This is a genomic window from Variovorax sp. J2P1-31 (assembly GCF_030317215.1).
Lineage (GTDB): Bacteria > Pseudomonadota > Gammaproteobacteria > Burkholderiales > Burkholderiaceae_C > Variovorax.
Genome location: NZ_JASZYA010000002.1, coordinates 1124877 through 1179522, shown reverse-complemented (window position 1 = coordinate 1179522; position 54646 = coordinate 1124877). Strand labels below are relative to the sequence as shown.

The window sequence follows — 54646 nt, the reverse complement described above, 5'->3', positions numbered from 1 at the left end:
TTCTCCGTCGAGGCCCTGGCCGACGACGCGGCCGCGCTGATCGAGCGCGAGGCCGGCGGCGAGCCGGTGCATTTCGTCGGCCTGTCGATGGGCGGCATGACCGCGCAGGCGCTGGCCCTGCAGCGGCCCGAGCTGCTGCGCGACGTGGTCATCGCGAACTCGAGCGCGCACTATCCCGACGTCTCGACCTGGCAAGCGCGGGTGGCGCGCGTGCAGGCCCACGGCGTGCAGGACATCGCCGACGGCGCGGTCGAGCGCTGGCTCACGCCGGCCTGGCGCGCCACGCCCGAAGGCACGGCCGCGGCCGCCGCGCTGCGCAGCATGCTGGTGGCCACCGATGCGGCCGGCTACGTCGAGAGCTGCAAGGCCGTGGCCGGCATCGACTTCCGTGCGAGCAACCGCCGCATCACGGTGCCGACGCTGGTGATCGACGGCGCGCAGGACCTGGCCACGCCGCCCGCGATGTCGGCGCAGATCGCCGAGGCCATCCCGCACGCGAAGCGCGCGAGCATCGATGCAGCGCATGTGAGTGCGGTCGAAAAGCCCGTCGAGTTCGTGACCCTTCTGACCGATTTCTGGCGCAGCCTCTGAGCCGGCGCGCCTTCACTTTTCCCTTCGTCCCATGTCCAACCTCATCGTCCACGGCGGCCGCCCGCTCAGCGGCCGCATCACGCCCTCGGCCAACAAGAACGCCGTGCTGCCGGTGCTCTGCGCCACCTTGCTCAGCACCGAGCCGCTGCGGCTGCTGGGCGTGCCCGACATCACCGACGTGCGCAAGATCCTCGACATCTTCCGCACGCTGGGCAGCCAGGTCGAGATGGACCATGCGAGCGGCACGCTGCAGCTGCACCATCGCGAGACCACCTTCGATGCGGTACGCCACCGGCTGCCCGAGGAGATGCGCTCGTCGATCATGCTCGTGCCGCCGCTCCTGGCGCGCTTCGGCGTGGCGCGGCTGGAGGACAACGTCAAGGGCTGCACGCTGGGCGTGCGCGAGATCGATCCGCACGTCGAGGTGTTCCGCCATTTCGGCGCCGAGGTCGAGCGCGCCGACGGCTCGCTGCTGGTGCGCGCCGGGGCGCTGCGGCCGGTGGACCACTGGCTGGACTACGCCTCGGTCACCACCACCGAGAACTTCGTGCTCTGCGCCTCGGCGGCCGAAGGCACCTCGACGCTGACCAACGCCGCGTCCGAGCCGCATGTGCAGGAGTTCTGCCGCTTCATGGTCGCCCTCGGCGCGCGCATCGAGGGCATCGGCACCTCGCGGCTCACGGTGCATGGCGGGGTCCGGCTGGGCGGCGGCGAGTTCCGCTTCGACGAGGACTTCCACGAGATCACCACCTTCCTCGCGCTGGGCGCGATCACCGGCGGCGACGTGGTGGTGCGCAACACCGCGCCGGGCAACTTCCCGCTGATCGACCGCACCTTCGCCAAGTTCGGCGTCAAGATCACCCATGAAGACGGCTGGTCGCGCGCCAGCACGCCGGGCGCGCTGCGCGTCCAGACGCCGTTCACCAGCAACGTGCTGACCAAGGTCGAGGCCGCGCCCTGGCCCTACTTCCCGGTCGACCTGCTGCCGATCTTCATCGCGCTGGGCGTGCGGGCGCAGGGCAACGCGATGTTCTGGAACAAGGTCTACGACGGCGCGCTGGGCTGGACCGGCGAGCTGTCGAAGTTCGGCGCCCATGTGTTCTCGTCCGACCCGCACCGGCTCATCACCTTCGGCGGCGGACCGCTGACGCCGGCGGTGGTCGAGAGCCCCTACATCATCCGGGTGGCGATCGCGCTGTTCATGGTGGCCGCCAGCATCGAGGGCCGCTCCGAGATCCGCAACGCCACGCCGATCCGCCGCGCCCACCCGCATTTCGTCGAGAACCTGCGCAGCCTGGGCGTGCAGGTGGAGTGGACCAGCGAGGAATGACCCGCGGCCGTGGTGGGGTGTTACGCCCTGCCGCCGGCAGCGGTGCTGTGCCTGGCGCCATCATGGCGGCTTGTCCCTGCCTGGAAGAGCCCGCCGATGACCGCCCGCCTCAAGATCGATTTCGTTTCCGATGTGTCCTGCCCCTGGTGCGCCATCGGCCTGACCGCGCTCGAAAGCGCGCTGGCGCGGGTCGCGCCCGAGGTCACGGCCGAACTGCATTTCCAGCCCTTCGAGCTCAACCCGCAGATGGCGCGCGAGGGCGAGGACACCATTGAGCACCTGACGCGCAAGTACGGCATCTCGGCCGAGCAGGCGCAGACCAACGCCGAGGCGATCCGCCAGCGCGGCGCCGCGGTCGGCTTCACCTTCGGCCAGGGCAAGCGCAAGCGCATCTGGAACACCTTCGACGCGCACCGGCTGCTGCACTGGGCCGAGCTCGAGGGCGAAGCGCAGCAGAAGGCGCTCAAGAAGCGGCTGCTGCAGGCCTACTTCACCGACGGCGAGAACCCTTCCGATATCGAGGTGCTGCTGCGTGCCGTGACCGAGGTCGGCCTCGACCCGGTGCGCGCCCGCGCGATCCTCGAGAGCGACGAATACGCCGAGGAAACACGCCAGCGCGAGCAGCTCTACACCGAGGCCGGCATCCGCTCGGTGCCCGCGATCATCATCAACGACCAGCACCTGATCTCGGGCGGCCAGCCGGTCGAGGTGTTCGAGCGCGCGCTGCGCCAGATCGCCGGCGAGGCGACGACGCAGAAGACCCTGCAGGCCTGAGCCGGCGACGGCTTGTCACCGGGCTTCACCGGGCGTTGACATGGCCGTGTCAACCTGAGCGATGTGCGAAAGGTTGAGTACGGCATGCCATCGATCCGTCTGTCGATTTTCCGTCCCGGCGTCGCGCTCGCGGCCCTGCTGCTCGCCGCCTGCGGCAGCATCCCCACGCCGCAGCTCGCCTCCGCACCGGTGGACGCCGCGGCCCGGCTGCAGTGGCTGGACCGCGTGAGTTGGGGCGCGAGCCCGGCCGATGCGCAGAAGGTCGAAGCCATGGGCGTGCCGCGCTGGCTCGGCGCGCAACTGCACCCCGGCCCGGCCGTGCTGCCGGCCGCCGCGCAGGCGCAGATCGATGTGATGCGCATCAGCACGACGCCGATCGACCGGCTGGCGCGCGAACTCGAGGCTCAACGCAAGGCCGCCGATGCGCTCGCCGACGACGCTGCGAAGGCGGCCGCGCGCCAGGCCTACCAGCAGGCGCTCAACCAGCTGAGCCGCGAGGCCCAGCAGCGCTTCCTGCTGCGTGCGCTGTATTCGCCCAACCAGCTGCAGGAGCAGATGACCTGGTTCTGGATGAACCACTTCAACGTGAGCACGCGCAAGGGCGGCTTGCGCGAACTGGTCGGCGACTACGAGCAGGCGGCCATCCGCCCGCACGCACTGGGCCGCTTTCGCGACCTGCTGGGCGCCACGGTGCGGCATCCCGCGATGCTGCGCTACCTCGACAACGCGCAGAACGCGGGCGGCCGGCTCAACGAGAACTATGCGCGCGAGTTGATGGAGCTGCACACGCTGGGCGTGGGCAGCGGCTATTCGCAGGCCGACGTGCAGTCGCTGGCACGCGTGCTCAGCGGCCTGGGCGTGACCCTGCGCGACGACGGCCCGCCGCCGCGTCTGCCCGCGGCCCAGCAGGCCGCCTATGTGCGCCAGGGTCTGTTCGAGTTCAACCCCGCGCGGCACGACGACGGCGCCAAGACGCTGCTGGGCGCGCCGATCACGCAGCGCGGCCTGGCCGAAGCCGACGAAGCGCTCGACCGCCTGGCGCGCGCCCCGGCCACCGCGCGCTTCGTCTCGCGCAAGCTCGCGATCTACTTCGTGGCCGATGCACCGCCGCCCGCGCTGGTCGAGCGCATGAGCGCGACCTTCCTGCGCAGCGACGGCGACATCGCCGCGGTGCTGACCACGCTGTTCGAGTCGCCCGAGTTCGCGGCCTCGCTGGGCCGCAAGTTCCGTGACCCGGTGCACTACGTGGTCGGCAGCGTGCGCCTGGCCTATGGCGACCGGGTGGTGTCCGACGTGGCGCCGATGCTGGGCTGGCTCAACCGCATGGGCCAGCCGCTCTACGGCCACGAGACCCCCGACGGCTATGCGCTCACGCAGGACGCCTGGGCCAGCGCCGGCCAGATGGCCACGCGCTTCGAGATCGCGCGCGCCATCGGCGCCAGCGGCGCGGTGCTGTTCCGCGCCGGCGACAAGGCCCCGCTGGAGAAGCCGCCATACCCGCCGCTGGCCGCGTCGCCGGTGGTGCGCACCGAGATGGCGTCGCTGAGCCAGGCCACGCGCGCGGCGTTGGCCCAGGCCAGTGCACCGCCCGACTGGAACACCTTCTTCCTCGCGTCCCCCGAGTTCAACCATCGCTGAAAGGACTCGCCATGCAACGCCGTGACCTGTTGAAGATGCTGGCCGCCGCCGCACCGCTGGCCGGTGGCGCGGGCCGCCTGATGGCCGCGCCCGCGGCGGAGGGCGCCAAGCTGCTGGTGGTGTTCCTGCGCGGCGCCTACGACTGCGCCAACCTGCTGGTGCCGATCTCGGGCGCGTCCGGCGACTTCTACCGCGCCTCGCGCCCCGGCATCGCGGTGCCGCGGCCCGGTGAGGCCAACGGCGCACTGGCGCTCGATGCCGACTGGGGGCTGCATCCCGCGCTGGCGTCCAGCGTGATGCCGCTGTTCCAGAAGAAGCAGGCGGCCTTCATTCCCTTTGCCGGCACCGATGACCTCACGCGCAGCCACTTCGAGACGCAGGATTCGATCGAGCTCGGCCAGGCGCTCGACCGCCGCCGCGACTACCGCTCGGGCTTCCTCAACCGGCTGGCCGGCGTACTGGGCGCGGGCCCGCTCACGGCGGTGTCGCCCATCGCCTTCACCGACCAGCTGCCGATCTCGCTGCGCGGCGATGCGCAGGCCGCCAACATGGCGCTCGGCAACGTCGGCCGCCAGGGCATCGATGCGCGCCAGAGCCAGGTGATCGAATCGATGTACCGCGGCACCGCGCTGGCCCAGCCCGTGGCCGAGGGCTTCGCGGTGCGCGACGAGGTGCTGCGCGCGGTCAAGGCCGAGATGGACGCGGCCAGCCGCAATGCGATGACGGCCAAGGGCTTTGAACTCGTGGCCCAGCGCATGGCGCGGCTGATGCAGGAGCGCTTCGACCTCGGCTTCGTCGACGTCGGTGGCTGGGACACGCACGTGGGGCAGGGCGCGGGCACCGGCTACCTGGCGAACCGCTTCGAGGAACTGGGCCGCGGCCTGGCCGGTTTTGCCGACGCGATGGGCGAGAGCGCCTGGCGCGACACTGTGGTGGTGGTGATCAGCGAGTTCGGTCGCACCTTCCGCGAGAACGGCAACAAGGGCACCGACCACGGGCACGGCACGGTCTACTGGGTGCTGGGCGGCGGGCTGGATGCACAGGCGGGCGGCCGCGTGGTGGGCGAGCAGCTCGCGCTCACGCAGCCCGCGGCGCTGTTCCAGAACCGCGACCACCCGGTGCTCAACGAATACCGCGCGGTCTTCGCCGGCCTGTTCGCGCGCATGTACGGACTGTCGCCCGCGCAGCTCGACCATGTGTTCGGCGGCGTGAGCGCGAAGGACCTGCGGCTGGTCTGATCCGGCGGCCGCGGTCTACCAGCTGCCCGACGCGCCGCCGCCGCTGCTCGAGCCGCCACTGCTGCTGCTGCTCGAAGAGCTGCTGCTGGACGACGAGGAACTGGACGAACTGGAGCTGCTCCAGCCGCTGTCGGAATCGTCGTCGCCGTCGCTGCTGCCGCCGACGCTGCCCGGAAAGAAGGCGAACAGCATCGAGATGCCGAAGGCCATGGCGGCCGGAATCCACTCCCCGGGGTTCTCCCAGGCGACGTAGGCGGTCAGGCCCAGCACGATCACCCAGCGGATCGCGAAGGAAGCGAAGCCCTGGCGCCAGGCCATGCGCATGCCCACGGCGACCAGGGTCAGCAGGAACAGCGCGACGGCGCTGCCCAGCACCACGCCGATGCCGGTCAGCGTCTCGCTGCCGCCGAAGTGCATCACCGATGCGGTGATCACGCCGGCGAGCACGCCGAGGCCCGCGAAGAGGCGCCGCGCGAAACGCCAGCGCCAACTGGCCGCGCCGATGGCGGCGAGCAGCACCGCGATGAAGGCCCAGCCGAAGGGCGTGATGCCCGAGCGGGTCTCGACCTCGACCTCGTAGGGCTCGCCCGGGGTGTCGATCACCTCGCCGAGCTGCGGGTCCTGGCCCATGGCCGAGGGCGGCACCACGAAGCCGCCGCCCAGACGCTCGATGAGCGCATCGACGGCGCCGTCGATGCCGCCGTAGTAGTCCTGCTGCTTGAAGCGCGGCATCATCTGCTGGTCGACGATGCGGCCCGCCAGCACGTCGGGCACCTGGCCCTCGAGCCCCTGGCCGACCTCGATGCGCATGCGCCGGTCCTTCAAGGCCACCAGCAGCAGCAGGCCGTCGTTGTCCTTGGCGCTGCCCAGTTTCCATTTGTCGAACACGCGGGTCGCGAAGGATTCGATGCTGTCCTCGCCGGTGGTCGGTACCACCAGCACCGCAAGCTGGGCCTGGTGGTCACGTTGGAAGTCATCGAGCTTCTCTCGCAGCGCGGCGACCTGGTTCGGGTTCAGCGTGCCCGTGAGGTCGGTCACCAGCGACTGCCGCGCCGGCACCGCGATGCGCTTGGCCGCGGCCGGCAGGGGCAGCAACCACACGCACAGGGCGAGCAGCAAGGACAAGGCCATGCCGGCTGGCGTGCCCCACGGACGGTGCGCGGGCGCACGGCAGACGGAAGAAGAATGCATGGGCCGATGCTAGCGGCAGCGGCCCGGGCGCCTTGTCAGACGGGGTCCATCGGCGCCACCGCGGTGCCGGGGGCGCTGGCGATGTCCTCGATCGCAAAACGCTCGCGCGTGCGCGTGTAGAAACTCGCACCGAAGCGCGCCACCGGCAGGTAGTGCTCGAGCCGCACGCGCCAGGTGTCAGTGTCGATTGGGCCTGTTCACCCTATTTCCGGGGATCGCGTTGGCTGACTCAGGGGCTGGATGCAAGGCGCCCGTGCGCAGCAAGGCTTTGGCCTTGCAAGCGCGGGCAACGCCGCAGACGGCCCCTGAGTCAGCCAACCCTTCGGGAAGGCCTGCCACGGCGGGCCACTCGGCGTTGCGTTCCTTGCGCGTGCTTCAGCACGCGCAGCGTCACGCGCCTTGATTGGCCCGCCGTGGCAGGCCTTCGCGACCCCGGAAATAGGGTGAACAGGCCCTCCCCGCACGGCATCGCGATGCGATGGCCACGGATCAGACAACCGGACCACTCACTTCGAAGGACCTCTCATGAAAACGCTCTCGCTCCTCGCCGCCACCCTGTCGCTGTCGATCTTCTCGCTGGCCCACGCCGAGACCTACGACGGCGTGCACGCCGCCAACTCGGTCAAGAGCCGCGCCGAAGTCGCCGCCGAAGCCGAGCGCACCGCCGCCTCGCCGAACCAGAACGTCGCCCGCGGTTCGCGCGGCGCCGAGCCCTTCACCTCGACGGCCAACCGCGATGCGGTGTATGCCGATGCGGTCAAGCAAGCCAACGCACCCGACCAGAACGTGTCGAGCGGTTCCAAGGTCAACAGCCGCGTGATCTCGACGATGACGCGCACCTCGGCACCGGTGCAGGCACAGCAGCAGCGCCCTGCCGTCGCCAACTGATCTTCAACTGATCTGAAGACCGAGCCGGCCCGCGCGCAAGCGAGGGCCGGCTTTTTCGCGCGCCTCAGCCTTCGGTGACGAGGCGCGCGCCGGCCCACTTCTGCTGTTCGCAGAGTTCGCGCACCACGTCACGGATCAGCTGGCAGATCGCGCGCTTGGCGTTGGTCATCGGCAGGTGCCGCGAGACGCACAGGCCGAGCCGCCGCACCATCGCATCGGAAGCGATCGCATGCGCGATCAGCCGGCCGTCCTCGACCTCGCGCTGCGCCAGGCCCAGCGGCATGATGGTCGGCCCGATGCCGGCCTCGACCGCGCTCTTGAGCACATAGACCGAGTTGATCTCGGCCGCGATGCGCTGGGCGCGGTACGACCCGGCCTCGAGCGCGGCATCGACGATCCAGCGCGTGCAGTGGCCGTGGTGGTTGCTGGGCAGCACCAGCGGGCGCGCGATGGCCTGCGCCACCGTCACGTCGCCGGGCGGCGGCGCGCCCTCGTCCTGCGCCGAGTGGATCAGCACGAAAGCCTCGTCCACCAGCGGCGTGAAGGCGATGTCCTGCGGCAGCATGCCGGGCGTGAAGACCGCCACGTCGACGCGGCCGCGCAGCATCTGGTCGGCCATGTTGCCGGTCAGCTCTTCGTTGAGGTGGAACACGATGTTGGGGTAGCGCTTCGCCGCGGCCCGCAGCAACGGCAGCGCGAGCGTGGCGGCCACGCTCTGCGGCAGGGCCGCCACCACCGAGCCGACCACCGCATCGGCCGCGCAATGCACGGCGGCCCGCGCGTCCTCGATCTGCTTGGTGATGCCCTGGGCGTACTCGTAGAACACCTTGCCGCTGTCGGTGAGCACCACGCCGTTGCGGCTGCGCAGCAGCAGCTGGGTGCCGAGCTCGGCCTCGAGCTCCGACAGCTGCCGGCTCAGCGCCGACTGCGCCACGTGCAGTTGCAGCGCCGCACGCGACAGGCTGCCGCTGTCGGCGATCGACAGGAAATACTTGAATTGACGCAGTTCCAACGCGGGGGCCTCCGGCGGCCATTGTCGTCGGGCCTGCGCGGCGCGCGGTGTCAGTCGGTGACTTGGAAGGAGACCACCTTGCCCGGGTTGAAGATGTTGTGCGGATCGAAGGCCCGCTTGACCGCGCGCATCAGCGCCACGGTGTGCACCCCGTGCTCCTCCACCAGGTAGGGCATCTTGTGCAGGCCCACGCCGTGCTCGCCGGTCGAGGTACCGCCGTGGCGCAGCGCGCGCTGCACCAGCCGGTGGCTGAAGGCCTCGGCGGCCGCGACCTCGTCGGGCTTCTGCGGATCGAAGAGCACCAGGCAATGGAAGTTGCCGTCGCCCACATGGCCGAACACCGGCGCCAGCAGGCCGTGCGCGCCGATGTCCTCCTGCGTCTCGCCGATGCAGGCCGCCAGCGCCGACAGCGGCACGCAGGCGTCGGTGGTCATGCTGCGGCTGCCCGGGCGCAGCTGCAGCGAAGCGAAATAGGCGTGGTGGCGCGGCGTCCAGAGCCGCGAGCGCTCTTCCTGCCGCGTGGCCCACTGGAATTCGCCGCCGCCATGGCCGGCCGCGAGCTCGCGCACGATGGCCGCCTGCTCGTCGATCTGCGCCTGGCTGCCGCCGAACTCGAGGAACAGCGTCGGGTGCTCGCCCAGCGCGGTGCGGCTGTGCGCATTCACCGCGCGAATCGTCAGCGCGTCCAGCATCTCGGCGCGCGCCAGCGGCACGCCCAGCTGGATGGCCTCGATCACGCAGTCGACCGCCTCGCGCACGGACGGGAAATGCACCACCGCCGCGGCCACCACCTCGGGATGCGGGTGCACGCGCACCGTCGCTTCGGTGATCAGGCCCAGCGTGCCCTCGGAGCCGCAGAAGAGCTGGGTCAGGTTGTAGCCGGCCGAGCTCTTGCGCGCCTGGGTGGCGGTGCGCACGATCTCGCCCTCGGCCGTGACCACCGTCAGGTTGACCAGGTTGTCGCGCATCGTGCCGTAGCGGACCGTGTTGGTGCCCGAGGCCGCGGTCGCGACCATGCCGCCCACCGTGGCGTCGGCGCCGGGGTCGACCGAGAAGAAGAAGCCGGTGCCGGCGAGTGCCGCATTGAGCTGGTTGCGCGTGACGCCGGCCTGCACCGTGACGTTGAGGTCCTCGGTGCGGATCGCGAGCACCTGGTTCATCTGAGAGAAGTCGATGCAGACGCCGCCCTCGACCGCCAGCAGGTGGCCCTCGATCGAGGAGCCGACGCCGAAGGCGATCAGCGGCACCCGTTCGGCCGCGCAGGCGCGCACCACGAAGGCGGCCTCCTCTGTGCTCTGCACATAGACCACCGCGTCGGGCGGCACCGGCAGGTAGGCCGACTCGTCGCTGCCGTGCTGCAGCAGCACCGAAGCGCCGGTGGAGAAGCGTGCGCCGAACTGCGCCTGCAGCTGCGCGACCAGCGCGGGCGAAGGCGAGCGGCGCGGCGCATGCAGCGGCGCGCCCGCCGGGGTGTTCACATCGGTGGACATGGGGTTCCTGTCAAGAAGTGGAGGCAGTCCGTCGCTCAGCGGCCGCCGCGGGCTTGGCCAGCACGAGCACCAGCACGGCGCCGAGCACCAGCAGGCCGGCCAGCATGTGCAGGCCCGAGTCGGTGCTCTTCGTGATGTCCTTGATCACGCCGATCAGGAAGGGCGCGGCAAAGCCCGAGAGGTTGCCGAAGGAGTTGATGAAGGCGATGCCGGCCGCCGCGGCCGCGCCGCCCAGGAAGCTGGTCGGCAGGCCCCAGAACACCGGCAGCGTGGCCATGATGCCCATGGTCGCGATGGTCAGGCCGACCATGGCCCAGACCGCGTTGCCGTGCATGGCCACGCTCAGCACCAGGCCCAGCGCACCGACCACCGCGGCGACGGCCGAGTGCCAGCGGTGCTCGAGCCGGCGGTCGGCGCTGCGCGCCACCAGGTACATCGCGAGCACGCCGAAGGACCAGGGGATCGCGCTCAAGAGGCCGATGTCCAGCGCGCCCTTCACGCCGATCGACTTGATGATGCTGGGCAGCCAGAAGGAGATGCCGTAGAGCCCGGCGGTGAAGGTGAAGTACACCAGCGCCAGCAGCCACACGCGGCCGTTGGTCAGCACGCTGAGCACCTTGGCCTCGGACTTGCCGCTGCCGTCGGCCGCGATGTCGCGCGCGATCAGCTCGCGCTCGGCCGGTTCGAGCCAGCGCGCGTCCTTCACGCGGTCGTCGAGGTAGCGCCAGACCAGGAAGCCCATCGCCACCGTCGGCAGGCCCTGCAGCAGGAACAGCCACTGCCAGCCCTGCCAGCCGTTGACGCCGGCCATGCTCTGCAGGATCCAGCCCGAGAACGGGCCGCCCAGGATGCCGGCGAAGGGAATGGCGGCCAGGAACAGCGAGGTCGCCTTGCCGCGGCGCGCGGCCGGGTACCAGTAGGTGAGGTACAGGATGATGCCGGGGAAGAAGCCGGCTTCGGCCGCGCCGAGGAAGAAGCGGACCAGGTAGAAGGACATCGGCGTGGTCACGAACATCGTGCCGGCCGACAGCAGGCCCCAGGTCACCATGATCCGCGCGATCCAGCGCTTGGCGCCGACCTTGTGCAGGATCACGTTGCTCGGCACCTCGAACAGGAAGTAGCCGACGAAGAAGATGCCCGCGCCCAGGCCGTAGACGGCCTCGCTGAACTGCAGCGCGTCCTGCATCTGCAGCTTGGCGAAGCCGACGTTGACGCGGTCGAGGTAGGCGACGATGTAGCAGACGAAGAGCAGCGGGATCAGCCGCCAGCTGACTTTTCGGTAGACCGCGTCGGCGGCGAGGGAGGTGCCGGCGCCCGAGGCGGGGCGCGGCATGGCAGAGGTGTTCATGGAGAAGGTCCCGGGTGGCAACCGGGCATGTTCTCACGCCCGGCGATGCGCGAATGGTCGCGCGCGCACCGCCGTCGGCCGCAGCGGGTTAACGCGGAAAATTCATAGCGATTGGCGAAGCACGCATCTCGCGCCGAGATGGCTCAGGCCGCGCCGCCGCGCCGCTGCGGCGCCAGCACGGGCGCCACGACGGTGCGTGCCGGGGTCGGGCCGCAGAAGGCGAAGTCGACCTCGGGCCGCCGGCCCGACATCAGCTCGGCCAGCGCGCGGCCCGAGCCGCAGCCGTGCGTCCAGCCCAGCGTGCCGTGGCCGGTGTTGAGGAACAGGCCCTCCACCTTGCTGCGGCCGATGTAGGGCACGTTGCCCGGCGTCGCGGGGCGCAGCCCGGCCCAGTAGCTCGCGAGCTCGGGCCGGCTCACGCCCGGGAAGATATCGAGCGTGCGGCGCACGATGGCCTCGCAGCGCACCGGGTTCAGCGACAGGTCGTAGCCGTTGAGCTCGGCCGTGCCCGCGATGCGCAGCCGGTCGCCGAAGCGCGAGAAGACCAGCTTGTGCTCGTCGTCGGTCAGGCTCACGCTGGGCGCCCTGGCGGCATCGAGGATGGGCAGCGTCGCCGAGTAGCCCTTGGCCGGGTAGATGTCGAGCGGCACGCCCGCGCCGCGCGCGAGCTGCGCACTGAAGCTGCCCAGCGCGAGCACATAGGCATCGCCCTGCACCACCTCGTACATGCCGCTCTCGCTCGCGATCTCCACGCCGCGCATCGCGCCGCCCTCGGTGCGCAGCCGCTGGATGCGCACGCCGTAACGGAACTGCACGCCCTGCTCGGCCGCCTTCTGCGCCAGGCCGGTGGTGAACTTGTGCACGTCGCCCGATTCGTCGGCGCTGGTGTAGGTGGCGCCGGCCAGCCGCGGGCGGATTGCGGCCATGGCCGGGTCGATGCGCACCACCTCGTCGGCATCGATCACCTGCCGCTCGCAGCCCAGCTCGCGCATGATGCGCGCGGGTTCGAGCGCCAAGTCGAACTCTTTCTGGCTGGTATAGAAGTGCAGGATGCCCTTCGTCAGGTGGTCGTATTCGATGCCGGTGTCGCGGCGCAGCTGCTGCAGGCTGTCGCGGCTGTAGGTGCCCAGGTTGAGCAGCTGCACCATGTTGCGGGTCGAGCGCTTCGCGCCGCATTCGCCCAGGAACTTGAGGCCCCACAGCCATTGCGCGGGGTCGGCGCGCAGCCGGAACAGCAGCGGCGCATCTTCCCGGCCCAGCCATTTCAGCAGCTTGAACGGCGCCGAAGGATTGGCCCAGGGCTCGGCATGGCTCACCGAGATCTGGCCGCCGTTGCCGAAGCTGGTCTCGCGCGCCGCGCCGGCATTGCGCTCCAGCACGGTCACGTCATGGCCGGCCTGCCGCAGGTACCAGGCGGTGGCGACGCCGATCACGCCGGCACCCATCACGATCACTTTCATCATCATCTCCAGTTCAAAACGCAAAAGAAAAAGGGCCGGCGACCAGGATTGGTCGTCGGCCCCACTGTCCTTTTGCCTGAGAGATTCACCGCGCCCTGCGACGCGGTTTGCACCTTCGGCGGCGGCTCGGCATGACGCCGGCAGCACTCTCCAGTTTGATGATGAATCCAGTACGGGACCTGAGCGTTTCGGGGTTGCGCCTTCGGTAGAACGAACCTCGCGGCCCGTCGCTTCTCCTGGATGGCTCGATTATCCGGGCATTGCGCCTCGGCTGGCAACCGCGCGGGCTTCACACCACGATCGGCGGGCCCAAAGAAAACGGCCCCGAAGGGCCGTCGTCATCATGCTGCGAACAGCAATTACTTCTTGGCGGCAGCCTTCTTGGCCGGTGCCTTGGCGGGAGCCGCAGCGGCCTTGGCCGGCGCCTTGGCGGGTGCGGCAGCCTTCACGGGCGCCTTGGCGGGCGCCTTCGCAGGAGCGGCGGCAGCCTTCTTGGCCACGGGTGCGGCAGCGGGCTTGGCGGCCGGCTTCGCTGCGGGCTTGGCAGCCACGGCAGCCTTCTTGGGTGCGGCGGCCGGCTTCACGGCGGCGACCTTGTCGGCCTTGCGCTTGGCGGCCTTGGGGTCGATGGCGGCCTTGAAGGCAGCGCCCGGAACGAACTTCGGCACCTTTTGTGCGGCGATCTTGATCTTCGTGCCGGCTTGCGGGTTGAAGCCCGAACGTGCAGCGCGTGCGACTTGCTTGAAGGTGCCGAAGCCAACGATCTGGACCGGGTCGCCCTTCTTGACCGCGGCGACGATGGCGCCGGTGATGGTCTCCAGGATACGGGCCGCTTCGGCCTTGCTGGTGTTGTGGGCGGTGGCGATTTTCTCGACGAGTTCGATACGGTTCACTGAATTTTCCTAAGATGAATTGGCCGTTTCTTTCAACGGCCGCAAGGCCTGATACGGCTGCAATGCGGCGCGGAGTGTAGCCGGAGCCGCAGCGGTGCTGCGGAAATCGCCTTCCATGCACCCCTCGAACTCGCCCGGATTCATGCACTCTCCAGACCGCCCATGCCCCGGCGACCCCTCTGGAAAGTACCCTCGGATGGCCATGCCCGTCCATCGCACCCGTGTGGCATCGCCGCCGATGCAACGCATGCGCATCGGGCGCCGGCGCCACGGATGGCGCGCGAACGGCACGGTCGACATCACGCTTCATCGCTCCCCAAGCCCATCCTGGCGCCGCGTCGGCAGGGTCATGCAGCCGACCCGGGACCGCGGCAACCGCCTCGGCCTCAGCACTCCACGATGTTCACCGCCAGCCCGCCGCGCGAGGTTTCCTTGTACTTGGTCATCATGTCGGCGCCGGTCTCGCGCATGGTCTTGATCACCTGGTCGAGGCTCACGTGGTGCACGCCGTCGCCGTACAGCGCCATGCGCGCCGCGTTGATGGCCTTGACCGAGGCCACGGCGTTGCGCTCGATGCAGGGGATCTGCACCAGGCCGCCCACCGGGTCGCAGGTCAGGCCCAGGTGGTGTTCCATGCCGATCTCGGCCGCGTTCTCCACCTGCGCGGGGCTGCCGCCCAGCACCGCGCAGAGCCCGGCCGCGGCCATCGAACAGGCCACGCCGACCTCGCCCTGGCAGCCCACCTCGGCGCCGGAGATCGAGGCGTTCTCCTTGTAGAGCAGGCCGATGGCCGCGGCGGTCAGCAGGAAGTCGACGACGCCGCGCTCGCTGGCACCGGGCACGAAGCGCATGTAGTAGTGCAGCACCGCGGGCACGATACCGGCCGCGCCGTTGGTGGGCGCGGTCACCACGCGTCCGCCCGCGGCGTTCTCCTCGTTGACGGCCAGCGCGAACACGTTGACCCAGTCGATGACCGTGAGCGGATCGGCCATGGCCCCGCGCGGGTCGCCCAGCCGCCGGACCAGCGCCGCGGCCCGGCGCCGGACGCGGAACGGGCCGGGCAGCACGCCGTCGGTGCGGCAGCCGCGCTCGACGCAGGCCTGCATCGTCCGCCAGATCCGCAGCAGGCCGGCCTCGGTCTCTTCATCGCTGCGCCAATGGCGCTCGTTGCGTCGCATGACGTCGCCGATGCTGCAGGCGTGCTGCGCGGTCAGCCGCAGCAGGTCGGCCCCGCTGTGGAAAGGCCATTCGAGGATCTCGGTGTCCGGCGCGATCGCCTTCTGCCGCGACCCGTCGACGGCCACGGTCTCGCTGACGACGAAGCCGCCACCCACCGAGTAGTAGGTCTTCTCCAGCAGCGGCTGCCCCGCGCCGTCGAGGGCCGTGAAGCGCATGCCGTTGGGATGGAAGGGCAGCGCCTTGAGGCCGTAGAGCAGCAGGTCGGTCTTCTCGTCGAGCGCGATCGCATGGACGCCCGCCAGTGGCAGCGACCGGCGCGCGCGGATGTCGGCCAGCAGCGCGGGCACGGCATCCACGTCGACGCTGTCGGGCTCTTGGCCGGCCAGGCCCAGCAGCACGGCGACGTCGGTGCCATGGCCCTTGCCCGTCGCCCCCAGCGAGCCGAACATCTCCGACACGACGCGCTGCACGGCGCCCAGCAGGCCTGCGTCTTCCAACGCCTTCGTGAACAGGCGCGCGGCCCGCATCGGGCCCACCGTGTGCGAGCTCGAGGGCCCGATGCCGATCTTGAAGAGGTCGAAAACGCTGACTGCCACAGTGGGATCCGTTCAGGGGTGGAGGGACGGTGAACGCGGCGATGCTAGGCCTTCCGTCCGATCAATACCATTGATCATTTCTTTGGATATATTCAAGCAATTCTTAACATTGACGGGCCTGCCATGGACTTCGCACGACTCAGGGCGCTGCGGGAACTCTCGAACCGCCAGACCATGACGGCGGTGGCCGACGTGCTGTGCCTGACGCCGTCGGCGGTCTCGCAGCAGCTCGCCCAGCTCGAAGCCGAGGTCGGCGTGCCGCTGACCGAGCGGCGCGGCCGGGGCGTGAAGCTCACGCATGCGGGCGAGGTGCTGGTGGGCCATGTCGAACGCGTGCTCACCGTGCTGGACGAGGCGAAGTCGGAGCTCGCGCAGATCCGCGAGGAGATCGCGGGCACCTTGCGCGTCGCTGCCTTCGCCACCGCCGCGGCCGCGCTGCTGCCGCCCGTGATCCAGGCGCTGCGCGCGGCCTACCCGCGGCTGCAGGTCACGCTGGTCGAGATGGAACCCGCCGAAGGGCTGGCGGCGCTGGGCTCGTGGAGCACCGACATCGCGATCGTCGACGACCTCGGCGGGCGCCCGGCCCGCGGCGGCCAGACGGTGAAGCATGTGCCGCTGATCGACGACGAGCTGCACGTCATCCTGGCCACCGGGCACCGGCTGGCGCGCAAGAAGACGCTGGGGCTGGCCGAACTCAAGGACGAGGAATGGGCGCTCGATTCGGCCAGCAGCGTGTACGGCGAGTTCGTGCTGGGCCTGTGCCGGCGCGCGGGCTACGCGCCGCGCGTGAGCGCCGAGTGCCTGGGCTCCGAGATCATCGCGGCCATGGTGAGTTCGGGCTGCGCCGTCTCCATCATTCCCGGCCTGCGCCTGGGCCAGATGCGCGGCAGCTTCGCCGCGGTGCCGCTTCGCCCCCGGGTCCACCGCCACATCTCGGCGGCCTTCCGCCAGGGCGAGCGCACCCACCCGGCGATCCGCGTGTTCGTCGAACAGCTGCTGCGCACGGCGAAGTCGCTGCGAGCTTGAGCGCGCGCCGGAAGGCTCAGGGGTAGCGGGCCAGCGCCTGCCGGTCGGTCACGGTGATGTAGCCGTAGCCGCGCTGGATCAGCCCCGCCGATGCGAGCTCGTTGAGCGCGGTGTTCACGCGCTGGCGCGAGACGCCCACCAGCAGGCCGATCTCCTCCTGGTTGATGTGCAGGGTCGAGTCGGTGTTGGGGTAGAGCACCGGATGGAACAGGCTGGAGATGCCGCGCGCCACGCGCGCCGTGGGTTCGAGCAGGCGGTCGAACTTCACCATCGCGATGAACTGGCCCAGCCGCTCGTTGAGGTGCGAGAGCATGAAGTGGTTGAAGGGGATGCTGCGCTCGAGCAGCCAGGAGAAGGTGCCCCGCGGCAGGTGCACCGTGACCGTCGGGCGCGTGGCCATGATCTCGTACTTGCGGTGCTCGGGCTTGAGCAGCGAGCCCTCCCCGATCCAGCCGCCGGCCGCCACGCCGGTGAACATCACCAGCCGGCCGTCGGCGGTGGTGTCCTGCACGCGCAGGAAGCCTTCGAGCACGCCGATCCAGCTGTCGGCGATCTCGTCGCGCTGGCACACCGAGGCATGCGCCTCGTGCTGCTTGACGTAGAGCGCGTCGAAGGCCCGGGTGCACTCCGCGTGGGTCAGCGCGCGCGGCCAGATGCAGCGTTCGAAGAAGGGACGGAGTTCCCGTGGAGGGGGCATGGGAAGAGCGTGTTCGACGTAGGGTGGGCGGCGGGCCGCGATCGGCTGAATGTAGAGCACCGGACCGCGGCCCGGTGCCCGCCGACTCAGAACGATGTCGAGACCGGCACCGCGGGCAAGGGCTGCCCGCCCGGTCCGGCGCGGAAGCTGGTGGGCGCCCAGGCGACCTGGCCCACGCCTGGCTTGCTCCAGTCGCACACGCCATCGGTGAACACCGCACGCAGCCGCGCCTGCTGCCCGGACGTGAAGGGGGCGCTGCCGTAGTCGGCGGACGCGAAGTCCAGCGGCTTGAGCTGGCACTTGAACACGTCCTCCGACAGCGGCCCGCCCGACACGATGCGCGGCGATTCATAGGGCTTGACCGCGCAGGCCGCGCTGCCGAAGCCCACGTCCACCAGTTCGGCATCGGTGGTCCCGGCCGTCGCGATGCAGAAGTCCACCGCATCGCGCGGCTTGTGGCGCAGCACCTTGGCCGGCTTGGCGTCCGCCGACCTGTCCTGCTCGATGGCGGCGAGCCAGCGGTCCATCGCGCGGAAGGCCTTGCGGCCCAGGGCCGTCCCGTCGCCGTAGTACGACGCGCTACCGAACATCACGTGGTTGCCGTGGCCGCCGTTGGCCGCGTCGAGCCGCGCACGCTGCGAATACGAGCGCCAGGCCATGTGGATGTCGGGTCCCATCTCCGGGCGCAGGTCGATGATCGGCACCTGCGCGAGGTTCCGGCCTACGCTCACCAGGCCGCTCTTGTAGAAGGGCACCATCGCCGTCGGCGACACCCGGGCCCGCGGCGCGGGGATCGTCGGCGCCAGGGCCGAGCCGCCGGACCAGACCATGTCCAGGTCGTAGCTGCCCACGCCCTCGTTGAGCGCGACGAACTCCTCGGGCGTGATCGCGCCGGCCTGCAGCGCCTTGAGCCCGTACTGGACCCCGGCGTTGTCGTAAGGCAGGTTGGGCTTCACCGTGCGGTCGGTGTCGGTGACGGTGCCGACCACCGGCGTCAGCACGTCGTGGATCGAGCAGCGCACGCCGGTCGGCCGCAGGCGGGGGTCGTAGACGATGCCCGCGGGGAAGCCGCTGCCGCAGTTGTCGGGCAAGCTCGGGTCCTGCGGATTGATGAAGGACAGCGCCCAGGTGAGGCAATGGATGGGGCTCGGGTGGCCGTTCACCGCGGCCCGCGCCGCGGGGCTCAGCGCAGCACCCGCGGGCGTGGCGTAGTAGTGGGTCAGCATGCCGCACTCGCGCGTCTCCATCCAGGTGCTCACCGCATCGGGATAGCTGACGCCGGTCTGCAGGCCGTCGAGCAGGCCGGGCATTACCGAGGCCGGCACGGTCTGCATCATCGAGCCGCCCGAGCCGCCGTCGCTCATGGTGTAGCGCACCTCGCCGTAGGTATCGATCAGGTGCTCCTTCACCATCATGATGTTCTCGGTGGCCAGCACTTCGTTGTTGTTGTCCTGGTGATTGGTGAGCTGCGAGTTCACCGTCGCGAAGCCCGCGCGCAACGCGTTGTCGTCGAAGATCGCGTTGCCCGGCTGCTGCTGGAAGCGGTTGCCCGAGGCCGAGGCGCCCATCTTCCAGAGCAGCTTGCCGTTCCAGCCCTTCTGCGGCGCCCAGGGGGTCCAGGGCAGCGCCGGGTCGAACCAGGTCGCGATCTGGTACATGCCGCGGCCCATGGTGCCGAGCTCCACGCGCAGCAGCGCCTTGACGGTGTCGCCGCGGTCGTTGGTGAAGTCGGCGATGTCGGCGTCCTTGGGCCGCGCATCGACGGCATAGGGCAGCAGGCAGGCATTGGGGTCGCCGACCGTGAAGGTGCAGGCCGAGCCTTCCTTGGCCTTGGGCTGGTAGTAGTAGCTGTACTTCGTCGGCGCGTTGCAGTCCGCGTCGACCGCGTCGGCGTCCAGCCCGCTCACGCGCGTGGTGGCGGTGCCCGAGAGGTTGGTGCCCGCCGGCGAGACCGTGGCGGGGCTGCCGGTGCGGGTGGCGCACACCCAGGGCTGGATCGGCGCGCCGGCGAAGATGTTGCCGCCGCGCGGGAAGTTGGTGATCGCCAGGCGCGCACCGCCGGCCTTGCCCTTGACCGTCGCGGTCAGCAGGTTCTCGCCGCTGCGCAGGCCGGTCAGCAGGCCCATCACGCGGCCGTTGTCGCGTGCGGCGAAGGCACCGCTCACGTCCGAGCCGTCGAGGTCGAGCCGCACATCGGCCGCGACCAGGCCCGTGGGCAGCACCACTTCCACCAGCGCGTCGCCGTCGCTGATCATGTCGGCGCGGTTCGACAAGGTCTTGAGCACCAGCGGCCCGCTCGCGACCGGTGGCGTGCCGCCGCCACCCGGGGTCGGCGGGGATGCGGCATCGCCGCCCCCGCTGCCGCCGCAACCCACCAACAGTCCCGCGGCGACGGCCGCGGCCGTCGCATGGAAGATGAATCTCGACTGAACTCGCATGGCTTGTCTCCGTTTTTTTGTGAAAGCCAGCGAATGCTAGGACTGCACCTCCGATGAGTTTGTGGCGGTGACGACAATTGGCGGGACGCCTTTGTCGGGACTAACCCTAGCGCTGCGGGCCGGCCGCCGATCGATGCCGCGGGCCGCTAGACTTCCGCATGTAACAACGACGTAACAACAGCGGAGGTCGAGGAAATGGTTCGATTGAAATGGCGCACCTGGGCGTCGTGCGCGGCGCTGGGCGCCCTGGCTTTTCTCACCGGCTGCGCCTCGGTGACGCACGGGACCTCGCAGTCCGTCACCATCGAGACCCTGACCTCGACGGGCCAGGCCATCGAAGGGGCCGAATGCACGGTCGCCAACGACAAGAGCAGCACCGTGACACTCTCCGGGCAGAGCACATCGGTGCGGCGTTCGGGCGCCACCCTGAGCATCGAATGCACGCAGGCCGGCCAGGCACCCGCCACGGGCCAGGCCACTTCGCGCGTCAATGGCGGGATGGTGGGCAACATCCTGGTCGGCGGCCTGATCGGCGCGGCCATCGATTCGGGCACCGGTGCGGGCTTCAACTACCCGAGCTGGATGCAGCTGGTCTTCGGCGAGGTCCGCACCTTCGACCGGAACAGCCAGACCGGCGACCAGCCCTTGGCCGGCTTGAAGATCGGCGAGACGCAATTGGCGACGGCGCCCGCGGCAGTTCCCGCGGCGACGACCGCGGTGTCGGCGCTGCCCGAGACAGCCATCGCTTCGGTCGCATCCGCACCGCCGCCTCCGTCCCCGTCCGCGGCCCTGCCTGCGCCCGTGGCGTCCGCACCCCGATCCGCGGAGCCGGCCACGCGGGTGTCGATGGAAGACCTCAAGGCCCTGCTGCCTGCCAAGCCATGAACGCACGCACACTGCATCCACTGCTGCTGCTCGCGGCCTGCGCCGCCTTCGCGTCCGGCGCGCAGGCGCTCGAACCCGACGTGCTGTTCGGTCGGGTCTCGCCGAGCGTGTGGTCCGTGCGGACCTTCGATGCGCAGGAGCGCCCGCTGCGCACGGGCACCGCGGTCGTCATCGCGCCGGGCCGCCTGGTCACGACCTGCCATGTGCTCGCCAAGGCCAGCACCTTCTCGATCCGGCAGGACAACGTCACCTACGGCGCGACCCTGGAGCAGCCCGACCCCCGGCGCGATCTGTGCCAGATCCGGGTCGCCAATTTCAGCGCGAAGCCGGTGCCCATCGCTCCGGCGGGAAGTGCCAAGGTCGGCCAGCGCGTGTACGCCATCGGCAACCCGCGCGGCGTGGAGAACACCTTGGGCGAAGGCCTGCTGACGGGCCTGCGCGGCGGCGACGATGCCGAGGTGCCGCTGCTGCAGAGCACCGCGGCCGTGGCCGCCGGCAGCAGCGGCGGCGGCCTGTTCGACCAGGAGGGCCGGCTGCTGGGCATCACCAGCATCGCGACGCCGAACGACGGCACGGCCGGCGTGGCCATTCCGGCCAGCTTCCTCGCCGACCTTCCCTTGCGCGCCGAAGCGGCGCTGGCGGCGCACGGCAGGGAGCAGCCGGCGAGCCCGCCCGTGGCCGCGGTCGCGGTGGCGGCCGCGCTCACCCCGAGTTCCCCCCTGCGCGCGGGCGACGCCCTCGAGTACCTCCGTATCGACCGGCTCACCGGCAACCGCACGCCGGTGGTCTACCGCGTCGATCGCATCGCGGGCGACGAGTTGTTCTTCAACGCCGGCGGCCGCGTCGAGAAGAGCGACGGCCGCGTGACCTCGGTGGTCACGCCCATCGGCGGCTTCTACGACACCGCCTCGCCGCCCGGCGGCTGGGCGCGCAAGGACATCCGGACCGGCATGCGCTGGCATGTGGACTTCGTGTCGACCGCGGGCGACAAGTCGCGCCATGAACTGGATGCGGTCGTGGTCGGCGAACGCTCGATGCGCGTGGACGACACCGAGATCAAGGCCTTCGAGATCCGCTACGAAGGATGGCTCTACACCGGGTACGGAGCGGGCGCCCCGCTGGGGCCGTCGGCCAGCCGGCTCAGCGCCAGGGTCTGGTATGCGCCCGCGATGGCGCGCGTCGTGCGCTTCGAGGCCCAGAGCACGCGGCCGCCGTTCAGCGCGACCGACGAGACGCTGGAGTTGGTGCACGTCCAGCGGTAGGTCGCGCGCGCGGGCGCGTCAGCGCTGCCCGTCGCCGACCGAGATCTCGTCCGCCCTCAGCCCCCCCACGCGCGCATGCACGCGCCCGCCATCGGCCATCACCAGCGCGAACAGGATCTCGTCGGGCCGCGGCGCGTCCTGGAGGCCGATCTCGGCCGAGGAGAAATGGCTGCGCACATAGGCCGCCTGCACATGGTGCAGCGGCACCATCAGCCGGTAGCCCGTGCCCGCGACCGCCTTGACCGAGGGCACGATGGCCCGGGGCGCGCCCAGCGCTTCGCGCATCGCCCAGCCGCCGGCCTCGTGCCAGACGGCGCCATGTTCCATCTCGCCGTTCACGCCCACGATCGCGGCCTTGCCGTAGGCCTCGACCCGGTCCCGGCCCAGGGTGGCGACCAGTTCCTCGGCCAGGCTCGCGCCCAGCGGCTTGAGCGCTTCCATGAAAGCCAGCAACTCGGGCTCGTAGCGTCCCGCATAGGGATTGCGCACCACCGCGCAGGCCGCGGCCACGCGGACCGGGCGGCTGGCCGGCGGGCCGCCTTCGTGGAAGATGGTTTCGATCTGGAGGCTGCGCTTGCGCAGCTGGATGGTCGGCAGGGAGGTGGAAGTCATGGCAACGAGCCTAGGCCGGCCGCGGCGGCGCGAACAGCATCAGTGGCCGCATGGAAGACCGGCGCAGCAGCGCTTCATGCCAGATCGCGTAGTCCGGATTGTCGTGATTCAACTTTTGTGTATAATGCGCGTTGCCCAAGGTTGCATTGGGCTTGCCCTGCAGGCAGCGCCGAATCTCACGGCGGTACGTCGATACAGAACGCTCACGACGAGAAAAACTACAGAGTGTTCCTGCATGTGAATGTGCCGTAACGTGGGTCGCGTAAGAGCCCACGACCAATCTCCCGCAAAAAAGCCGCCCTCGAGGCGGCTTTTTCGTGGGCGCTGCAGAAGGCTCAGCGGCCGGCGCGGTCGAAGGCCTGGGCCAGGCGCGCGACGCCTTCGGAGATCTGCGCCACGTCCGGCGCCGCATAGGTCAGGCGCATGCAGTGCGGGTCGGCCTCGGCCGCGAAGAAGGCCCGGCCTAGCACGAACAGCACGCCCGCCTCGACCGCGGCCTCGAACAGGCGCTGCGGATCGATCGCAGGCGCGGTGCGCAGCCACACGAACATGCCGCCCGCCGGCTCGACGAAGGCCACGCGCGCGCCCAGCCGTTCGCGCAGCGCGCCCACCATGTGGCGCATGCGCAGGCCGTACTCGGCGCGCATCGCGGCGATGGCCGCGTCGGCGCTGCCACCGGCCAGGTACTCGGCGGCGATGGCCTGCGCCAGCGAGGAGGTGCAGAGGTCGGCGGTCTGCTTGGCGATCGCGCAGCGGCGCAGCACCTCGGGCGGCGCGACCATCCAGCCGATGCGCAGGGCCGGCGCCACGGTCTTCGACAGGCTCGACAGGTACAGCACCGGGTTGCGCCCGGGCGCCAAGGCGCGCGCGGTCTCGAACAGCGTGGCCGGCGTGCCGTCGCCGAAGTCGAGCGCGCCGTAGGGATCGTCTTCCACGATCAGGAAGCCGTAGCGGAGGGCCAGCTGCACCAGCGCCTCGCGCCGCGCGGCCGGCAGCAGCGTGCCGCCGGGGTTCGAGAAGTTGGGCACGGTGTAGAGCAGCTTCGGGCGGCGCGCCGGCGGCGTCTCGGCCAGCAGGCTTTCGAGCGCATCGACCTGCAGGCCCTGTTCATCGGCAGGCACCTGCACGATGTGCGCCTGCGCGAGCTTGAGCGCCTGCAGCGTGGCCGGGTAGGTGGGCGACTCGACGAACACCGCATCGCCGGGCTCGATCAGCACGCGCACCAGCAGGTCGAAGGCCTGCTGCGAGCCCGTGGTGACGATCAGTTCCTCGCTGGCGCAGTGGACGCCGCGCGCCGCGCTCAGCTGCTGCAGCGCTTCGCGCAACGCCGGCAGACCCTCGGTCGCGCTGTACTGCAACGATGTGCCGGGCCGGGCCAGCGCGCGCAGGCTGGCTTGCTGCAGGCCCGCCTGGTCGAACAGGCTGGCCGAGGGATAGCCGCCGGCCAGCGAGATCATGCCGGGCCGGCTCAGGTAGGGAAAGAGTTCGCGGATCGGCGAGCCGGCCGGGTCGGCGAAGGGCGCGGCGAAGGGGATCGGCGGCATCGGCTTCATGCGGCCAGCGCCGCGCGCAGCTCGGCGATCGAACGCTGTTCGGCCGCTTCGTAGAGCGCGATCTCGTCGTGCACCGCGCGGCCCAGCGCGCGTTCGAACTCGGCCCGGCTGCCGGGCGCGTCGTAGGTCGGGCCGCTGGCGTCGCCGAGGTTCGAGCGGAAGATGCCGGCCGCGCTCACGGGCAGGAAGTCCTCATAGGTGATCGGCTCGGCCTGCACGATGCCGCGCGCCATCAGGTCATCGATCGATTGCGAGGCCGCATCGGCATCCGCCGGGGCCACGGCCCGGTAGCGGAAGAAGGCCAGGCCCGCGCGCCGCATCTGGTCGAGGTCGTCGGGAAAGGCCTCGAAGGCGCGCGCGAGCCGCTCGGCATAGGGCACGGCGGCGTCGCCGTCGCGTGCCTCGTTCAGCAGCCGGTTGTAGAGCGCGCGGCCGGCGCGGGTGAGCGCGGCGCCGCGCTGCTCGATCTCGCCGAAGCGCGCGGTATGCGCGCCAGCGGCGCCCTCGGCGCCCGCGAAGGCGATCGGCTCCTCCAATGCCTTGAAGCTGGTCTGGCGCAGCAGGATCGGATGGCGCCGCGTGGGCGGCCCCTCGATCAGCGCCTTGGCGCCGATGCCGCGGCGCGGCATCTCGGCCTGCGCCGCATCGATGTCGAGCGTGCGCGGCGTCAGGTGGTTGATGTGCGGGCCGCGGAAGCACACGACGTCGGCCACCAGGCGGTGCGAGGCGAGCAGGTGCTCGTAGGTCGCGGCGTCCACCGTCGCATCGCCATGCCAGCGGAAGGTGTCGAGCAGCGCGGGCACGAAGGCCGCGGCCTGCTCGGCATCCAGGCCGCCCTGGACCTCGGCCCGCTGCAGCAGTTCGAGCGCCCGCGGCGTGAAGATGCGCCGGCGCGCGAGGATCGCCGCGGCCGCTTCGCGCAGGGCCGGGTCCTCGATCAGCGGCAGGCGCAGCAGCGAGGTGAAGACGCGAAAGGGATTGGCCGCCAGCGATGCATCCGACACCGGCCGGAAGGCCGTCGAATGCACCGGCACGCCGGCTTCGGCCAGGTCGTAGTAGCCCACGGGCGCCATGCCCATGACGGCGAACATGCGCGCGATCAGCGCCAGTTCCTCTTCGGTGCCCACACGGATCGCGCCGTGGCGCTCCTGGTCCAGGCGCGCGATCTGGTCGCCGGCCGCCAGCGCATCGCGCAGTGCCGGATCGGCCTGCAGCGCCTGCGCGTTGATGTCGGCCACCAGGTCCATGAGCACGCCGTACTGCGGCACTTCCAGGCGGTACATCGCCGACAGCGCGGCGGAGAAATCGGCGCGGATCGCGTCGGGGGAAAGCAGGAGGCTGGCTGGCATCGGAGGGCTTGGTTCTCGGGGGTTCGGCCTGGCCATGTCGTCTGCTCATGATGAGCAAACGGAATGGCAGGGCCATGGGAAGAAAGCCATCGTAGGCAGCGGCGGGCGCGCGCGCAAACGACAATATGGAAGGACTTCATCTGATTTCAGAATGACCTGCGCGCGGCCGGCCCTCCGGCGGCCGGGCGCCGCTCAGGACGACGCGGCCGCCGCGCGGAACAGCACCTTGCCGCCGCGCAGCGCATGCGCGAGGGCGTCCCGGACCTGGTCCAGGCCATAGGCGGCCGCCACCGGCACCTGCAGCCGCCCCTGCGCCATCAGCTGTGCCGCCTGCTGCACGGCCGCCGCGACCTTGGGGTCGTGGCGCCAGCGCGCATGGCCCAGCCAGAAGCCCCGGACCTCGATGTTGCGGAAGATCACGTGCAGCGGGTTCAGCTGGCCCGGTGCACCGCTCATGCCCGAGTAGGCGACCAGCACGCCGTCCTGGGCCAGGCAGGACGACAGGGCCGCCGTCGATTCGCCGGCCACGCCGTCGAGCCCGAGCCGGATCGGCGCCCCGCCCGTGGCCTGGGCCACGCGCTTGGCGATGCCCGGGCCCTCCAGCAGCACGGCGTCGGCGCCGGCGGCCAGCAGCGGCTCGATCAGTTCGGGCCGGCGCACCAGGCTCACCGTCTTCAGCCCGCGCGCCGCGGCGAAGGCGATCACCGAGCGGCCGACACCGGAGTTGCCTGCGTTCTGGATCACCCACTCGCCCGGCTGGAGATCGACGAATTCGCTCAGCAGCAGCGCGGCCGTCGGCGGGTTGATCCGGGCCATCGAGAGCTGCTGCGGGTCGACGTCCGCCGGCACCCGGACGACCTCGCTGGCCGCCACCAGCAGCTGCTCGCGCCAGGCCCCGGCATCGGGCGGCAGCACCACCCGGTCGCCCACCGCCAGCCCGTCGACGCCCGCGCCGACGGCCAGCACCTGCCCCACGCCCTCCTGGCCCAGGCCCCAGGGCAGGGGCGGCCTGAAGCCGTACAGGCCCCGGACCATCAACAGCTCCGACGGGTTGATCGGCGCGCAGTCGACCTGGACCCGCAACTCGCCCGGGCCCGGCGCCGCGGGAGGGTCCACGTCGACCACCTGGACGACGGCCAGCGGATCGCCGAAGGAAGAGAGCTGGATCGCTTTCATGGAAGAGGCCTTTCTCAGTGTGCGAGGAGCGGATGGGGCTGTCGCTTCGAGAGAACAAACGATAGTTAAGTAAACGGTTTATAAATCATCTTTCTTCGCCGCGCTGCGCGCGGACACGACCTGCCCACCACCCCTCAGGACATCCCATGAACCCAGAAGACGCCACCGTTTCCATCGACACCGGCACGCCGCAACTGCGCTTCCACCTGGACGGGCGCGTGGCGGTCCTCACGCTGAACCGGCCCGAAGCGATGAACGCGCTCTCGGGCGAACTCACGCCGGCGATCCGGCGCGGCATCCAGCGCTGCGCCGACGATCCCGCCATCGGCGCGCTGCTGATCACCGGTGCCGGCAAGGCCTTCTGCGCGGGCGGCGACGTCAAGGGCATGGGCGATCGCTTCGAAGGTGCGCAGCGCAGCGCGTCCGAGCGGATCGCCGACCTGCAGCACAGGCAGCGCACGCTGACCGGCGCGCTGTACCGCCTGCAGAAGCCCTCGGTCGCGGCCCTGCCCGGCGCGGCGGTCGGCGCGGGCCTGGCGCTGGCCCTGGCCTGCGACCTGCGCATCCTGGGCAAGGCCGCCTTCATGGCCACCGGCTATGCGCGGCTCGCGATGAGCGGCGACTACGGCGTGAACTGGTTCCTCGCGCGGCTCGCGGGCCCCGGCGCCGCGCGCGACATGATGCTCACCGGCCGCCGCGTGGACGCCGCCGAATGCAAGGCCTTCGGGCTGGCCAGCCAGGTCGTCGAGGATGCCGAACTGCAGGCCACGGCCCTGCGGACGGCCCATGCGCTGGCCGCGGTCGCCGGGGCCGCGGTGCGCGACATCAAGAAGAACCTGGACGAGGCGCTGCACCTCGCGCTCGAAGACGCGATGGACCATGAGGCCGAGCGCCTGATCCGGCTCGTGGACAGCGACGAGCATCGGCAGGCGGCGGCCGCTTTCTGGAACCGCTCGCAGGCGAAGCGCTCACCAACCTGAACGCGCCGTTCAGGCAGAGAAGGCCTTCGCCCCCTAGACTCGCGGCACAACGTTTCAAGCATCTCATCCGCCCTCCCCGGCCCGCCGCTGCCGGCGCATCCGCCCCGCCGCTCCTCCCCGCTGCGCATCGCGCAGCAGGTTCATCCGATTCCAGCTCCCCGCCATGCACGCGCTCAACATCCAGTGGCTGCAGTGGATCGCCGCGGGCGACGAGCCCGCCGCATGGCCGCTGCTGATCGCCTGGCTGTCGGCGCAGTGGGGCACCTGGGTCTGCGCGGCCGGCCTGGCCTGGGTCGCCTGGAAACGGCGCCCCGACCGCTTCTTCCTGGCCGTCGTCGTGGCCGGCGCGGTGCTGGCCTCGCTGCTGTCGCATGCGATCGCGGCCCACTTCAACATGCCCCGCCCCTTCGTCGCCGGCTGGGTCCCGGCCTACATCAGCCACCGTGCGAGCGCGGCCACGCCGAGCACGCATGCGACCGTGATGTTCTTCATCGCCTTCGCCCTGCTGTCGCGCGCGGCGCTGCGCGGGCCCGGCGGCCTGATGCTCGCGATGGCCTGCACCGTGGGCTGGGCGCGCATCTATGTCGGCGTGCACTTTCCGTTCGACATCCTGGCGGGGATCGCGATCGCCGCCGTGCAGGCCGGCGCGCTGATGCTGGCCTGGCGGCCGTACCGCCCCGCCGCGGCCGTGGGCCTGCGCCCGCCGCCGGCGTCGTCCTTCGGCAGGCTGTCCTGATGGGATGCGAGCGCTTTCACCCATGAACTGATCCACTGGATCCTCAAATATCCAGTCGATTCCATTGTGCTGCCGGCGATTCGCAGTGAAAATTCCGGGCGCGCCGCTCAGGCGTTCTACCAAGCAACGACGATGGAACTGGACCGCACCGACCGGAAGATTCTGGACATCCTCCAGCGCGAGGGGCGCATCGCGATGACCGAACTCGCGCAGCGCATCGGCCTGTCGACCTCGCCCTGCTCCGAGCGCGTCAAGCGCATGGAGCGCGAGGGCGTGATCACCGGATACCACGCGCAGCTGTCGCCGCAGGCGCTGGGCAAGACGCTGCTGGTCTTCGTCGAGATCAAGCTGGCCTCGAAGTCGGGCGAGGTCTTCGACAAGGTGCGCCAGGAGCTGCTGCACGTGCCCGACGTGCAGGAATGCCATCTGGTCTCGGGCGACTTCGACTACCTGGTCAAGGCCCGGCTGGGCGGCATGGACGAGTACCGCAGCCTGCTCGGCGACATCCTCAAGAAGCTGCCGGTGGCGGCAGAGTCCCACAGCTACGTGGTGATGGAAGAGATCAAGGAAAGCATGGCGCTGCGCATGGACCGCTGAGCAGCCCGTGCGCAGCCCTGTTCAGGCCGTCTCGGCCAGCGCTTCGCCCAGCGCGTTGACCAGCCGGTCGATCTCGGCCTTCTCGGTGACGAAGGCCGGCGCCAGCTGGATGGTGTCGCCGCCGCTGCGCACATAGAAGCCCTTGCGCCAGCACGCCATCGCGACCTCGAAGGGCCGGCGCGCCGGCTCGCCCGGCAGCGCGGCCAGCGTGATGCCCGCGGCCAGGCCGTAGTTGCGGATGTCGGTGACGTGCTTGAGCCCCTTGAGGCTGTGCACCGCCTCCTCGAAGTACGGCGCCAGCGTCTTCACGCGGCCGATCATGTCCTCGGCCTTCAGCACATCGAGCGCCGCCACACCGGCCGCGCAGGCCACCGGGTGCGCCGAGTAGGTGTAGCCGTGCGCGAACTCGACCATGTAGTCGGGCCCGCCCGCCTCCATGAAGGTCTGGTAGATCTCGTCCTTCGCGACCACCGCGCCCAGCGGCTGCGCGCCGTTGGTGACCTGCTTGGCGATGTTCATGATGTCGGGCACCACGCCGAAGGCCTCGGCGCCCGTCATCGCGCCGCAGCGGCCGAAGCCGGTGATGACCTCGTCGAAGATCAGCAGGATGTCGTGCGCGGTGCAGATGTCGCGCAGCCGCTGCAGGTAGCCCTGCGGCGGCACCACCACGCCGGCCGAGCCGGACATGGGCTCGACGATCACCGCCGCGATGTTCGAGGCGTCGTGCAGCGCGATCAGGTCGAGCAGGCGGTCGGCGAGTTCGGCACCCTGGGTGGGCATGCCGCGCGTGAAGGCCTGGCCGGGCAGCAGCGTGTGCGGCAGGTGATCGGCCTCGATGCCGGCGCCGAAGACCTTGCGGTTGCCGCCGATGCCGCCCACCGACAGGCCGCCGTAGTTGACGCCGTGGTAGCCCTTCTCGCGCCCGATCAGCCGGGTCTTGCTGGCCTTGCCCTTGGCGCGCCAGTAGGCGCGTGCCATCTTGAGCGAGGTGTCGGCCGCGTCGGAGCCGGAGTTGGTGAAGAACACGCGATCCAGCCCGGCGGGCGTGAGTTCCTGGATCTTGTTGGCCAGCTCGAAGGCCAGCGGATGGCCGAACTGGAAGGCCGGCGCGTAGTCGAGCCTGGCGATCTGGCGGCTCACGGCCTCGGTGATCTCGGGGCGGCCATGGCCCAGGCCGGTGCACCACAGGCCCGACAGGCCGTCGAACACCTTGCGGCCCTCGCCGTCGGTGAAGTAGGTGCCCTTGGCCTCCACGATCATCCGCGGGTCGGCCTTGAAGTGGCGGTTGCCGGTGTAGGGCATCCAGTAGGCGTCCAGCGACGGGGTGTCGGTGTGCTGTGGTGCGGCGGGTGGAGCGACGGTCGAAGTGGACATGGGGCGGCCCGCGGCAAACGCGGCGTGAAGGGGTGGAGAAGCCGCGATTGTTGGGCCGCGATTCACCGGCGAGAATGACGCGATATCCACGTTCACTTGCGGATCCATGAAAGTAAGTACGAAGCACAAATCGCGCGCGCTGCTCGGCCAGCTGAGCGACATGGACCTGCGCCTGCTGCGGGTGTTCAAGACCGTCGTCGAATGCGGCGGCATGACCGCGGCCGAGCTGGAGCTCAACATCGGCGCCTCGACCGTGAGCCGCCACGTCAAGGACCTCGAGACGCGGCTCGCGATGGTGCTGTGCCGGCGCGGCCGGGCCGGCTTCGCGCTCACCTCCGAGGGCCAGCAGGTCTACGAGCAGACGCTGCGGCTGCTGGCTTCGGTTGATGCCTTCCGCAGCAGCATCGACGACATCCACCAGCGCCTGGGCGGCCAGCTCGACGTGGCGGTGTTCGACAAGACCGCGACCAACCCGCAGGCCCGGCTGGGCGAGGCGGTGGCGCGCTTCCGCGCGGCCGCGCCGGGCGTGCGCCTGTCGCTGCATGTGGCGAGCATCAACGCCATCGAGCGCGGCGTGATCGACGGCCGCTTCCAGGTCGGCATCATTCCCTCGCACCGCAGCTCCGAGAGCCTGGCCTACGCCGACCTGTTCGGCGAGACCATGCTGCTCTATTGCGGGCAGCGGCATCCGCTGTTCACGGGCTCGCACACCGGCCTGAGCTGGGCCAGGCTGCGCACCCACGCCTTCGCCGGCCTGGGCTACCACTCGCCCAACATGGAGCTGAGCCACCGCGCCGAGCTGCCGCGCAAGGCCACGGGCTTCGACCAGGAGTCGATCGCCACGCTGATCCTCTCGGGCGAGTTCCTGGGCTTTCTGCCCAACCACTATGCCGAGGCCTTCGAGCAGCGCGGCCTGATGCGCGCGATCGCGCCCAAGCGCTTCCACTACGCCTGCCAGTTCGTCAGCCTGGTGCGCAGGTCGCCCGCGCCCTCGCGCGCCACCCAGATGTTCGCCGACTGCCTGGTGGCGGCGCATGCGCCGGCCTGAGGCCCGGCGCTGCTTCTTCTATTCGTAGGCGACCGGCACGCGCTTGAGGTTGCACAGCAGCTCGTAGGCGATGGTGCCCGCGCGCCGCGCCACCTCGTTGACCTCGACCTGCGCGCCCCACAGCTCGACCCGGCTGCCGATGCCGGCCTCGGGCCGGGTGCTCAGGTCGACCGTCAGCATGTCCATCGAGACCCGGCCGATCAGGCGCGTCAACGCACCGTCGACCGCCACCGGCGTGCCGGTGCCGGCCAGGCGCGGATAGCCGTCGGCATAGCCCGCGGCCACCAGGCCCACGCGCGTGGGCGCGTCGGCCACGAAGGTCGCGCCATAGCCCAGCGCATCGCCGGGCTGCAGCGTGCGCACCGCGAAGACCTGGCTCTCGAAATGCATCACGGGGCGCAGCGGCTGCGCGCGCCCGTCCCCCGCTTCGCGCCAAGCCGGCGGCATCGGGTCCGCGCCGTAGAGGCAGATGCCGGGCCGCGCCCAGTCGCGCCGGGCGCCGGGCCAGCCGAGGAGGCCGGCCGAGTTGCTCAGGCTGCGGTCGCCGGGCAGTTCGCGGGTCGCGGCATCGAAGGCCGCGAGCTGGCGCGCCGTCATGTCGCGGCCGGGTTCGTCGGCCTGCGCCAGGTGCGTCATCAGCACGATGTCCGAGACCTTCCCACTGGCGCGCAAGCGCGCATGGGCGGCCGGCATGTCGGCCAGCGCGAAGCCGGCCCGGCCCATGCCGGAGTCGGCCTTGAGCCAGACCTGCAGCGTGCCCGGATGCGGATCGGCCTCGATCATGCGCAGCTGCACTTCGTGGTGCACCACCACCCACAGGCCCAGCGCATGGGCGGCCGCCAGTTCGTCGGCATCGAACAGCCCTTCGAGCACGAGGATGGGCGCGCGGATGCCGGCCGCGCGCAGGGTCGCGGCCTCGTCGAGGAAGGCGACCGCGAAGCCGTCGGCCTGCCCTTCCAGCGCCTGCGCGCAGCGCACCGCGCCGTGGCCGTAGGCATTGGCCTTGAGCACCGCCAGCGCGCGGCCGCCATGCAGCCGGCGCACCAGCGCGTAGTTGTGGCGCAGCGCACCGAGGTCGATGCGCGCACGGGATGGCCGGGTCATGCCGAGGCCGGGGTCGAGGCGGCCGAAGGCTGCAGCGCGCGATGGCGCGCGCCGTCGCTCGCATAGCGGTCGATGCCCAGGCCGCTGCTGCTGATCTCGGGGCGCCGGCCGGTCACCATGTCGGCGATCAGCTTGGCCGAACCGCAGGCCATGGTCCAGCCCAGGGTGCCGTGGCCGGTGTTGAGGAACAGGTTCGGGTACTTTGTCGCGCCGATCACCGGCGTGCTGTCGGGCGTCATGGGCCGCAGGCCGGTCCAGAAGCTCGCGGCCGCCACGTCGCCGCCGGGGAACAGGTCGGTCACCACATGCTCCAGCGTCGCCCGGCGCCGCGGGTCCAGCCGCAGGTCGAAGCCACCGAGCTCGGCCATGCCGCCCACGCGGATGCGGTCGTCGAAGCGCGTGACCGCGATCTTGTAGGTCTCGTCGAGCACGGTCGACTGCGGCGCGAAGGCCGGATCGACCAGCGGCACGGTCAGCGAGTAGCCCTTGACCGGGTAGACCGGCAGGTCGATCTCGGCCGACTGCAGGAAGCTGCGCGAGTAGCTGCCGAAGGCCAGCACGAAGCGATCGGCCTTCAGCACCTCGGCGCCCACGCGCACGCCGGTGATGCGGCCACCCTCGGTGATCAGCCCGTCGACCGACTGGCCGAAGCGGAAGTCCACGCCCAGGCCGCGCGCGAGTTCGCACAGCGCGGTGGTGAAGCGATGGCAGTCGCCGGTCTCGTCCTTGGGCAGGCGCAACCCGCCCGCGAGCCGGTCGCGCGCCTGGGCCAGGCTGGGCTCGACCGCCGCGAGCTGGTCGGCGCGCAGCAGCTCGTAGGGCACATTGCATTCCTCGAGCACCGCGATGTCGCGCTGCACCGCATCGACCTGCGCCTGGGTGCGGAACAGCTGCAGCGTGCCGCCGGTGCGCTGCTCGTACTGGATGCCGGTGTCGGCGCGCAGCTGCTGCAGGCAGGCACGGCTGTACTCGGCCACGCGCATCATGCGTTCCTTGTTGATCGCATAGCGCTCGGGCGAGCAGTGGCGCAGCATCTGCGCCATCCACTGCAGCTGGAACAGGCTGCCGTCGAGCCGGATCGCGAGCGGCGCGTGCTTCTGGAACATCCACTTCATGGCCTTGAGCGGAATGCCCGGCGCGGCCCAGGGGGTGGAGTAGCCGGGCGAGACCTGGCCCGCGTTGGCGAAGCTGGTTTCCAGCGCCGGCCCCGGCTGCCGGTCGAGCAGCGTGACTTCGGCGCCCGATTTCGCGAGGTAGTAGGCGCTGCTGATTCCGATGACGCCGCCGCCGAGGACGATGACTTTCATGACGAGACCCTGTGTGTGATCGGTGGAGTGATCCCACAAATTTAGGGCGGGAGGCCCCGCAAGTTCGATCGAACTTCGGGCCACTTGCAGTGAATCTTGCTGGCGCGCCCCCGCAAAGGCGGCGCCGGGAGTGAAAGGCCCGGCGCGGCCCCTAGCCGATCCCGAACAGCCGCCGCGCGTTGCCACCCAGCAGCGCCGCCTGCTCCGCGTCCGTCACGCCGGGGATGGCCGCCATCAGCGCATGCGGCGCATCGTGGCCCATGTCGAAGGGATAGTCGGTGCCCATCAGCACCTGCGAGGCGCCGACGACCTCGATCAGGTGGCGCAGCGCCATCGGCTCGTGGACCACGGTGTCGAAGAACATCTCGCGCAGGTAGTCGCGCGGCGCGCGCGCCATCGTCGCGGCCTCGGGGCGCACGGCTCGCGCATGGGTCGAGCGGCCGAGGCAGGTCGGCAGGTAGCCGCCGCCGTGCGCGGCCAGGATGCGCAGGCCCGGATGGCGGTCCAGCACGCCGCCGAAGATCAGCCGCGACAGCGCCACCGTGGTCTCCAGCGGCTGCCCGATGGTGTTGCTCAGGTAGTGGGTCGCGAGCCGCGCGCCGAGCTGGGTGCCGAAGGGGTGGAGGAAGACCACCGCCTGCAGCGCGGCGGCCATGGCCCAGAAGGGATCGAGCGCCGGGTCGTCGAGCTCCCGCCCCGCGGCCGAGGTCGAGATCTCCACGCCCTGCAGCCCCAGCCCCTGCACCGCGTGCGCGAGCTGGGCCGCGGCGCACGATGGGTGCTGCAGCGACACCGTGCCCAGGCCGCGCAGCCGCTCGGGGTGGGCCGCGCACAACGCCGCGATGTGCGCGTTCTGCAGCGCCACGATCTCCTCGGCCAGCGCCGGCTCGGCCCAGTAGTGGTACTGGTGCGGCGAGGGGCTCAGGACCTGCACGTCGACGCCCATCGCGTCCATGTCGGCGAGCCGCTGCGCCATGTCCATGAGCCGCGGCAGGGCCTGCGGCAGCATCACGGCCTGGTTGTGCGCGGCCGAGGCTGGGCCCATGCTTTGCTGCATCGCGGCCACCTCCGCCAGCTTGGCGGGGTGCCCGGCCACCAGCGCCTCGACCGCCGGCGTCACCACATGGCAATGCACGTCGACCGTGAAGGGCCGGGTGCCGGGCGCGGGTGCGCGGCAGGGCGCGCCGCCCTCGCCGCAGAGGTGCACCCACATCTCAGTGCGCGGCCTGCAGGCGCCGGTCGAAGATCGCGACCGCGCGCGTCCAGCCGGCCGAGGCCGCGCGGATCTTGTGCGGGAAGCAGGCGATGTGGAAGCCGGTGGGCGGCAGCGCCTCGAGGTTGTGCAGCTTCTCCAGGTGGCAGTAGCCGATGTCGCGGCCGGCCTTGTGGCCTTCCCACAAGAGCCGCGTGTCGCCGGTCTCCGCGAACTTCTGCGCGGTGTAGCTGAAGGGCGCGTCCCAGCTCCAGGCATCGGTGCCGGTGAGCCGCACGCCGCGCTCCAGCAGGTACATGGTGGCCTCGTAGCCCATGCCGCAGCCGGCGTTCACGAAGTCGTCGTGGCCGTAGCGCGAACCGGCGCGCGTGTTCACCACCACGATCTCCAGTGGCGACAGCGTGTGGCCGATGCGCGCCAGCTCGGCCTCGACCTGCGCGGCCGTGACCACGTGGCCGTCGGGCAGGTGGCGGAAGTCGAGCTTCACGCCGGGCTGGAAGCACCAGTCGAGCGGCACTTCGTCGATGGTGATCGAGGGCCGCGCGCCGCCGAGCTTGCCGTCCATCGTCGAATGGAAGTGGTAGGGCGCGTCGAGGTGGGTGCCGCTGTGGGTCGTGAGCCGCACCCATTCGGAGGCCGCGGCCTCGCCGTCGGGATAGTCCTCGGGCCGGGTGCCGGGCAGCAGCCGGGTGAACTCGTCCACGGTCTCGGCGTGGGCCTTGTATTCGATGCGCGGCGCCAGCGGCGGCGGGTCGGAGAGCACGTCGTTCTCCAGGTAGATCGACAGGTCGACGAAGGTGGTGGTCATGGTGGGTGGCTCGTGGGAATGGAGGAGGAAGAAGGAAGAAGGCGCGGGCTCAGGGCCGCTGCCAGCGCAGCAGCCGGCCCTCGAGCAGCGCCAGCAGCGCGTTGCTCGCCAGCCCGACGCCGCCCAGCAGCACGACGCCGGCGAACAGGTCGGCCGAGCGGAAGCTGCGCGCGGCCTGCACGATGGCCGTGCCTAGGCCCGACTGCGAGGCCAGCATCTCGCCGACGATGGCCAGGATCAGCGCCACGGTGAGCGACAGCCGCATGCCGCCCAGCACATCGGGCAGCGCATTGGGCAGGCCCACCTTCCAGATGAAGGCCGCGCGCGACAGCCGCAGCACGCGGCCGACCTCGAACAAACGCGGCTCGACGGCCGCGAAGCCGTGCACCGTGGCCAGCAGCACCGGCCAGACCGCGCCGAAGGCGATCACGCACAGCACCATCGACTGCGACAGGCCCATGAGCGCGATGGCCAGCGGCATGAGGGCCGAAGCCGGCAGCGGCCGCACGAACTCCAGCGTGGGCTGGACCCAGGCGCGCAGCGCGGCCGAGGTGCCGATCAGCGCCCCCAGCAGCACGCCCGCGATCGAGGCCAGCAGCCAGCCGTAGACCATGCGCTCCACCGTCTGCAGCAACAGCGCGAGCAGTTCGCCCTGGCGCAGGCCGTCGCGCAGTGCCTCGGCCGTGGCCAGCGGGCCGGGCAGGAACACCGCCGAGACCCACTCGAAATGCGCCGCCGCGCCCCACAGCAGCACGAAGGCCAGCACCACGCCGACGGCGGCCAGCGCCTCGCCGAAACGCGGCTTCATCGCCCGGCTCCCGTGGTCGCGAGGCCGCTGAACCAGCGCCGCTGCAAGGCCAGCAGGCCCGCGTTGAGGCCCCAGCCCAGCAGCCCGACCCAGGCCAGCACCGCGAGCATCAGCTCGGGCGCGAGGCTCTGCTGCGCCGAGAGCAGCGCATAGCCCAGGCCCTGCGGGTTGCTCGCGATCTCGGTCGTGACCGCCACCACCAGCGCGATGCCGATGCACAGCCGCAGCGCGACGAACAGCCGCGGCAGCGCGGCCGGCAGCACGATCTTGCGCACCCGCGCCGCCACCGGGAGGCGCAGCATCCGCCCCACTTCGAGCAGGCGCGCCGGCACGGCCTGCACCGCCGCATGGGACAGCATCAGCATCGGGAAGAAGACCGAGAAGCCGACCACGAAGATCTCCAGCCGGTAGCCGAAGCCGAACACCAGCATCGCGACCGGGATCAGCGCCACCGCCGGCAGCGGGCGCAGCAACTCGACCAGCAGCGCGCCGCGCGCGGCCACCCGGCGCGACAGGCCGAACCAGACGCCCACCAGCAGGCCCAGCGCACCGCCCGCGAGCAGGCCGCCCAGCATCGCGGCCAGGGTCTGCCAGGTGGCGTTCCAGAGACTGCCGTCGGCCAGCGCCTGCAGCAGCGCCTGGAGCACCGCGCTGGGCAGCGCGACGGCGTCGCTCTGCACCGGGCGCCAGCGCAGCAGCGCCTCGGCCGCCCCCAGCGCGCCCAGGGGCAGCACCCAAGCACGCCAGGCCCGACGGGCCTCGGCCGGCGACGCAGCGAGGATCGCGGCGGCCATCAGTGCGCCTCCAGCAGGTAGTCGTAGGCCTGGCGGCGCAGCCGCAGGAACTCGGGGTCCTCGCGCGTGGCCAGCTGGTTGCGCGGCCAGGGCAGCCGCACGGTGAAGGTCCGGGCCAGGCTCGAGGCCTCGCCGGGGTTGGCGCGCAAGGCCACCACCGTGTCGCTCAGGTAGATCGCCTCGTCCAGGTCGTGCGTGATGAACAGCACCGTGGTGCCGGTCTCGCGCACCAGCCGCAGCATCTCGTCCTGCAGGTCCTGGCGGGTCATGGCGTCGAGCGCGCCGAAGGGCTCGTCCATCAGCAGCACCGCGGGCCGCTGCGCCAGGCAGCGCGCGATCTGCACCCGCTGCTGCATGCCGCCCGAGAGCTGGCGCGGAAACTTCTCGGCATGCGCGGCCAGGCCGACCTTGGCCAGCAGTTCGGCGATGCGCGGGCCGCGCTGCGCGGCCGGCACCCTGGCCGCCTCGAGCGCCAGGCTCACGTTGCCGGCGACGGTGCGCCAGGGCAGCAGCGCGTTGGCATAGTCCTGGAACACGATCGCCACGTCGGGCGCCGGGCCGTCCACCGCCACGCCCTCGCGCCGCACCGCGCCGCGCGTGGGCGACACCAGGCCGGTCACCAGACGCAGCAAGGTGGTCTTGCCGCAGCCCGAGGGACCGACCACGCTCACGATCTCGCCGCGGCCGATCGAGAAGCTCAGGCGGTTGAGGATGCGCCGGCCGCTGAAGTCCAGGCCCAGCTCGTCGAAGGCGATGAGCGGGGCGGCGGCCTCGGCCGGTGCAGAGGCGTCGGCCGGCGGCACCACGCGCAACAGTCCACCCGCGCTCATGGCAGGATCACCGAGCCCAGCATGGGCTGCTTCTTGAGCATGTCCTGGGCGCGCATCGTGTCGACCCAGAAGCGCAGGTGCTCGTCGGTGAGCGTCGTGACCCAGTTCGGCCAGGGCGTGGCGCGCAGCACCGGCGGCGGCACCTTGAAGTACTTGCCGATGTCCTCGTAGCCCTGGTCCTTGTGGGCGTTGCCGAAGACGACGGCCTCCTGCACCGCGTCGCGGAAGGCCTTGACCGCGGCCGGGTTGGCCACCGCCCACTTGCGCGTCGACACGTAGAGCACCGACGAGAAGCCGTTGGCCAGCTCGTTCGAGAAGGCCGGCACCGCGGTGCCGATCTGGCCCTGCACGATGCGGCCGACGAAGGGCTCGGCCGTGGCCACCAGGTCGACGCTGCCGCCCTTGAGCACGTCGGGCATCTGCGGAATGGCGACCTCCACGAACGTCACCTTCTTCGGATCGACGCCGTGGTCGAGCAGCCACTTGCGCACCAGCAGGTGGAGGGTGGCGTTGAAGCCGGGCACGCCGACCTTCCGGCCCACCAGGTCGGCGGCCGTGTTCACGCTCAGGCCGTTGCGCACCACCAGGCCGACGCCGCGCGAGCGGGTCTCGTAGACGCCGCCGCCGGCCACGGCCACCAGGTCGAGGCCGCTGTCGGTGGCCTGCAGCAGCACCGGCGGCGTGGTGCCGCCGATCTGCACCGAGTTCGACACCACGGCGGCCGGCACGTTGGGGCTGACCGGGATCAGCTGCAGCTTGACGTCGAGCCCGTGCTTGGCGAAGAGGCCCTGCTCCTTGGCGATGAAGATGGCGCCGAACTCGGGCGTGGCGGTGTAGCTCACGGTGAGCGGGATGGCCGGCGTGGCGGCCTGCGCGGCGCCGAAGCCGGCCGCGAAGGTGAGCGTCAGCGCGAGGGCGAGAAGGCTGCGTCGTGGGATGGACATGGCGTCTCCTTGTCGTTCGTGGATGTCTGCGTGGTGGCCGTTCAGTGCCCGGCGGGCGCGGCCGCCAGCACCTGCTGGTCGATCGCGCCGAAGGGCGCGGGCACGGCCGCGTCGGGCCCGGCCTCGTCGAAGCGCGCCTCCATGCGCACCCGGTCGCCGAAGCGCATGAACTCGGTGCGCGGCGCGCCGTGCGCCAGGATCTCCAGCACGCGGCGTTCGGCGATGCACGAGGAGCCCGCCTCCGGCGCCGCGTTCGACACCGTGCCCGAGCCGATCACGGTGCCGGCCGACAGCCGCCGCGTGCGCGCCGCATGCGCGATCAGCTGGCCGAAGTGGAAGTTCATCGCGCCGCCATGCGCCTGGCCGAAGCGCTCGCCGTTCCAGCCCACGTGCAGCTTCATGTGGATGCGGCCCTCGTGCCAGGCGCTGCCGAGTTCGTCGGGCGTGATCGCCACGGGCGCGAAGCTGGTCGAGGGCTTGGCCTGCAGGAAGCCGAAGCCGGCCTTCATCTCGCGCGGGCCGAGCGCACGCAGGCTCCAGTCGTTGATCTGCACCAGCAGCCGCACATGGGCCAGCGCGCGTTCGGGGGCGACGCCCAGCGGCACCGCGTCGACGATCACGCCGAACTCGCCCTCGAAATCGATGCCCTGCGCCTCGTCGGGCAGCCGCACCACCTCGCGGGCGCCGAGGAAGTCGTCGCTCGCGCCCTGGTACATCACGGGCACGGTGTCGAACTCGGGGATGGGCGGCGTGTCGAAGGGGCGTTCCATCAGGCGGCCGTGGTGCAGGAAGGCCGAGCCGTCGCACCACTGGGGCGCGCGCGGCAGCGGCGCCATCGCGAGCGCGGGGTCGAAGTCGAAGGCCGCTTCGACATCGCCGGCGTTGAGCGCCGCAGAGCGCTGCTGCAGCGCGGGTGCGTGCCGGTCCCAGGACTCGAGCAGCGCCAGCAGTGTCGGCGCGATGTCGCGCGCATCGACGGCGCGCCGCAGGTCGCGGGAAACGAGGACCGGCCGGCCGTCGCGGCTGCCGTCGTGGAGGGTGGCGAATTTCATGGTGTCTCCGTGGTGGATGGATGGTGTTCTTCGTCCCAATGGACCATCGGCAGGCCGGCCACCGGCGCGCGGAAGCTGGGCAGCGTGCTGCCGCGCAGGCTTCCGAGGTAGACGGTGCGCAGGTCGGGCCCGCCGAAGGTGATGCTGGCCATCCAGGGCGCGAGGCTGCCGTGCGTCGCCTCGAGGATCTCGGGCGTGAGCTGGCCGGCGTCGAAGGCGCCCAGCAGCCGCGCCTTGGTGGCGGGATGGCTGTCGTCGAGCAGGGTCAGCAGTTCGCCCTCGGGCGTGATCGCCACCAGCTCGTCGCTGAAGATCAGCGTGATCCAGAGGTTGCCGAAGGCATCGAAGGCGAAACCGTCGGGAAAGCCCGGCAGGCGCGACGGCCCGTAGACCTCGCGCGCGCCCAGCGTGCCGTCGTCGGCCACGCGCAGCCGCGTGATGCGCTGGCCGGTGCTCTCGACCACGTAGAGCCACTCCTCGGCCGCATCGAAACGGATCTCGTTGGTGCCGCAGAAGCCCTCGGCCACGATGCGCAGGCCCTGCGCGTCGAGACGCGCGATGTAGCCGTCGGCGTTGCGCGTCTGGAGCTGGCGCGTCCAGGGCTGCTCGCGCGTGGTCACGGTGAGCCACACGCGGCCGCGCCGGTCGCGCAGCACATGGTTGGCCTTGCCCAGCGGGCGGCCGTCGATGCGGTCGTGCAGGGTCCGCAGCACGCCATCGCGGTCCATGCGCTCCAGCGCATCGGTGCCCCAGTTGGCGATCAGCAGGTCGCCGTTGGCGGCGAATGCGAGGCCGTTGGGCAACGAGACGACATCGCCGCGGCCCTCGACGCGCGGCGCGACCAGCCGCTGCGAGCGGTCCGGCGCGATGCGCATCACGCCGCCGCGTGCATCGGCCGCCCACAGCGTGCCGTCGCGTTCGGCCAGCACGCACTCGGGCCGCTGCAGCCCCTGCCCCACGTGGCGGATGGCGGCACGGTCGACCTGCCATCCCTTCAACGGATTGCGGGACGCATCGCTCATGGCAGCACGGCGGGAAACGAGGGCGGGATCGGCATGGGCGGCGATCCTACGGAGGCCCTCGCGCATCGGGAAATCGACTTTGGCGATCGCTGACATCGGCATCGCCGATAGTGGTAATCCCTAGGTCCATCGACCGCTCGAGGCCTGTCCATGGCATGCATGCCACGCGGCCGCGCCACGCACGGCGCGCCGTATCATGCGCTGCCCTTCACTTGCCTGAGCCATGCGATACCAACGCATCGATTTGAACCTGCTGGTCGCGCTGGATGTCCTGCTGGCGGAGCAGAACGTGACACGCGCCTCCGAGCGCCTGCACATGACGCAGTCGGCGACCAGCGGCGTGCTGGCGCGATTGCGCGACTACTTCGGCGATCCGCTGCTGGTGGCTGTCGGCCGCAGCATGAAGCTCACGCCGCTGGCCGAGAGCCTGGTGCTGCCGGTGCGCGACATCATCCTGCGCATCGACGCCACCGTCTCGATCAAGCCCGACTTCGATCCCGCGCTGGCGCAGCGCCACTTCATCATCATCGCCTCGGACTATGTCGCGCGCGTGCTGCTGGCCGAGGTGCTGCGCCGCGTGAGCCAGCTCGCACCGGGCCTGAGCTTCGACCTGCGCCCCACGCACCCGGGCATGGCGAGCGACCTCGACCAGGGCCTGGCCGATTTCCTGATCACGCCCGCGCACCTGACCGCCGACCAGCATCCGCAGGCCGTGCTGTTCGAGGACACCTACCAGGTCATCGCCTGCGCCCAGCACGCCACGCTGGGCGAAACCATCGACCTCGCGCAGTACACCGCGCTGGGCCACGTGGTCTACCAGGACGACCGCGGCGGCAACCCCTGGTTCGAGCAGTGGTACGCCAACGAATACGGCCGCACGCGGCGCATCGAGGTCATCACCCATGCCTTCACCCTGATGCCGCGCTTCCTGGTCGGCACGCAGCGCATCGCCACCATCCAGACGCGGCTCGCGCAGCAGTTCGCGCAGTCGATGCCGATCCGCGTGCTGGCACCGCCCATGGCCACGCCGCGCCTGACCGAGGTGCTGCAGTGGCACAGCCTGCGCGAGAGCGACCCGGGCACCGCGTGGATGCGCGACCAGCTGCTCGAGGTCGGGCAGCGGCTGCCGGTGCTGGGCTGAGCGCGTCGCCGCCTCGCCGGACCGCACCAGCGCGCGTCCGACACCGGCGGCGCTTCAACGCGCCGACGCGGGCCGCGGCACGCTGCCCCTGCGGTACGCATCCACCACGTCGAGAAAAGCCAGCAGCACCGGCGAGCGGTCGTCGCGGCGGTAGAGGCAGCTCAGCTCCACGTCGTTGAGGTCGCTGGCGCGCAGCGGCCGGTACACCATGTTGGGCAGGCGCAGGTTCATCGCCGGCTCGGTCGTGATGCAGACGCCGAAGCCGGCCGAGACCAGCGCCACGCAGGTCAACACGTCCTCCACCTCCTGCTCCACCCGCAGGCGCAGCTTGGCGCGCTGGAAGGCCGCGGTGACGGCCTGCGCCAGGCCCGCGATCGGCAGGTTGGGGTAGAGGATCATGGGCTGGTCCTCGAGGTCGCGCAGCGAGACGGTCTTGCGCGCGCACAGCGGGTGCTTGTCGTAGAGGCCGACCACCAGCTTCTCGCGCCGCACCGGCTCGACCGCAATGTCGGGCGCCTCGGGCACCAGGCGGTTGAAGCCGACGGTGATGCGCCGCTCGCGCAGCGCCTCGAGCTGCTCGATCTTGCTCATGGTGTGCAGGCCGATCTGCACGTCGGGCCGCTGCGCATGGAAGCGCGCGAGCAGCTGCGGGATCACGCTGAGCACGCTGGCGGTGAAGATGCCGATCTCGATCTTGCCGCCCAGGCCGCGCGCCGCGCGCAGGGTGCGCTCCTCGGCCAGGCGGGCCAGCGACAGCACGTTGGGAACCTCCTCCAGCAGCGCCTGCCCGGCGACCGTGAGGTCCACGCCCTTGGCGGTGCGCACGAACAGCGCCACGCCCATGCCCTCCTCCAGCGCGCGGATCTGGCGCGTGAGCGGCGGCTGGGTCATGTGCAGCTTCTCGGCCGCGCGCGAGAAGTTCCGCTCTTCGGCGAGCGCGAGGAAAAGGCGCATCTGTCGCAGGTCCATGGGTTCTCCTGTTCAATACCCAAAGGGTATCAAACCTGGAAAAATCGGTATTTGACCGTATCGAAGGTGCTGCGGATGATCAGGCCCCACAAGGAGACCTCGATCCCATGACACCCCAGCAACACCTGCAGGCCGCGGCCGCGCTGCGCGACGCGGCGCGCACCGGCCACTTCATCGCGCCGCTGCGCGAACAGTTCACCGACATCACCGGGGACGATGCCTACGCCATCCAGAAGATCAACACCGAGCTGCGCGTGCAGCAGGAAGGCCGGCGTGTCGTCGGCTGCAAGATCGGCCTGACTTCGCGCGTGGTGCAGCAGCAGCTCGGCGTCGACCAGCCGGACTTCGGCGTGCTGTTCGACGACATGGTCTACGGCGACGGCGAGCTGGTGCCGGCCGAGGTGCTGCACCAGCCCAAGGTCGAGGCCGAGATCGCCTTCGTGCTCGGCCGCGACCTCGACATGGCGCTGCCCGGCCACGCCGACCTGATCCGCGCCATCGACTACGCGCTGCCCGCCATCGAGATCGTCGGCAGCCGCATCGCCGCCTGGAACATCAAGTTCGTCGACACCGTCGCGGACAACGCCTCGGCCGGCGCCTACGTGCTGGGCACCACGCCGCGCAAGCTGGCCGACTTCGACCTGCGCCTGGCCGGCATGGCCATGCTGCGGCGCGGCGAGCCCGTGTCGACCGGCGCCGGCGCGGCCTGCCTGGGCCATCCCCTCAATGCCGTGGTGTGGCTGGCCCGCACCATGGCGCGGCTGGGCGCACCGCTGCGCGCGGGCGACCTGGTGCTCTCGGGCGCGCTCGGCCCGATGGTGGCCGTGACGCCGGGCGACATCTTCGAGACCCACATCAACGGCCTGGGCAGCGTGCGCGCGGCCTTCGCGGCAGCCCCTGGCGGAGACAAGGCATGAACGACACCACGACCCCTTCCATCGAGCACTTCGCCGAGCTGCTCGACAGCTGCGCGCGCGAGGCCCGCGAGCTGCCGCAGATCGATCCCGAGAACCGCCTCGGCCTCGACGAAGCCTATGCGATCCAGGCCGCGTCGATCCGGCGCCGCATCGCGCGCGGCGAACGCCGCGTGGGCGTGAAGATGGGCTTCACCAGCCGCGCCAAGATGCTCCAGATGGGGCTGTCGGACGTGATCTGGGGCCGGCTCACGTCCAGCATGCAGGTGGAGGAAGGCACGGCCATCGACTTCTCGCGCTTCGTGCATCCGCGCTGCGAACCCGAGCTGGCCTTCGTGCTCAAGAAGCCGCTGGCGGGCGACGTGACCGGGCCGGAAGCGCTGGCCGCGGTCGAGGCCATCGCGCCGGCGCTGGAGATCATCGACTCGCGCTACCAGGACTTCAAGTTCACGCTGCCCGAGGTGATCGCCGACAACGCCTCGTCGAGCGCCTTCGTGGTCGGCCCCTGGAGCGATCCGCGCCGGGTGGACTTCGGCAACCTCGGCCTCACGCTGAACATCGACGGCCGCGTGGCGCAGGTGGGCTCCACCGCCGCGCTGCTGGGCCACCCGCTGCGTTCGCTGGTGGCGGCCGCGCGGCTCTCGGCCGCGGCCGGCGAGCCGCTGCAGGCCGGCTGGATCGTGATGGCCGGCGGCGCCACGCCGGCCGAATGGATCCGCCCGGGCCAGTACGTCTCGGTCGAGATGGAAAAGCTCGGCCAGGCCGGCTTCCACCTGAAGGGCTGAGCCGCCTTTCCTTCGCCCCCACAACACCAGGAGACAGACACCATGAGTTCCACCCCCGCCAAGCCCTTCGACCCTTCGGTGATCGAGCGGGTCATCGGCCCCTGCCTAGAAGGCCAGCAGAGCCCCGAGGCACGCGGCCAGGTCTACCGCGACCTGCTGGGCTACGTGCCGCCGCGCATCCAGTCGCGCTTCCATGTCACGGGCGCGCTGGACCCGAAGATGCTCGACCTGCAGGAGCAGATGCGCACGCACGCCATGTACACCGACGTGCTCGACCCCAAGACCGTGCAGCTGATGCTGTTCGGCATGCTGCTGATGGACATGAACGACGCGGCCACCACGCACGGCCTGGCGGCGCGGCGCGCGGGCGCGGGCTGGGACGAGATGCAGGCCGTCATCAGCCTGTGCTTCCTGTTCCGCGGCCTGCCCGCGGCCAACCGCGGCGCCGACATCCTGGCCGATCTCGCCCAGCGCGAGGACGCCGCCTCGAAGGCCGCCGCAGCGTGAGCACGCCCACCACCGCGGGCGTTGCGGCACCGCCGTGCCCGGGCCCGGACCGCAACCTCCGCCGGCCGCGCTTCACGCTGCCGCGCGGCGCCGTCGACACGCATGCGCATGTCTTCGGCCCGCAGGCGCGCTACCCCTTCTCGCCCGAGCGCAGCTACACGCCCGAAGACTGCACGGTCGACCAGTACCGCACCCTGCTCGACACGCTGGGCATCGCCCGCTGCGTGCTGGTGCAGGGCGGCGCGCACGGCACCGACAACCGCGCCACGCTCGATGCGATCGAGGCGCTCGGCCCGCGCGCCCGCGGCATCGCGGTGATCCGGCCCGGCCTCTCGCCAGAAGCGCTGCAGGCGCTGCACGACGGCGGCATGCGCGGCTGCCGTATCTCGACCGTGGTGCGCGGCGGCGCGAACTTCGAGCACCTGGAAGCGCTGGCCGAGGCCACGCATGCGCTGGGCTGGCACCTGGTGCTGCACCTGCGGCACTCGGCCGAGCTGACGGCGCTGGCCCCGCGCCTGCGCGCCCTGCCCAAACCCTTCGTGCTCGACCACCTGGGCCATGTGCTGGGCAGCGAAGGCACGCAGAGCGAAGGCTTCGCGGCCGTGATGGACCTGCTGGACACCGACCGCTGCTGGGTCAAGCTGGCCAGCCTCTACCGATCGTCCTCGCTGCCCTACCCGCACCCCGACATGCTGCCGATGGTGCACGCGGTCGCGCAGGCGCGGCCCGACCGGCTGCTGTGGGGCACCAACTGGCCGCACCCGATCCATGCGGGCGCGATGCCCAACGACGCCGACACCGTCGACCTGATCCCGCTCTGGGTCCCCGACCCCGAGGTGCAGCAGCAGATGCTGGTGCGCAACCCGGCACGGCTGTACGGCTTCGACGACTGACCCCCGAACAGAAGACAACTGGAACAGAACAATGAAGACAAACCCGATTCGACACCTCGCCCGCCTGCTGGCCTGCGGCACGCTGATGGCCTTCGCCACCGCCGGCATGGCACAGAGCTTCCCGAGCCGCCCGATCACCATCGTGGTCCCGTTCCCGCCGGGCGGCACCACCGACATCCTGGCGCGCGCCGTGGCCGAAGGCATGGGCCGCGAGCTCAAGCAGACGGTGATCGTCGACAACCGGCCCGGCGCCGGCGGCAACGTGGGCACCGAGGTGGTGGTGCGCGCCAAGCCCGACGGCTACACGCTGCTGGTCAGCACCGCGGGCCCGCTGAGCATCAACCAGCATCTCTACAAGCGCCAGGGCTACGACCCGGCCAAGGACCTGTCGCCGATCGGCATGCTGGCCTCGGTGCCGATCGTGCTGGTGACGAACCCCGCGCAGCCCTACAAGACGCTGGCCGAGTTCATCGCCTACGCCAAGTCGCATCCGGGCAAGCTCTCGTACGGCTCGCAGGGCAACGGCACCACCAGCCACCTCACCATGGAACTGCTCAAGTCGCAGGCCGGCCTCGACCTGGTGCACGTGCCCTACCGCGGCAGTTCGCCGGCGGCCAACGACCTCATGGGCGGCGCGATCCAGGTGATGTTCGACAACTCGCCTTCGACCCTGCCCTTCGTCGAGTCGGGCCGCATGCGCGGCCTGGGCGTGGCGACGGCGCAGCCGGTGGCGGCGATCAAGGGCCTGCCGGCCATCGCGGAGAGCGTGAAGGGCTTCGAGTCCGTCGCCTGGTTCGCGATCGTCGGCCCGGCCGCCCTGCCCGCCGACGTGCTGCACAAGCTCAATGCGGCGGTCAACACCACGCTCAAGCGGCCCGACCTGGTGCAGCGCTTCGCGGCCACCGGCGTGGAACTGACCGGCGGCGAGCCCAAGGCACTGGCCAGCTTCATGCAGGCCGAGAGCATCAAGTGGGGCAAGGTGGTGCAGTCCGCCGGCGTGAGCCTCGACTGACCCGCCTCGCCGCCTCCACCCCAGAAATTCCATCACCATCCACAAGGGAAACCCATGCCCATCGTCCACATCCAGATGCTCGAGGGGCGCGACGCCGCCACCGTGAGCCAATGCCTGCGGGAGGTCGCGCGCGTAGTGCACCAGACGCTCAGCGCGCCGCTGGAGACCATCCGCGTCGTCGCCACCGAGGTGCCGCACACCCACTGGGCCATCGGCGACCGCACGCGCAGCGACATCGAGGCCGAGAAGAAGGCGGCCAAAGCGGAGCCGGCATCGTGAGCGCCCGGCTCAAGGTCGCGATCATCGGCCCCGGCAACATCGGGACCGACCTGATGATCAAGGTGATGCGCAACAGCCAGCACCTGGAGATGGGCGCGATGGTCGGCGTGGACCCGGCCTCGGAAGGCCTGCAGCGCGCCGCCCGCCTGGGCGTCGCGACCACGGCCCAGGGCCTGGACGGCCTGCTCGCGCTCGAGGTCTTCCCCGACATCGACATCGTCTTCGACGCCACCTCGGCCGGCGCGCACGCCCGCCACAACGAGGTGCTGCAACAGCACGGCGTGCAGGTGATCGACCTGACGCCCGCGGCCATCGGCCCCTACGTGATCCCGGCCATCAACCTCGAGGCCGAGAACGCCAGCAACATGAACATGGTGACCTGCGGCGGGCAGGCGACGATCCCGATCGTGGCGGCCGTCTCGCGCGTGGCCAAGGTCTACTACGGCGAGATCGTGGCCTCGATCTCCAGCAAGTCCGCCGGCCCGGGCACCCGCGCCAACATCGACGAGTTCACCGAGACCACGCGCGCCGCGATCGAGAAGCTGGGCGGCGCCCAGCGCGGCAAGGCCATCATCGTGCTGAACCCGGCCGAGCCGCCGCTGATCATGCGCGACACGGTGTTCGTGCTGTCGGAGCCCGCCGACCAAGCCGCGGTGGAACGCAGCATCGAACAGATGGTGGCGAGCGTGCAGGCCTATGTGCCGGGCTACCGCCTGAAGCAGCGCGTGCAGTTCGACGTGGTGCCGCCCGAGGCGCCGCTCAACATCCCCGGCCTGGGCCCGCGCCACGGCCTCAAGACCTCGGTGTTCCTCGAAGTCGAGGGCGCCGCCCACTACCTGCCGGCCTACGCCGGCAACCTCGACATCATGACCTCGGCCGCCCTGGCCTGCGCCGACATGATGGCCCGGCGCCGCATCGCCGCCGGCATCGCGCGCGGCCTGAAGGAAGCAGCATGACCGCCACCAAGAAACTCTACATCTCCGACGTGACGCTGCGCGACGGCAGCCACGCCATCCGCCACCAGTACAGCCTGGCCAATGTGCGCGCCATCGCGGCCGCGCTCGACGCCGCCGGCGTCGACAGCCTCGAGGTCGCGCACGGCGACGGCCTGGAAGGCTCGAGCTTCAACTACGGCTTCGGTGCCCACACCGACGTCGAGTGGATCGCCGCCGCCGCCGAGAGCGTGAAGCACGCGAAGATCGCGACCCTGCTGCTGCCCGGCATCGGCACCACGCACGACCTGCGCAATGCCTACGACGCCGGCGCGCGCGTGGTCCGCGTGGCGACCCACTGCACCGAAGCCGACGTCTCGCGCCAGCACCTGGAGTACGCGCGCGAACTGGGCATGGACCCGGTGGGCTTCCTGATGATGAGCCACATGACCACGCCGCAGAAGCTGGCCGAGCAGGCGAAGCTCATGGAGAGCTATGGCGCCACCTGCGTCTACGTGGTCGACTCCGGCGGCGCGCTGGGCATGCAGGACGTGCGGGATCGCTTCCGCGCCTTCAAGGAGGTGCTCAAGCCCGAGACCGCCACCGGCATCCATGCGCACCACAACCTGAGCCTGGGCGTGGCGAATTCCATCGTGGCCGTCGAGGAAGGCTGCGACCGCATCGACGCCAGCCTGGCCGGCATGGGCGCGGGCGCGGGCAATGCGCCGCTGGAGGTCTTCATCGCCGCGGCCGCGCGCCTGGGCTGGAACCACGGCTGCGATCTCTACCGCCTGATGGACGCGGCCGACGACCTGGTGCGCCCGCTGCAGGACCGCCCGGTGCGGGTGGACCGCGAGACGCTGGCGCTGGGCTATGCGGGCGTGTACTCGAGCTTCCTGCGCCATGCGGAGGCCGCGGCGCAGAAGTACGGCCTCAAGACCGTGGACATCCTGGTCGAGCTGGGCCGGCGCAAGATGGTCGGCGGCCAGGAAGACATGATCGTCGACGTGGCGCTGGACCTGCTCAAGCCGCGCGAACAGGCGGCGGCGCACGCCGGCTGAGCCGGCCTCAACGGCGCGCGGGCAGCACCATGCCCGTGCAGGCGCCGAAGCCGATCGACACGAAGCCCGGCGCGGCGCTGCGCGCGGAGATCAGCACCTCGTCGCCGTCTTCGAGGTAGGTGCGCTCCTCGCCATTGGGCAGCGTGACGCCGCGCCGGCCCGCCCGCGTCAGTTCGAGCAGGCAGCCCAGCCGATCGTCCGTCGGGCCGGAGACGGTGCCGCTGCCCAGCAGGTCGCCGGTCTCCAGCCGGCAGCCGTTGCTCGCCTGGTGCGCGAGCATCTGGCCCACCGTCCAGTACTGGTCGGCGAAGCGCGGGCGCGCGAGCACCGCCGGTGCGCTGCGGGCACGCCGCATCGCGGGCGTCCGCAAGCGGATCTCCAGGTCGATGGACAGCCCGCCCCGCAGCCGGTCCGACGCCTCGTCCAAGCAGGGCAGCAGGGGTGCTGCGCCTGGTTCGCGCGGCGCGGCCGGGACCCGGAAAGGCGCCATCGCCTCGGCGCTCACGACCCAGTCGCCCACCGTGGAGAAGAAGCTCTTGGACAGGAAGGGCCCCAGCGGGCTGGACTCCCAGGCCTGCAGGTCGCGCGCCGACCAATCGTTCAGCAGGCTGAAGCCGAACACATGCCGCGGCGCATCCTGGAGCGCGATGCGATCGCCCAGCGCGCTGCCCTGCCCCACGTACACGCCCAGTTCGCATTCGAAGTCGAGCGCCTGGCTGGCCTCGAAGACGGGCACCGATTCGTCCGGCCGCAGGAACTGTCCCATGGGCCGATGGAACGCGGTGCCGCTCGCGCCCAGCGTGGAGGCGCGGCCGTGGTAGGCCACCGGGTGGGCATGGAAGTTCGGCAGCACCGGGTTGTCGGGGCGCCGCAGTTGTCCGCAGTTCCGCGCATGGTGCAGGGAGGTGTAGAAGTCGGAGAAGTTGCGCACGTCGACCGGCCGCAGCATCGTGAGCCCGTGGCGCGGGAACAGGCAGGCATGCAGGCGCCTGTCGATGCACGCATCGGCGCGCAAGGCCCGAGAGAGATCGCGGCGCAGTGCCGACGCATGGCCTGCCGGCAGCGCCATCAGGCCGTTGAGCCAGCCGTCCCGGCAGGCGCGCACGCCCTGCGCTGCCGCGCCGCCCAGCACGCCCGCATCGGTCGCGGCCACGAGGTCCAGCACGGCGTCGGAGATCGCGACCCCGAGCGTGGGCCGGCCGGTGAGCGGCGAGACGAAGCGGCCGAAAGGCAGGTTCTGGATCGGGAAGTCGGCGGCATCCGCGGCGCTGGCGGGGACCCAGCTTCGCAGGGCCGGGTCGTGGGTTTCGTTGAGCATGGAATGGCTTTCGGTCGAGTGCACGGCCGCGACACGGCGCCGCGGCGCCATGCCTGCGATGCCGGATCGGGAGTGCGATGGAGCGGCGCGCGCGGCCGCGGCGCCGGACGGCCTCAGACGCCGTCGAAAGGGTCGGCCATGCCGGGCGGCAAGGCCACCCGATGCGCCACCAGCGTGATCGCCACGTTGGTGTAGTGGCCCAGCAGCGCGGTCAGGTCGACCAGGCCCACGGTGCCCAGCGCCTGCCAGGCACGCGCGTAGGTGTCGTCGTCGACCTGGCGCGTGGCGAGCAAGGCGGCGCAATAGCCGTGCACCGCGGCATCGAGCGCATCGTCGAAGGCCGGCACCCGGCCGCGCCGGAGCGCGTCGATCACGGCCTCGGACAGGCCCGCCTCCCGTGCCGCGGGCGCGTGCGCCAGCCACTCGAAGCCCGCCCGCCAGTGGCGCGCCACCAGCAGGATCGTGAGTTCGCGCGCACGCGCCGGCAGCCCCGAGGCCTTGAGCGCATCGCCCAGCCCGGCCCAGGCCTGGGCGAGCGGCAGGTCGTGGACCAGGATCGTCCGGGGGCCGACGACCGCGCCGAGCGCCGCGGCCGTGCGCTCGAGCAGGCGTCGCTGGGCCGGGTCCAGCGCCTCGGCCGGCGGCGCGGTGATGCGGGGCGCATTCATCGGCGGCCTCCCTGCGGGGTGGCAACGCGGGCCTGCAAGGGGGTCGGGGAAGGAATGAGCAGCATCAATGCGCGCGTGTCATGCATGGCGATGGGGATGGAAGCGGCGCCGGAATGGCGATGGCGCAAGGCTAAGGCTTCGGCGCGTCGAGGCCACCGGCACGCGCGCATAGCAGGCATAGCGCGCTGGGCATCGCCAGGCCCGCCCTCAGCGCGGCGCCACCGACCAGGTGCCGCGCTGCTCGAGTTCGCGCGCCAGCTGCAGCACCAGCGCGCGCACCTCGCGCGTGGCGCGGGTGCTGTTGCGCGTGGCGTTCTCGCCCAGCACCACGGTGCGCACGATCGCAGGGTCCTCGATCGGCGCGGCCTGCAGCTGGCCGGCCTCGACCTCCCAGGCCACCGCCTGCTGGACCAGCACGGTGTAGGCCGCGTGATGCATCACGATCTGCTTGAGGATGTGGATCGACTCGGCCTCGGCGATCACGTCGAAGGCCACGCCGCGCTCGCGGGCGATCGCCTCGAGCCGGCTGCGCAGCCCGTTGGGGCGACTGGGCAGCACCAGCTGCAGCCCGTCGAGCCGCTCGAAGGGCACCGCGGCGCCGGCCGTGAGCGCATCGCCCCGCGGCCCGACGAGAAAGGCCTGGGCCAGCGCCACCTGCTCGGTCTTGTGCTCCAGGTTGCGTCCGTCGTCGAACAGCAGCGCGAGGTCGAGTTTGCCGTTGGCCAGCCACTCGTCGAGCTGCCGGTTGGAGCCGTCGGTGAACTGCAGCCGCACACCGGGCATCCTTTTCTGCACCAGCCGGCACAGCGGTCCCACGATGTGCTGTGTGGTGGACGAGAGGATGCCGATGCGGACCTCGCCCGAGGGCAGGGCCGCGCTGGCGTGGATCTCCTCGAACACATCGGCGGCTTCGCGCAGCAGCGACAGCACGCGCGGGTAGGTGCGCTGGCCCAGGTCGGTCAGCGCCACGCCGCGGCCATTGCGATGGAACAGCGCGCCGCCGCATTCGCGCTCCAGCGCATGGATCTGCCGGCTCACGGCCGGCTGCACCGTGCCCAGCGCGATCGCGGCCTTGGTCAGGCTCCCGGCCTCGGCCACTTCCACGAACACCTTCCAGCGGGTGAGATCGAGATGCAAGAGTTTCATAAGAAGGCGGCGCGCGGCCGAAACCGCGGCTCCGGCATGACGGCGACGTCGTTCGCATCGCGTCAGGAATCGGTCGGCGATCTTATCAAGCGAGGGGGACGAAAGGCCCGGCCGATCCAGTGCCGCACAGGCATAGCTGGTATCGCCCGCGGCCGGGGCCAGGCGACGCGATGGCGCCTAGAGTCGCCCTGTACCCCGCGTCGGACGACCGGCGTCCCGGCACCGCGCCGAGCTGCCGCGAGTCCGCCAGACCATCCAGGAGACAAGAAATGAACCCCCTTCGCCGCGCACTGCTTGGCACCGCCGCGCTGGCCCTCGCCATGGCCGCGCATGCCCAGGGCAGCTACCCCTCGCAACCGATCCGCATCATCGTGCCCTTCCCGCCCGGCGGGCCGGCCGATGCACTGGCGCGGGTCGTCTCGAACAAGCTCGCGCCGCTGCTCGGCCAGCCGGTGCTGGTCGACAACCGGGCCGGCGCCGGCGGCACGCTGGGCGTGAACCTGGTGGCCAAGTCCAGGCCCGATGGCTACACCCTGGTGCTGGTCGGCCCGGGCCCGCTGGTCGTGCTGCCCTCGGTGGCGCGGCTGCCCTACGACCCGCTGCGCGACCTGCAGCCGATCACGCAACTGGTGACCGCGCCCATGGTGGTGCTCACCAGCGGCACCTCGCGCTTCAACTCGCTGGGCGACGTGGTCAAGGCCGCGCGGGCGCGCCCCGGCACGCTGAACTACGCCTCCTCCGGCGCGGGCAACTCGAACCACATCGCCTCCGAGCTGCTCAAGCGCGAGACCGGCATCGACATGCAGCACGTGCCGTACAAGGGCGCCGGCACCGCGCTGACCGCGCTGATGGCGGGCGACACCGAAGTCGGCATCCTCGACATGCCGGGCCTGCCGGCGCAACTGCAGGGCGGCCGCCTCAAGGCATTGGCCGTGACCAGCGCGCAGCGCTCGCCCATGCTGCCCGAGGTGCCGACCACGGCCGAGGCCGGCTACCCGTCGGTGCAGGCCACCAGCTGGTTCGGCCTGTTCGCGGCCGCGCAGACGCCGCGCGAGGTGGTGATGAAGCTCAACCGGTCGGTGGTGAGCGTGCTCAAGGAGCCCGACGTGCAGGAGGCGGTGACCAAGCTGGGCGCGCAGATCGTCGCCGGCTCGCCCGAGGCCTTCGAAGCCTTCGTGCGCAGCGAGGCCGGCCGCTGGGGGCCGATCGCGGTGTCGGTCGGCATCCGGCTGGAGTGAGCATGAAGTCCATGCGCCGGAGTCCTTGCGGATGAGCCCCCTCCCCCTCACCACGGAATCACCTTCGGGCTTCGCGGGGAACGCCGGCTGGGACTGCCATGCCCACCTGTTCGGCCCCTACCGGCGCTACCCGCTGGCCCCGCACAGCACGCACACCCCGCCCGAAGCCACGGTCGCGCAGTACCTCGCGCTGCTGCAGCGGCTGGGCCTGTCGCACGGCGTGCTGGTCCACCCCGGCGCCTACGGCGAGGACCATCGGCTGCTGCTGGACACGCTGGCGCGGCATCCCGCGCTGCGGGGCGTGGTCGTCGTGCGACCCGGCATGGCGCTGCCGCTGGCAGGACTGCGGGCGCGGGGCATCCGCGGCGCGCGCTTCAGCCACCGGCACGGCGCCAACCTGCCCGGCAGCGCCTCCTTCGACGATCTCGGCCGCATGGCCGGCACGCTCGCCGACCATGGCCTGCATGCGGAGCTCTGGACCGACAGCGCCAGCCTGCCCGGCGTCGCGGCGCGGCTGAAGGCCTTGCCGGTGCCGGTGGT

General features: G+C 71.0%; 53 protein-coding genes and 1 riboswitch (2 of these 54 only partly in view). Of the genes, 24 read left to right on the top strand and 29 right to left on the bottom strand.

Going from position 1 to position 54646, the window contains the following annotated elements; translation table 11 throughout:
* From QTI20_RS16610 to QTI20_RS16590, 5 genes are all read left to right on the top strand, one after another.
* Positions 1-591: the 3' portion of an alpha/beta fold hydrolase gene (locus tag QTI20_RS16610; RefSeq protein WP_286552463.1), read on the top strand. Its footprint begins 174 nt before the window's first position; 591 of the gene's 765 nt are visible here — the last part of the coding sequence; the start codon falls outside the window, past its left edge; its stop codon occupies positions 589-591.
* A 31-nt stretch (positions 592-622) separates the two neighbouring features.
* The gene (locus QTI20_RS16605) at positions 623-1921 is read left to right on the top strand and encodes a UDP-N-acetylglucosamine 1-carboxyvinyltransferase (protein ID WP_286552462.1); all 1299 of its coding nucleotides are present in this window, start codon (positions 623-625) and stop codon (positions 1919-1921) included.
* A 96-nt stretch (positions 1922-2017) separates the two neighbouring features.
* Entirely contained in the window at positions 2018-2695 is a 678-nt protein-coding gene (locus QTI20_RS16600; RefSeq protein WP_286552460.1) for a DsbA family oxidoreductase, read from the top strand.
* A gap of 84 nt (positions 2696-2779) precedes the next feature.
* Positions 2780-4333, top strand: a complete 1554-nt coding sequence (locus QTI20_RS16595; RefSeq protein ID WP_286552457.1) for a DUF1800 domain-containing protein — start codon at positions 2780-2782, stop codon at positions 4331-4333.
* 11 nt (positions 4334-4344) lie between these two features.
* Positions 4345-5571: a DUF1501 domain-containing protein gene (locus QTI20_RS16590; RefSeq protein ID WP_286552456.1), complete on the top strand. Its 1227-nt coding sequence runs from the start codon at positions 4345-4347 to the stop codon at positions 5569-5571.
* A gap of 15 nt (positions 5572-5586) precedes the next feature.
* On the opposite strand, the gene QTI20_RS16585 is transcribed toward QTI20_RS16590, so the two are convergent.
* Positions 5587-6762, bottom strand: a complete 1176-nt coding sequence (locus QTI20_RS16585; RefSeq protein ID WP_286552454.1) for a TPM domain-containing protein — start codon at positions 6760-6762, stop codon at positions 5587-5589.
* 35 nt (positions 6763-6797) lie between these two features.
* Complete coding sequence (locus tag QTI20_RS16580) at positions 6798-6929, bottom strand: hypothetical protein (RefSeq protein ID WP_503011407.1); 132 nt, start codon at positions 6927-6929, stop codon at positions 6798-6800.
* Between the two features lie 358 nt (positions 6930-7287).
* On the opposite strand from QTI20_RS16580, the gene QTI20_RS16575 reads away from it, so the two are divergent.
* On the top strand, positions 7288-7650 hold the full coding sequence (locus tag QTI20_RS16575; protein WP_183022899.1) for a DUF4148 domain-containing protein: 363 nt from the start codon (positions 7288-7290) through the stop codon (positions 7648-7650).
* 64 nt (positions 7651-7714) lie between these two features.
* Here QTI20_RS16575 and QTI20_RS16570 read toward each other — a convergent pair whose 3' ends face one another.
* From QTI20_RS16570 to QTI20_RS16545, 6 genes are all read right to left on the bottom strand, one after another.
* Positions 7715-8662 (bottom strand): LysR family transcriptional regulator, encoded by a 948-nt coding sequence (locus QTI20_RS16570; protein ID WP_286552452.1) that lies wholly within the window; start codon positions 8660-8662, stop codon positions 7715-7717.
* 50 nt (positions 8663-8712) lie between these two features.
* The gene (locus tag QTI20_RS16565) at positions 8713-10152 is read right to left on the bottom strand and encodes an FAD-binding oxidoreductase (protein WP_286552451.1); all 1440 of its coding nucleotides are present in this window, start codon (positions 10150-10152) and stop codon (positions 8713-8715) included.
* Between the two features lie 10 nt (positions 10153-10162).
* Positions 10163-11500 carry an MFS transporter gene (locus QTI20_RS16560; protein WP_286552450.1) on the bottom strand — a complete coding sequence of 446 codons (1338 nt, stop codon included), beginning with the start codon at positions 11498-11500 and terminating at the stop codon, positions 10163-10165.
* 143 nt (positions 11501-11643) lie between these two features.
* Complete coding sequence (locus QTI20_RS16555; protein WP_286552449.1) at positions 11644-12960, bottom strand: D-amino acid dehydrogenase; 1317 nt, start codon at positions 12958-12960, stop codon at positions 11644-11646.
* A 54-nt stretch (positions 12961-13014) separates the two neighbouring features.
* Positions 13015-13124, bottom strand: a riboswitch (glycine riboswitch).
* 195 nt (positions 13125-13319) lie between these two features.
* Positions 13320-13853 (bottom strand): HU family DNA-binding protein, encoded by a 534-nt coding sequence (locus tag QTI20_RS16550; RefSeq protein WP_219209678.1) that lies wholly within the window; start codon positions 13851-13853, stop codon positions 13320-13322.
* 386 nt (positions 13854-14239) lie between these two features.
* A complete protein-coding gene (locus tag QTI20_RS16545) occupies positions 14240-15628 on the bottom strand; it encodes an L-serine ammonia-lyase (RefSeq protein WP_286552448.1) in 1389 nt (462 codons plus the stop codon).
* Positions 15629-15751: 123 nt separating this feature from the next.
* Here QTI20_RS16545 and QTI20_RS16540 point away from each other — a divergent pair, with 123 nt between their 5' ends.
* The gene (locus QTI20_RS16540) at positions 15752-16654 is read left to right on the top strand and encodes a LysR family transcriptional regulator (RefSeq protein WP_286552447.1); all 903 of its coding nucleotides are present in this window, start codon (positions 15752-15754) and stop codon (positions 16652-16654) included.
* Between the two features lie 16 nt (positions 16655-16670).
* Here QTI20_RS16540 and QTI20_RS16535 read toward each other — a convergent pair whose 3' ends face one another.
* Together QTI20_RS16535 and QTI20_RS16530 are read right to left on the bottom strand one after the other, a co-directional pair.
* Positions 16671-17351, bottom strand: a complete 681-nt coding sequence (locus QTI20_RS16535) for a Crp/Fnr family transcriptional regulator (RefSeq protein ID WP_286552446.1) — start codon at positions 17349-17351, stop codon at positions 16671-16673.
* A gap of 86 nt (positions 17352-17437) precedes the next feature.
* Positions 17438-19789: a DUF6351 family protein gene (locus QTI20_RS16530; RefSeq protein ID WP_286552445.1), complete on the bottom strand. Its 2352-nt coding sequence runs from the start codon at positions 19787-19789 to the stop codon at positions 17438-17440.
* A gap of 204 nt (positions 19790-19993) precedes the next feature.
* Between QTI20_RS16530 and QTI20_RS16525 the strand changes: the two genes are divergently transcribed.
* Together QTI20_RS16525 and QTI20_RS16520 are read left to right on the top strand one after the other, a co-directional pair.
* The gene (locus QTI20_RS16525) at positions 19994-20674 is read left to right on the top strand and encodes a hypothetical protein (protein ID WP_286552444.1); all 681 of its coding nucleotides are present in this window, start codon (positions 19994-19996) and stop codon (positions 20672-20674) included.
* Positions 20671-21936: a S1C family serine protease gene (locus tag QTI20_RS16520; RefSeq protein ID WP_286552443.1), complete on the top strand. Its 1266-nt coding sequence runs from the start codon at positions 20671-20673 to the stop codon at positions 21934-21936. Before QTI20_RS16525 ends, QTI20_RS16520 begins: the two co-directional genes overlap by 4 nt.
* An 18-nt stretch (positions 21937-21954) precedes the next feature.
* On the opposite strand, the gene QTI20_RS16515 is transcribed toward QTI20_RS16520, so the two are convergent.
* The 4 genes from QTI20_RS16515 to QTI20_RS16500 all read right to left on the bottom strand — a co-directional run bounded on the left by QTI20_RS16515 (position 21955) and on the right by QTI20_RS16500 (position 26626).
* Positions 21955-22548 carry an amino acid synthesis family protein gene (locus tag QTI20_RS16515; protein WP_503011406.1) on the bottom strand — a complete coding sequence of 198 codons (594 nt, stop codon included), beginning with the start codon at positions 22546-22548 and terminating at the stop codon, positions 21955-21957.
* 335 nt (positions 22549-22883) lie between these two features.
* Positions 22884-24101, bottom strand: coding sequence for an aminotransferase-like domain-containing protein (locus tag QTI20_RS16510; protein WP_286552442.1), 1218 nt, complete (start codon positions 24099-24101; stop codon positions 22884-22886).
* Complete coding sequence (hglS, locus tag QTI20_RS16505) at positions 24098-25450, bottom strand: 2-oxoadipate dioxygenase/decarboxylase HglS (RefSeq protein ID WP_286552441.1); 1353 nt, start codon at positions 25448-25450, stop codon at positions 24098-24100. Before hglS ends, QTI20_RS16510 begins: the two co-directional genes overlap by 4 nt.
* Before the next feature lie 192 nt (positions 25451-25642).
* Positions 25643-26626: a zinc-dependent alcohol dehydrogenase family protein gene (locus QTI20_RS16500; protein WP_286552440.1), complete on the bottom strand. Its 984-nt coding sequence runs from the start codon at positions 26624-26626 to the stop codon at positions 25643-25645.
* A 146-nt stretch (positions 26627-26772) separates the two neighbouring features.
* Here QTI20_RS16500 and QTI20_RS16495 point away from each other — a divergent pair, with 146 nt between their 5' ends.
* The 3 genes from QTI20_RS16495 (at position 26773) to QTI20_RS16485 (ending at position 28939) form a co-directional block, all read left to right on the top strand.
* Complete coding sequence (locus QTI20_RS16495; RefSeq protein WP_286552438.1) at positions 26773-27606, top strand: enoyl-CoA hydratase-related protein; 834 nt, start codon at positions 26773-26775, stop codon at positions 27604-27606.
* 163 nt (positions 27607-27769) lie between these two features.
* Positions 27770-28342 (top strand): phosphatase PAP2 family protein, encoded by a 573-nt coding sequence (locus QTI20_RS16490; protein ID WP_286552436.1) that lies wholly within the window; start codon positions 27770-27772, stop codon positions 28340-28342.
* Positions 28343-28474: 132 nt separating this feature from the next.
* On the top strand, positions 28475-28939 hold the full coding sequence (locus tag QTI20_RS16485; RefSeq protein ID WP_183023771.1) for an Lrp/AsnC ligand binding domain-containing protein: 465 nt from the start codon (positions 28475-28477) through the stop codon (positions 28937-28939).
* A gap of 21 nt (positions 28940-28960) precedes the next feature.
* Here QTI20_RS16485 and aptA read toward each other — a convergent pair whose 3' ends face one another.
* Positions 28961-30313, bottom strand: a complete 1353-nt coding sequence (aptA, locus tag QTI20_RS16480) for an omega-aminotransferase AptA (RefSeq protein WP_286552434.1) — start codon at positions 30311-30313, stop codon at positions 28961-28963.
* Between the two features lie 106 nt (positions 30314-30419).
* Between aptA and QTI20_RS16475 the strand changes: the two genes are divergently transcribed.
* Positions 30420-31361 carry a LysR family transcriptional regulator gene (locus QTI20_RS16475; protein ID WP_286552432.1) on the top strand — a complete coding sequence of 314 codons (942 nt, stop codon included), beginning with the start codon at positions 30420-30422 and terminating at the stop codon, positions 31359-31361.
* An 18-nt stretch (positions 31362-31379) separates the two neighbouring features.
* Here QTI20_RS16475 and alr read toward each other — a convergent pair whose 3' ends face one another.
* The 10 genes from alr to QTI20_RS16425 all read right to left on the bottom strand — a co-directional run bounded on the left by alr (position 31380) and on the right by QTI20_RS16425 (position 41243).
* Positions 31380-32465 (bottom strand): alanine racemase, encoded by a 1086-nt coding sequence (alr, locus tag QTI20_RS16470; RefSeq protein WP_286552431.1) that lies wholly within the window; start codon positions 32463-32465, stop codon positions 31380-31382.
* Positions 32462-33772, bottom strand: coding sequence for a D-amino acid dehydrogenase (locus QTI20_RS16465; RefSeq protein WP_286552429.1), 1311 nt, complete (start codon positions 33770-33772; stop codon positions 32462-32464). The genes alr and QTI20_RS16465 overlap by 4 nt, the downstream gene beginning before the upstream one ends.
* A 151-nt stretch (positions 33773-33923) precedes the next feature.
* A complete protein-coding gene (locus QTI20_RS16460) occupies positions 33924-34985 on the bottom strand; it encodes an amidohydrolase family protein (RefSeq protein WP_286552428.1) in 1062 nt (353 codons plus the stop codon).
* Between the two features lies 1 nt (position 34986).
* Positions 34987-35793: a cyclase family protein gene (locus tag QTI20_RS16455; protein WP_183023777.1), complete on the bottom strand. Its 807-nt coding sequence runs from the start codon at positions 35791-35793 to the stop codon at positions 34987-34989.
* Between the two features lie 49 nt (positions 35794-35842).
* Complete coding sequence (locus tag QTI20_RS16450; protein WP_286552425.1) at positions 35843-36601, bottom strand: ABC transporter permease; 759 nt, start codon at positions 36599-36601, stop codon at positions 35843-35845.
* The gene (locus tag QTI20_RS16445; protein ID WP_286552423.1) at positions 36598-37395 is read right to left on the bottom strand and encodes an ABC transporter permease; all 798 of its coding nucleotides are present in this window, start codon (positions 37393-37395) and stop codon (positions 36598-36600) included. Before QTI20_RS16445 ends, QTI20_RS16450 begins: the two co-directional genes overlap by 4 nt.
* Positions 37395-38225, bottom strand: a complete 831-nt coding sequence (locus QTI20_RS16440) for an ABC transporter ATP-binding protein (RefSeq protein WP_286552421.1) — start codon at positions 38223-38225, stop codon at positions 37395-37397. The genes QTI20_RS16445 and QTI20_RS16440 overlap by 1 nt, the downstream gene beginning before the upstream one ends.
* A complete protein-coding gene (locus tag QTI20_RS16435) occupies positions 38222-39169 on the bottom strand; it encodes an ABC transporter substrate-binding protein (protein ID WP_286552419.1) in 948 nt (315 codons plus the stop codon). The genes QTI20_RS16440 and QTI20_RS16435 overlap by 4 nt, the downstream gene beginning before the upstream one ends.
* Positions 39170-39210: 41 nt before the next feature.
* Positions 39211-40221: a fumarylacetoacetate hydrolase family protein gene (locus QTI20_RS16430; protein WP_286552418.1), complete on the bottom strand. Its 1011-nt coding sequence runs from the start codon at positions 40219-40221 to the stop codon at positions 39211-39213.
* A complete protein-coding gene (locus QTI20_RS16425) occupies positions 40218-41243 on the bottom strand; it encodes an SMP-30/gluconolactonase/LRE family protein (RefSeq protein ID WP_286552417.1) in 1026 nt (341 codons plus the stop codon). Before QTI20_RS16425 ends, QTI20_RS16430 begins: the two co-directional genes overlap by 4 nt.
* Before the next feature lie 223 nt (positions 41244-41466).
* Between QTI20_RS16425 and QTI20_RS16420 the strand changes: the two genes are divergently transcribed.
* A complete protein-coding gene (locus QTI20_RS16420) occupies positions 41467-42384 on the top strand; it encodes a LysR family transcriptional regulator (RefSeq protein WP_286552415.1) in 918 nt (305 codons plus the stop codon).
* 54 nt (positions 42385-42438) lie between these two features.
* Here the strand turns inward: QTI20_RS16420 and QTI20_RS16415 are convergent, their stop codons facing one another.
* Entirely contained in the window at positions 42439-43353 is a 915-nt protein-coding gene (locus QTI20_RS16415) for a LysR family transcriptional regulator (RefSeq protein WP_286552414.1), read from the bottom strand.
* 107 nt (positions 43354-43460) lie between these two features.
* On the opposite strand from QTI20_RS16415, the gene mhpD reads away from it, so the two are divergent.
* The 8 genes from mhpD to dmpG are packed head-to-tail and all read left to right on the top strand — an operon-like array spanning position 43461 to position 49736.
* Positions 43461-44270 (top strand): 2-keto-4-pentenoate hydratase, encoded by an 810-nt coding sequence (gene mhpD / locus QTI20_RS16410; RefSeq protein ID WP_286574225.1) that lies wholly within the window; start codon positions 43461-43463, stop codon positions 44268-44270.
* Positions 44267-45052, top strand: coding sequence for a 2-keto-4-pentenoate hydratase (locus QTI20_RS16405; RefSeq protein WP_286552411.1), 786 nt, complete (start codon positions 44267-44269; stop codon positions 45050-45052). Before mhpD ends, QTI20_RS16405 begins: the two co-directional genes overlap by 4 nt.
* A gap of 42 nt (positions 45053-45094) precedes the next feature.
* Positions 45095-45559, top strand: a complete 465-nt coding sequence (locus QTI20_RS16400; protein ID WP_286552409.1) for a carboxymuconolactone decarboxylase family protein — start codon at positions 45095-45097, stop codon at positions 45557-45559.
* Positions 45556-46452 (top strand): amidohydrolase family protein, encoded by an 897-nt coding sequence (locus QTI20_RS16395; protein ID WP_286552408.1) that lies wholly within the window; start codon positions 45556-45558, stop codon positions 46450-46452. Before QTI20_RS16400 ends, QTI20_RS16395 begins: the two co-directional genes overlap by 4 nt.
* Positions 46453-46483: 31 nt before the next feature.
* Positions 46484-47464: a Bug family tripartite tricarboxylate transporter substrate binding protein gene (locus QTI20_RS16390; RefSeq protein ID WP_286552406.1), complete on the top strand. Its 981-nt coding sequence runs from the start codon at positions 46484-46486 to the stop codon at positions 47462-47464.
* A gap of 54 nt (positions 47465-47518) precedes the next feature.
* Positions 47519-47743, top strand: coding sequence for a tautomerase family protein (locus QTI20_RS16385; RefSeq protein ID WP_183023793.1), 225 nt, complete (start codon positions 47519-47521; stop codon positions 47741-47743).
* On the top strand, positions 47740-48699 hold the full coding sequence (locus QTI20_RS16380; protein ID WP_286552404.1) for an acetaldehyde dehydrogenase (acetylating): 960 nt from the start codon (positions 47740-47742) through the stop codon (positions 48697-48699). The genes QTI20_RS16385 and QTI20_RS16380 overlap by 4 nt, the downstream gene beginning before the upstream one ends.
* Positions 48696-49736 (top strand): 4-hydroxy-2-oxovalerate aldolase, encoded by a 1041-nt coding sequence (dmpG, locus tag QTI20_RS16375; RefSeq protein ID WP_286552403.1) that lies wholly within the window; start codon positions 48696-48698, stop codon positions 49734-49736. Before QTI20_RS16380 ends, dmpG begins: the two co-directional genes overlap by 4 nt.
* A 7-nt stretch (positions 49737-49743) precedes the next feature.
* On the opposite strand, the gene fahA is transcribed toward dmpG, so the two are convergent.
* The 3 genes from fahA to QTI20_RS16360 all read right to left on the bottom strand — a co-directional run bounded on the left by fahA (position 49744) and on the right by QTI20_RS16360 (position 52868).
* On the bottom strand, positions 49744-51054 hold the full coding sequence (gene fahA, locus QTI20_RS16370; protein ID WP_286552401.1) for a fumarylacetoacetase: 1311 nt from the start codon (positions 51052-51054) through the stop codon (positions 49744-49746).
* A gap of 113 nt (positions 51055-51167) precedes the next feature.
* Positions 51168-51722, bottom strand: a complete 555-nt coding sequence (locus QTI20_RS16365) for a carboxymuconolactone decarboxylase family protein (protein WP_286552399.1) — start codon at positions 51720-51722, stop codon at positions 51168-51170.
* Between the two features lie 207 nt (positions 51723-51929).
* Positions 51930-52868 carry a LysR family transcriptional regulator gene (locus QTI20_RS16360; protein WP_183023797.1) on the bottom strand — a complete coding sequence of 313 codons (939 nt, stop codon included), beginning with the start codon at positions 52866-52868 and terminating at the stop codon, positions 51930-51932.
* Between the two features lie 269 nt (positions 52869-53137).
* On the opposite strand from QTI20_RS16360, the gene QTI20_RS16355 reads away from it, so the two are divergent.
* On the top strand, positions 53138-54106 hold the full coding sequence (locus tag QTI20_RS16355; RefSeq protein ID WP_286552397.1) for a Bug family tripartite tricarboxylate transporter substrate binding protein: 969 nt from the start codon (positions 53138-53140) through the stop codon (positions 54104-54106).
* Positions 54107-54137: 31 nt separating this feature from the next.
* Positions 54138-54646 carry the 5' portion of an amidohydrolase family protein gene (locus tag QTI20_RS16350; protein ID WP_286552396.1) on the top strand. 337 nt of this gene lie beyond the right edge of the window, so 509 of the gene's 846 nt are visible here — the first part of the coding sequence; it begins with the start codon at positions 54138-54140; its stop codon lies off the right edge, out of view.

What these genes read in the sequence shown, in the direction of transcription:
- QTI20_RS16605 (WP_286552462.1), top strand. Translation starts at nt 623, where the DNA reads ATGTCCAACCTCATCGTCCACGGCGGCCGCCCGCTCAGCGGCCGCATC.
- QTI20_RS16600 (WP_286552460.1), top strand. Translation starts at nt 2,018, where the DNA reads ATGACCGCCCGCCTCAAGATCGATTTCGTTTCCGATGTGTCCTGCCCC.
- QTI20_RS16595 (WP_286552457.1), top strand. Translation starts at nt 2,780, where the DNA reads ATGCCATCGATCCGTCTGTCGATTTTCCGTCCCGGCGTCGCGCTCGCG.
- QTI20_RS16590 (WP_286552456.1), top strand. Translation starts at nt 4,345, where the DNA reads ATGCAACGCCGTGACCTGTTGAAGATGCTGGCCGCCGCCGCACCGCTG.
- QTI20_RS16585 (WP_286552454.1), bottom strand. Translation starts at nt 6,762, where the DNA reads ATGCATTCTTCTTCCGTCTGCCGTGCGCCCGCGCACCGTCCGTGGGGC.
- QTI20_RS16575 (WP_183022899.1), top strand. Translation starts at nt 7,288, where the DNA reads ATGAAAACGCTCTCGCTCCTCGCCGCCACCCTGTCGCTGTCGATCTTC.
- QTI20_RS16565 (WP_286552451.1), bottom strand. Translation starts at nt 10,152, where the DNA reads ATGTCCACCGATGTGAACACCCCGGCGGGCGCGCCGCTGCATGCGCCG.
- QTI20_RS16560 (WP_286552450.1), bottom strand. Translation starts at nt 11,500, where the DNA reads ATGAACACCTCTGCCATGCCGCGCCCCGCCTCGGGCGCCGGCACCTCC.
- QTI20_RS16555 (WP_286552449.1), bottom strand. Translation starts at nt 12,960, where the DNA reads ATGAAAGTGATCGTGATGGGTGCCGGCGTGATCGGCGTCGCCACCGCC.
- QTI20_RS16540 (WP_286552447.1), top strand. Translation starts at nt 15,752, where the DNA reads ATGGACTTCGCACGACTCAGGGCGCTGCGGGAACTCTCGAACCGCCAG.
- QTI20_RS16535 (WP_286552446.1), bottom strand. Translation starts at nt 17,351, where the DNA reads ATGCCCCCTCCACGGGAACTCCGTCCCTTCTTCGAACGCTGCATCTGG.
- QTI20_RS16530 (WP_286552445.1), bottom strand. Translation starts at nt 19,789, where the DNA reads ATGCGAGTTCAGTCGAGATTCATCTTCCATGCGACGGCCGCGGCCGTC.
- QTI20_RS16520 (WP_286552443.1), top strand. Translation starts at nt 20,671, where the DNA reads ATGAACGCACGCACACTGCATCCACTGCTGCTGCTCGCGGCCTGCGCC.
- QTI20_RS16515 (WP_503011406.1), bottom strand. Translation starts at nt 22,548, where the DNA reads ATGACTTCCACCTCCCTGCCGACCATCCAGCTGCGCAAGCGCAGCCTC.
- QTI20_RS16510 (WP_286552442.1), bottom strand. Translation starts at nt 24,101, where the DNA reads ATGAAGCCGATGCCGCCGATCCCCTTCGCCGCGCCCTTCGCCGACCCG.
- hglS (WP_286552441.1), bottom strand. Translation starts at nt 25,450, where the DNA reads ATGCCAGCCAGCCTCCTGCTTTCCCCCGACGCGATCCGCGCCGATTTC.
- QTI20_RS16500 (WP_286552440.1), bottom strand. Translation starts at nt 26,626, where the DNA reads ATGAAAGCGATCCAGCTCTCTTCCTTCGGCGATCCGCTGGCCGTCGTC.
- QTI20_RS16495 (WP_286552438.1), top strand. Translation starts at nt 26,773, where the DNA reads ATGAACCCAGAAGACGCCACCGTTTCCATCGACACCGGCACGCCGCAA.
- QTI20_RS16490 (WP_286552436.1), top strand. Translation starts at nt 27,770, where the DNA reads ATGCACGCGCTCAACATCCAGTGGCTGCAGTGGATCGCCGCGGGCGAC.
- QTI20_RS16485 (WP_183023771.1), top strand. Translation starts at nt 28,475, where the DNA reads ATGGAACTGGACCGCACCGACCGGAAGATTCTGGACATCCTCCAGCGC.
- aptA (WP_286552434.1), bottom strand. Translation starts at nt 30,313, where the DNA reads ATGTCCACTTCGACCGTCGCTCCACCCGCCGCACCACAGCACACCGAC.
- QTI20_RS16475 (WP_286552432.1), top strand. Translation starts at nt 30,420, where the DNA reads ATGAAAGTAAGTACGAAGCACAAATCGCGCGCGCTGCTCGGCCAGCTG.
- alr (WP_286552431.1), bottom strand. Translation starts at nt 32,465, where the DNA reads ATGACCCGGCCATCCCGTGCGCGCATCGACCTCGGTGCGCTGCGCCAC.
- QTI20_RS16465 (WP_286552429.1), bottom strand. Translation starts at nt 33,772, where the DNA reads ATGAAAGTCATCGTCCTCGGCGGCGGCGTCATCGGAATCAGCAGCGCC.
- QTI20_RS16460 (WP_286552428.1), bottom strand. Translation starts at nt 34,985, where the DNA reads ATGTGGGTGCACCTCTGCGGCGAGGGCGGCGCGCCCTGCCGCGCACCC.
- QTI20_RS16455 (WP_183023777.1), bottom strand. Translation starts at nt 35,793, where the DNA reads ATGACCACCACCTTCGTCGACCTGTCGATCTACCTGGAGAACGACGTG.
- QTI20_RS16450 (WP_286552425.1), bottom strand. Translation starts at nt 36,601, where the DNA reads ATGAAGCCGCGTTTCGGCGAGGCGCTGGCCGCCGTCGGCGTGGTGCTG.
- QTI20_RS16445 (WP_286552423.1), bottom strand. Translation starts at nt 37,395, where the DNA reads ATGGCCGCCGCGATCCTCGCTGCGTCGCCGGCCGAGGCCCGTCGGGCC.
- QTI20_RS16440 (WP_286552421.1), bottom strand. Translation starts at nt 38,225, where the DNA reads ATGAGCGCGGGTGGACTGTTGCGCGTGGTGCCGCCGGCCGACGCCTCT.
- QTI20_RS16435 (WP_286552419.1), bottom strand. Translation starts at nt 39,169, where the DNA reads ATGTCCATCCCACGACGCAGCCTTCTCGCCCTCGCGCTGACGCTCACC.
- QTI20_RS16430 (WP_286552418.1), bottom strand. Translation starts at nt 40,221, where the DNA reads ATGAAATTCGCCACCCTCCACGACGGCAGCCGCGACGGCCGGCCGGTC.
- QTI20_RS16425 (WP_286552417.1), bottom strand. Translation starts at nt 41,243, where the DNA reads ATGAGCGATGCGTCCCGCAATCCGTTGAAGGGATGGCAGGTCGACCGT.
- QTI20_RS16420 (WP_286552415.1), top strand. Translation starts at nt 41,467, where the DNA reads ATGCGATACCAACGCATCGATTTGAACCTGCTGGTCGCGCTGGATGTC.
- QTI20_RS16415 (WP_286552414.1), bottom strand. Translation starts at nt 43,353, where the DNA reads ATGGACCTGCGACAGATGCGCCTTTTCCTCGCGCTCGCCGAAGAGCGG.
- mhpD (WP_286574225.1), top strand. Translation starts at nt 43,461, where the DNA reads ATGACACCCCAGCAACACCTGCAGGCCGCGGCCGCGCTGCGCGACGCG.
- QTI20_RS16405 (WP_286552411.1), top strand. Translation starts at nt 44,267, where the DNA reads ATGAACGACACCACGACCCCTTCCATCGAGCACTTCGCCGAGCTGCTC.
- QTI20_RS16400 (WP_286552409.1), top strand. Translation starts at nt 45,095, where the DNA reads ATGAGTTCCACCCCCGCCAAGCCCTTCGACCCTTCGGTGATCGAGCGG.
- QTI20_RS16390 (WP_286552406.1), top strand. Translation starts at nt 46,484, where the DNA reads ATGAAGACAAACCCGATTCGACACCTCGCCCGCCTGCTGGCCTGCGGC.
- QTI20_RS16385 (WP_183023793.1), top strand. Translation starts at nt 47,519, where the DNA reads ATGCCCATCGTCCACATCCAGATGCTCGAGGGGCGCGACGCCGCCACC.
- dmpG (WP_286552403.1), top strand. Translation starts at nt 48,696, where the DNA reads ATGACCGCCACCAAGAAACTCTACATCTCCGACGTGACGCTGCGCGAC.
- fahA (WP_286552401.1), bottom strand. Translation starts at nt 51,054, where the DNA reads ATGCTCAACGAAACCCACGACCCGGCCCTGCGAAGCTGGGTCCCCGCC.
- QTI20_RS16365 (WP_286552399.1), bottom strand. Translation starts at nt 51,722, where the DNA reads ATGAATGCGCCCCGCATCACCGCGCCGCCGGCCGAGGCGCTGGACCCG.
- QTI20_RS16360 (WP_183023797.1), bottom strand. Translation starts at nt 52,868, where the DNA reads ATGAAACTCTTGCATCTCGATCTCACCCGCTGGAAGGTGTTCGTGGAA.
- QTI20_RS16355 (WP_286552397.1), top strand. Translation starts at nt 53,138, where the DNA reads ATGAACCCCCTTCGCCGCGCACTGCTTGGCACCGCCGCGCTGGCCCTC.